At 60.7% G+C, this 57,535-nt stretch carries 49 protein-coding genes (2 of these 49 running past the window's edge); 24 read left to right on the top strand and 25 right to left on the bottom strand.

What is annotated here, in order from left to right:
* Window positions 1-172 carry the 5' end (the start) of an OsmC family protein gene (locus BFP89_RS17870; protein WP_065886746.1) on the bottom strand. It extends 260 nt beyond the left edge of the window, so 172 of the gene's 432 nt are visible here — the first part of the coding sequence; the start codon lies at window positions 170-172; its stop codon lies beyond the left edge, outside the window.
* 215 nt (window positions 173-387) lie between these two features.
* Here BFP89_RS17870 and BFP89_RS17865 point away from each other — a divergent pair, with 215 nt between their 5' ends.
* A complete protein-coding gene (locus BFP89_RS17865) occupies window positions 388-1,389 on the top strand; it encodes an LLM class flavin-dependent oxidoreductase (RefSeq protein ID WP_065886745.1) in 1,002 nt (333 codons plus the stop codon).
* Between the two features lie 59 nt (window positions 1,390-1,448).
* On the opposite strand, the gene BFP89_RS17860 is transcribed toward BFP89_RS17865, so the two are convergent.
* Both BFP89_RS17860 and BFP89_RS17855 read right to left on the bottom strand, forming a co-directional pair.
* Entirely contained in the window at window positions 1,449-1,673 is a 225-nt protein-coding gene (locus BFP89_RS17860) for a DUF1161 domain-containing protein (protein WP_065886744.1), read from the bottom strand.
* 116 nt (window positions 1,674-1,789) lie between these two features.
* Entirely contained in the window at window positions 1,790-2,005 is a 216-nt protein-coding gene (locus tag BFP89_RS17855; protein ID WP_065886743.1) for a dodecin, read from the bottom strand.
* Window positions 2,006-2,162: 157 nt separating this feature from the next.
* On the opposite strand from BFP89_RS17855, the gene BFP89_RS17850 reads away from it, so the two are divergent.
* Window positions 2,163-2,489, top strand: coding sequence for a DUF883 family protein (locus BFP89_RS17850; RefSeq protein WP_003170746.1), 327 nt, complete (start codon window positions 2,163-2,165; stop codon window positions 2,487-2,489).
* On the opposite strand, the gene BFP89_RS17845 is transcribed toward BFP89_RS17850, so the two are convergent.
* Window positions 2,486-3,382 carry a LysR family transcriptional regulator gene (locus BFP89_RS17845; RefSeq protein WP_065886742.1) on the bottom strand — a complete coding sequence of 299 codons (897 nt, stop codon included), beginning with the start codon at window positions 3,380-3,382 and terminating at the stop codon, window positions 2,486-2,488. The two genes, BFP89_RS17850 and BFP89_RS17845, sit on opposite strands and share 4 nt — an antisense overlap.
* A gap of 111 nt (window positions 3,383-3,493) precedes the next feature.
* Here BFP89_RS17845 and trpB point away from each other — a divergent pair, with 111 nt between their 5' ends.
* The 3 genes from trpB to BFP89_RS17830 all read left to right on the top strand — a co-directional run bounded on the left by trpB (window position 3,494) and on the right by BFP89_RS17830 (window position 7,360).
* On the top strand, window positions 3,494-4,720 hold the full coding sequence (gene trpB / locus BFP89_RS17840; RefSeq protein WP_065886741.1) for a tryptophan synthase subunit beta: 1,227 nt from the start codon (window positions 3,494-3,496) through the stop codon (window positions 4,718-4,720).
* Complete coding sequence (gene trpA, locus BFP89_RS17835; RefSeq protein WP_065886740.1) at window positions 4,720-5,529, top strand: tryptophan synthase subunit alpha; 810 nt, start codon at window positions 4,720-4,722, stop codon at window positions 5,527-5,529. Before trpB ends, trpA begins: the two co-directional genes overlap by 1 nt.
* Window positions 5,530-5,698: 169 nt before the next feature.
* A complete protein-coding gene (locus tag BFP89_RS17830) occupies window positions 5,699-7,360 on the top strand; it encodes an FAD-dependent oxidoreductase (protein WP_065886739.1) in 1,662 nt (553 codons plus the stop codon).
* Window positions 7,361-7,395: 35 nt separating this feature from the next.
* On the opposite strand, the gene BFP89_RS17825 is transcribed toward BFP89_RS17830, so the two are convergent.
* The 5 genes from BFP89_RS17825 to BFP89_RS17805 form a co-directional block, all read right to left on the bottom strand.
* Window positions 7,396-8,700: an MFS transporter gene (locus BFP89_RS17825; RefSeq protein ID WP_065886738.1), complete on the bottom strand. Its 1,305-nt coding sequence runs from the start codon at window positions 8,698-8,700 to the stop codon at window positions 7,396-7,398.
* Window positions 8,701-8,885: 185 nt separating this feature from the next.
* Window positions 8,886-10,034, bottom strand: a complete 1,149-nt coding sequence (gene dgoD, locus BFP89_RS17820; RefSeq protein ID WP_065886737.1) for a galactonate dehydratase — start codon at window positions 10,032-10,034, stop codon at window positions 8,886-8,888.
* Window positions 10,035-10,082: 48 nt separating this feature from the next.
* Window positions 10,083-10,703 carry a 2-dehydro-3-deoxy-6-phosphogalactonate aldolase gene (locus BFP89_RS17815; protein ID WP_065886736.1) on the bottom strand — a complete coding sequence of 207 codons (621 nt, stop codon included), beginning with the start codon at window positions 10,701-10,703 and terminating at the stop codon, window positions 10,083-10,085.
* Window position 10,704: 1 nt separating this feature from the next.
* On the bottom strand, window positions 10,705-11,664 hold the full coding sequence (locus tag BFP89_RS17810) for a 2-dehydro-3-deoxygalactonokinase (protein ID WP_065886735.1): 960 nt from the start codon (window positions 11,662-11,664) through the stop codon (window positions 10,705-10,707).
* 171 nt (window positions 11,665-11,835) lie between these two features.
* A complete protein-coding gene (locus BFP89_RS17805; RefSeq protein WP_065886734.1) occupies window positions 11,836-12,786 on the bottom strand; it encodes a choline sulfate utilization transcriptional regulator in 951 nt (316 codons plus the stop codon).
* Between the two features lie 103 nt (window positions 12,787-12,889).
* Between BFP89_RS17805 and betC the strand changes: the two genes are divergently transcribed.
* The 3 genes from betC to BFP89_RS17790 all read left to right on the top strand — a co-directional run bounded on the left by betC (window position 12,890) and on the right by BFP89_RS17790 (window position 17,134).
* Entirely contained in the window at window positions 12,890-14,401 is a 1,512-nt protein-coding gene (gene betC / locus BFP89_RS17800; RefSeq protein ID WP_065886733.1) for a choline-sulfatase, read from the top strand.
* 19 nt (window positions 14,402-14,420) lie between these two features.
* A complete protein-coding gene (gene choX, locus BFP89_RS17795) occupies window positions 14,421-15,335 on the top strand; it encodes a choline ABC transporter substrate-binding protein (RefSeq protein ID WP_065886732.1) in 915 nt (304 codons plus the stop codon).
* 230 nt (window positions 15,336-15,565) lie between these two features.
* On the top strand, window positions 15,566-17,134 hold the full coding sequence (locus tag BFP89_RS17790; protein ID WP_065886731.1) for a SulP family inorganic anion transporter: 1,569 nt from the start codon (window positions 15,566-15,568) through the stop codon (window positions 17,132-17,134).
* 113 nt (window positions 17,135-17,247) lie between these two features.
* Here BFP89_RS17790 and aroE read toward each other — a convergent pair whose 3' ends face one another.
* Window positions 17,248-18,066 (bottom strand): shikimate dehydrogenase, encoded by an 819-nt coding sequence (gene aroE / locus BFP89_RS17785; protein ID WP_065886730.1) that lies wholly within the window; start codon window positions 18,064-18,066, stop codon window positions 17,248-17,250.
* On the bottom strand, window positions 18,066-18,998 hold the full coding sequence (hemF, locus tag BFP89_RS17780) for an oxygen-dependent coproporphyrinogen oxidase (RefSeq protein WP_065886729.1): 933 nt from the start codon (window positions 18,996-18,998) through the stop codon (window positions 18,066-18,068). The genes aroE and hemF overlap by 1 nt, the downstream gene beginning before the upstream one ends.
* Before the next feature lie 159 nt (window positions 18,999-19,157).
* Between hemF and BFP89_RS17775 the strand changes: the two genes are divergently transcribed.
* On the top strand, window positions 19,158-20,135 hold the full coding sequence (locus BFP89_RS17775; RefSeq protein WP_065886728.1) for an NADPH:quinone reductase: 978 nt from the start codon (window positions 19,158-19,160) through the stop codon (window positions 20,133-20,135).
* A gap of 104 nt (window positions 20,136-20,239) precedes the next feature.
* Here the strand turns inward: BFP89_RS17775 and BFP89_RS17770 are convergent, their stop codons facing one another.
* The 3 genes from BFP89_RS17770 to BFP89_RS17760 all read right to left on the bottom strand — a co-directional run bounded on the left by BFP89_RS17770 (window position 20,240) and on the right by BFP89_RS17760 (window position 22,799).
* A complete protein-coding gene (locus BFP89_RS17770; RefSeq protein ID WP_065886727.1) occupies window positions 20,240-20,797 on the bottom strand; it encodes an L-threonylcarbamoyladenylate synthase in 558 nt (185 codons plus the stop codon).
* Window positions 20,798-20,855: 58 nt separating this feature from the next.
* Window positions 20,856-21,959 carry a DNA-processing protein DprA gene (gene dprA, locus BFP89_RS17765; protein WP_065886726.1) on the bottom strand — a complete coding sequence of 368 codons (1,104 nt, stop codon included), beginning with the start codon at window positions 21,957-21,959 and terminating at the stop codon, window positions 20,856-20,858.
* 63 nt (window positions 21,960-22,022) lie between these two features.
* Window positions 22,023-22,799: a peptidoglycan-binding protein gene (locus tag BFP89_RS17760; RefSeq protein WP_065886725.1), complete on the bottom strand. Its 777-nt coding sequence runs from the start codon at window positions 22,797-22,799 to the stop codon at window positions 22,023-22,025.
* Window positions 22,800-22,934: 135 nt separating this feature from the next.
* On the opposite strand from BFP89_RS17760, the gene def reads away from it, so the two are divergent.
* The 5 genes from def to BFP89_RS17735 all read left to right on the top strand — a co-directional run bounded on the left by def (window position 22,935) and on the right by BFP89_RS17735 (window position 27,496).
* A complete protein-coding gene (gene def, locus BFP89_RS17755; protein ID WP_005783383.1) occupies window positions 22,935-23,441 on the top strand; it encodes a peptide deformylase in 507 nt (168 codons plus the stop codon).
* Window positions 23,442-23,509: 68 nt separating this feature from the next.
* Window positions 23,510-24,463: a methionyl-tRNA formyltransferase gene (gene fmt, locus BFP89_RS17750; RefSeq protein WP_065886724.1), complete on the top strand. Its 954-nt coding sequence runs from the start codon at window positions 23,510-23,512 to the stop codon at window positions 24,461-24,463.
* Window positions 24,460-25,770 (top strand): 16S rRNA (cytosine(967)-C(5))-methyltransferase RsmB, encoded by a 1,311-nt coding sequence (rsmB, locus tag BFP89_RS17745; protein ID WP_065886723.1) that lies wholly within the window; start codon window positions 24,460-24,462, stop codon window positions 25,768-25,770. The genes fmt and rsmB overlap by 4 nt, the downstream gene beginning before the upstream one ends.
* 22 nt (window positions 25,771-25,792) lie before the next feature.
* On the top strand, window positions 25,793-27,166 hold the full coding sequence (trkA, locus tag BFP89_RS17740; RefSeq protein WP_065886722.1) for a Trk system potassium transporter TrkA: 1,374 nt from the start codon (window positions 25,793-25,795) through the stop codon (window positions 27,164-27,166).
* Window positions 27,167-27,184: 18 nt separating this feature from the next.
* Window positions 27,185-27,496 (top strand): tetratricopeptide repeat protein, encoded by a 312-nt coding sequence (locus BFP89_RS17735; protein ID WP_065886721.1) that lies wholly within the window; start codon window positions 27,185-27,187, stop codon window positions 27,494-27,496.
* Between the two features lie 124 nt (window positions 27,497-27,620).
* On the opposite strand, the gene BFP89_RS17730 is transcribed toward BFP89_RS17735, so the two are convergent.
* Together BFP89_RS17730 and BFP89_RS17725 are read right to left on the bottom strand one after the other, a co-directional pair.
* Complete coding sequence (locus BFP89_RS17730; protein ID WP_065886720.1) at window positions 27,621-28,508, bottom strand: lysophospholipid acyltransferase; 888 nt, start codon at window positions 28,506-28,508, stop codon at window positions 27,621-27,623.
* 40 nt (window positions 28,509-28,548) lie between these two features.
* The gene (locus tag BFP89_RS17725) at window positions 28,549-29,106 is read right to left on the bottom strand and encodes a DNA-3-methyladenine glycosylase I (RefSeq protein WP_065886719.1); all 558 of its coding nucleotides are present in this window, start codon (window positions 29,104-29,106) and stop codon (window positions 28,549-28,551) included.
* 81 nt (window positions 29,107-29,187) lie between these two features.
* Between BFP89_RS17725 and glyQ the strand changes: the two genes are divergently transcribed.
* The 4 genes from glyQ (at window position 29,188) to BFP89_RS17705 (ending at window position 33,584) form a co-directional block, all read left to right on the top strand.
* On the top strand, window positions 29,188-30,141 hold the full coding sequence (glyQ, locus tag BFP89_RS17720; protein ID WP_003187265.1) for a glycine--tRNA ligase subunit alpha: 954 nt from the start codon (window positions 29,188-29,190) through the stop codon (window positions 30,139-30,141).
* A complete protein-coding gene (gene glyS, locus BFP89_RS17715) occupies window positions 30,138-32,192 on the top strand; it encodes a glycine--tRNA ligase subunit beta (RefSeq protein WP_065886718.1) in 2,055 nt (684 codons plus the stop codon). The genes glyQ and glyS overlap by 4 nt, the downstream gene beginning before the upstream one ends.
* A complete protein-coding gene (gmhB, locus tag BFP89_RS17710; RefSeq protein WP_176718429.1) occupies window positions 32,192-32,731 on the top strand; it encodes a D-glycero-beta-D-manno-heptose 1,7-bisphosphate 7-phosphatase in 540 nt (179 codons plus the stop codon). Before glyS ends, gmhB begins: the two co-directional genes overlap by 1 nt.
* Window positions 32,732-32,813: 82 nt before the next feature.
* On the top strand, window positions 32,814-33,584 hold the full coding sequence (locus BFP89_RS17705) for a lysophospholipid acyltransferase family protein (protein WP_065886717.1): 771 nt from the start codon (window positions 32,814-32,816) through the stop codon (window positions 33,582-33,584).
* A gap of 182 nt (window positions 33,585-33,766) precedes the next feature.
* On the opposite strand, the gene BFP89_RS17700 is transcribed toward BFP89_RS17705, so the two are convergent.
* Window positions 33,767-35,743, bottom strand: coding sequence for a CHASE2 domain-containing protein (locus BFP89_RS17700; protein ID WP_065886716.1), 1,977 nt, complete (start codon window positions 35,741-35,743; stop codon window positions 33,767-33,769).
* A 431-nt stretch (window positions 35,744-36,174) separates the two neighbouring features.
* On the opposite strand from BFP89_RS17700, the gene BFP89_RS17695 reads away from it, so the two are divergent.
* Window positions 36,175-36,897, top strand: a complete 723-nt coding sequence (locus tag BFP89_RS17695) for a response regulator transcription factor (protein WP_065886715.1) — start codon at window positions 36,175-36,177, stop codon at window positions 36,895-36,897.
* A gap of 26 nt (window positions 36,898-36,923) precedes the next feature.
* On the opposite strand, the gene BFP89_RS17690 is transcribed toward BFP89_RS17695, so the two are convergent.
* The 3 genes from BFP89_RS17690 to BFP89_RS17680 form a co-directional block, all read right to left on the bottom strand.
* Complete coding sequence (locus tag BFP89_RS17690; RefSeq protein ID WP_065886714.1) at window positions 36,924-37,592, bottom strand: class I SAM-dependent methyltransferase; 669 nt, start codon at window positions 37,590-37,592, stop codon at window positions 36,924-36,926.
* Between the two features lie 90 nt (window positions 37,593-37,682).
* Window positions 37,683-42,014: a glycosyltransferase gene (locus BFP89_RS17685; RefSeq protein WP_176718428.1), complete on the bottom strand. Its 4,332-nt coding sequence runs from the start codon at window positions 42,012-42,014 to the stop codon at window positions 37,683-37,685.
* 118 nt (window positions 42,015-42,132) lie between these two features.
* The gene (locus tag BFP89_RS17680; RefSeq protein ID WP_065886807.1) at window positions 42,133-43,257 is read right to left on the bottom strand and encodes a DegT/DnrJ/EryC1/StrS family aminotransferase; all 1,125 of its coding nucleotides are present in this window, start codon (window positions 43,255-43,257) and stop codon (window positions 42,133-42,135) included.
* A gap of 487 nt (window positions 43,258-43,744) precedes the next feature.
* On the opposite strand from BFP89_RS17680, the gene BFP89_RS17675 reads away from it, so the two are divergent.
* On the top strand, window positions 43,745-44,401 hold the full coding sequence (locus tag BFP89_RS17675; RefSeq protein WP_065886713.1) for a NeuD/PglB/VioB family sugar acetyltransferase: 657 nt from the start codon (window positions 43,745-43,747) through the stop codon (window positions 44,399-44,401).
* Between the two features lie 91 nt (window positions 44,402-44,492).
* Here the strand turns inward: BFP89_RS17675 and BFP89_RS17670 are convergent, their stop codons facing one another.
* From BFP89_RS17670 to BFP89_RS17650, 5 genes are all read right to left on the bottom strand, one after another.
* On the bottom strand, window positions 44,493-44,885 hold the full coding sequence (locus tag BFP89_RS17670; protein ID WP_065886712.1) for a hypothetical protein: 393 nt from the start codon (window positions 44,883-44,885) through the stop codon (window positions 44,493-44,495).
* A gap of 86 nt (window positions 44,886-44,971) precedes the next feature.
* Complete coding sequence (locus BFP89_RS17665; protein WP_065886711.1) at window positions 44,972-45,619, bottom strand: response regulator transcription factor; 648 nt, start codon at window positions 45,617-45,619, stop codon at window positions 44,972-44,974.
* 2 nt (window positions 45,620-45,621) lie between these two features.
* Entirely contained in the window at window positions 45,622-48,867 is a 3,246-nt protein-coding gene (locus tag BFP89_RS17660) for a hybrid sensor histidine kinase/response regulator (RefSeq protein WP_065886710.1), read from the bottom strand.
* 91 nt (window positions 48,868-48,958) lie between these two features.
* A complete protein-coding gene (locus tag BFP89_RS17655; protein ID WP_065886709.1) occupies window positions 48,959-50,155 on the bottom strand; it encodes an EAL domain-containing response regulator in 1,197 nt (398 codons plus the stop codon).
* Window positions 50,152-52,959, bottom strand: a complete 2,808-nt coding sequence (locus BFP89_RS17650) for an ATP-binding protein (protein ID WP_065886708.1) — start codon at window positions 52,957-52,959, stop codon at window positions 50,152-50,154. Before BFP89_RS17650 ends, BFP89_RS17655 begins: the two co-directional genes overlap by 4 nt.
* A gap of 225 nt (window positions 52,960-53,184) precedes the next feature.
* On the opposite strand from BFP89_RS17650, the gene BFP89_RS17645 reads away from it, so the two are divergent.
* From BFP89_RS17645 to BFP89_RS17630, 4 genes are all read left to right on the top strand, one after another.
* A complete protein-coding gene (locus BFP89_RS17645) occupies window positions 53,185-53,712 on the top strand; it encodes a fimbrial protein (protein ID WP_065886707.1) in 528 nt (175 codons plus the stop codon).
* A gap of 89 nt (window positions 53,713-53,801) precedes the next feature.
* On the top strand, window positions 53,802-54,527 hold the full coding sequence (locus tag BFP89_RS17640) for a fimbrial biogenesis chaperone (RefSeq protein WP_065886706.1): 726 nt from the start codon (window positions 53,802-53,804) through the stop codon (window positions 54,525-54,527).
* Window positions 54,528-54,546: 19 nt separating this feature from the next.
* Window positions 54,547-57,186: a fimbria/pilus outer membrane usher protein gene (locus BFP89_RS17635; protein ID WP_083208098.1), complete on the top strand. Its 2,640-nt coding sequence runs from the start codon at window positions 54,547-54,549 to the stop codon at window positions 57,184-57,186.
* A 24-nt stretch (window positions 57,187-57,210) separates the two neighbouring features.
* On the top strand, window positions 57,211-57,535 hold the start of the coding sequence (locus BFP89_RS17630; RefSeq protein WP_065886705.1) for a fimbrial protein. Its footprint extends 989 nt past the window's final position; the window shows 325 of its 1,314 coding nt (coding positions 1-325); it begins with the start codon at window positions 57,211-57,213; its stop codon lies beyond the right edge, outside the window.

Here is a 57,535-nt window from a genome sequence, read left to right as displayed (position 1 = left end):
CGGCGTGGGCCGCACCAATCAGTTCTTCAGGGTTGGTGCCCTTGCCGCCTTCGAAGCGGGCCTTGAAGCCATAGGGCGCTTCGCGCAGCACGCCGGTCTCGGTGGAAATCGAGCCCAGGCCAGTCTTCAGATCGCCTTCCCAATGCGCGGATGCCTTTTTAACGATACTCATAGCTTTCTCCTCGAACGGTGATTTTGCGTCAGTAAGGTTCTGAGGATAGACGCCGTCGCAAAGTTCATCTTGTCGGAAAGACCTACCAAATAAGTAGGAAATTTCATGGCTGCTATTGAATCTCGGGTATATGCCCTCATTGCATAGACCATGCACATGAAGCGGCAGGTTTTGGTTCGTCTAAGAAGCCTGCGCCCCTATTGGAGAAGCAGGCTATGAAATCGCTGTCCGACGTGAAGTTCTCGACCCTCGACCTGGTGCCCGTACGCGCCAACGGCAGTGCGGCACAATCGTTACGCAATTCCCTGGACCTTGCCCAGCACGTGGAAAAGCTCGGCTATAACCGTTTCTGGGTGGCTGAGCACCATAATATGGACGGTATCGCCAGCTCGGCTACCTCGGTATTGCTGGGCTACCTGGCCGGTGGGACCTCGACTATCCGCGTCGGCTCCGGCGGGGTGATGCTGCCCAATCACGCGCCGCTGGTGATCGCCGAGCAGTTCGGCACCCTGGAGAGCCTGTACCCTGGCCGTATCGACCTGGGCCTGGGCCGCGCGCCCGGTTCCGATCAGATGACCGCCCGCGCCCTGCGCCGTGAACGCTCCGGCAGCGCGGACGATTTCCCGCAAGACGTGGCCGAACTGATGGCCTATCTCGGCCCGCGTACGCCCGATCAGCGGGTGATCGCAGTCCCGGGCACCGGCACCAACGTGCCGGTATGGTTGCTGGGCTCGAGCCTGTTCAGTGCGCAATTGGCCGGTGAACGTGGCCTGCCCTACGCCTTCGCCTCACATTTCGCACCGCGCCTGATGCATGAAGCGGTTCGGGTGTACCGCAATCACTTCAAGCCTTCGGCGGTGCTGGACAAGCCCTACGTGATGCTCGGCATTCCGCTGGTCGCCGCGGACACCGACGAACAGGCCGACTACCTGGCCACCTCGGTGTACCAGCGCATCCTCGCGCTGATGCGCGGGCAGAGCCTGGTGCAGCGCCCACCGGTGAAAACCATGGAAGGCCTGTGGCTGCCCCACGAGAAAGAAGCGGTGGGCAGTTTCCTCGGCCTGGCGATGGTGGGCAGCCCGGCGAAGATCCGCGCCAAACTGGAGGTGCTGATCGAACAGACCGGCGCCGACGAACTGATCTTTACCTGCGACCTGTATGAGCACGCCGACCGGATTCATTCCTACGAGCTGCTGGCGCAGGTGATGAAGGGCTAAACCCCAGGCGAAAAAAAACCGACGCGCCTGCGTCGGTTTTTTATGTCTGCAACACGGGATCAACCGCGCTTGTAGACGATTTCCTTGGTGTCGCCTTCGCAACTGCCAATCACTTGGCCATCGGCGGCAGCGCCTTTATCCACAACATCCAGCGAATAGTGCTGAACGCCCTTGGCATCAAGCTTTGCCGCGAGTTCGCTTTTCAGCTCTTCACAAGGCTTGCCCGCCGCCAGGGCCGTACCTGCAATGCTCAACAAACCTACCGCCAACAGAAACTTCTTCATCCGATACTTTCCTTGCACTGGTCGAAAAGAGCATGCCGACGCTCAGGGCGTCGGCATGCATTGGGTGTAGCGCAGGTTATGGCAATCGGCCAGCGGTCAAAGTTCCGCGTGCCCGATCAACTACTGGCAATTCGGAATCCCACCTTCAGGGTGACCTGATAGTGCGCGACCTTGCCATCCTCGATATGCCCACGGGTTTCAGTCACTTCAAACCATTCCAGATGCTTGAGGCTTTTGCTGGCTTCGGCCAGGGCATTCTGGATCGCATCTTCGATGGTGGTGGTGGATGAGCCCACCAATTCGACTTTCTTGTAGGTGTGATGTTCGCTCATGGTGTTTCTCCTGTAGGTCGTCAATCAAGACTAGCAGTGAATATTCGTACTGCTTGAGGCGACCGCTCGGCCACGAAAGTTCAGATTTAATGCACTTTCTGAAACGGCCGCAGTCGGTATCTACACACGCCACTCAATCACTTCAGGAGATGTCCAAATGGCCAACACTTCTTTACGCAAAGCGTCGCTGGAAAGCATGGAAGCCGAGATTTCGAGCCTGCTCAAATCCCTCGAGAGCCTCAAGGACGACGCATCCGATGAGTCGCGCAAAACGCTGAAGGCCCTGAAAAGCAATGCCGAGAATGCCCTCAAGCACTCGCGCCACCTGATCAGCGACGCGTACGAAGAAAGCAAAGTCAAAATTCGCGAAACCGGCGTTGCCACTCGCGACTACGCACAAGAGCACCCATGGACCACCGCCGGCGTTGCCGTCGGTGCTCTGGGTCTGCTGGCAGCCTACCTGCTGTGCAAACGCGGCGACTAAACAGGTTGGCGCGCCAGCTCAGCCTTGAGCCACTGCGCCAATTGCCCGGCGCGCCCATCTGCGGCGCGCTTGGGTAGCCACAACGCCAGGTGCGCCGGGGTTTCACTGAAGCCCCACGGCGCCACCAGGCGACCCGCACGCAGGTCCTCCGCCACCAGCGGTTGTGGCGCAATCGCCACGCCCAGTCCTGCCACCGCCGCTTCCAGCAAATAATACAAATGTTCAAAACCCTGGCCGAGTTTCAGCGCGTCGGGCTCGATCCCGTGTTGCTGCGCCCAACTGGGCCAGGCTTGCGGACGCGACGTGGTGTGTAAGAGAGGTTCGCCACGCAAGGCCTGGGCCGGTGCCTGGCGCAGGCGCTCATAGCCGGCGAAGCGTGGACTCATGACGGCGCCAATGCGCTCGCTGGCCAGCTCGTACACCTGCATATCCGCCGGCCAAGGCGGCTCGGCGAATACCAGCAGGGCATCAAGGCCGGGGCGCCTGGGGTCGAGATCGCCGTCACCGGCCGACAGGTGCAGACGCAAGTCCGGCAAGTCGGCATTCAAGCGCCCCAGACGCGGTATCAACCAGCGGGCCAACAAGCTGCCCGAGCATCCCAGTACAAAGGGTGCGTCGGCGCTGCGCTGGGTGAGTTCGGCACACACATCGCGCAGACGCTCGAACGCTTCGACGCTGGCATCGCGTAACCTTGCCCCTGAATCTGTGAGTTTAAGGCCGCGTCCCTCCTTGACGAACAGGCTGACGCCCAGGTGTTCTTCCAGCACTTTCAATTGGCGACTGACTGCGCCATGGGTGACATGCAAGTGCTCCGCAGCCTGGCTGACGCTGCTGAGGCGGGCGGTGACTTCAAAGGCGCGCAGCGCATTGAGCGGCGGAAGGTCTCGGCTCATCTGTGAGTTTTCCTGACAGGTTACGGCGATCTTATCGGTTTTCAGCCCAGAGCGGCAGGGGTAGAGTGGTCCTCATTGTTTCCCACACCCCTTTCTTTCCTGGAGCGTCCCATGACTCAGTCCCAGACCGACCTGCGCAACGGCCCTGACGTCAACGGCCTGTTTGGCGCGTTCGGCGGCCGCTACGTCGCTGAAACCCTGATGCCGTTGATCCTCGAGCTGGCCCGTGAATACGAAGCGGCCAAGATCGATCCGGCGTTCAACGAAGAATTGGCCTACTTCCAGCGCGATTACGTCGGGCGTCCAAGCCCGCTGTACTTCGCTGAACGCCTGACCGAGTTCTGCGGCGGCGCCAAGATCTACCTCAAGCGCGAAGAGCTGAACCACACCGGCGCGCACAAGATCAACAACTGCATCGGCCAGATCCTGCTGGCGCGGCGCATGGGCAAGAAACGCATCATCGCCGAGACCGGCGCCGGCATGCACGGCGTGGCCACTGCCACCGTCGCCGCGCGCTTTGGCCTGCAATGCGTGATCTACATGGGCACCACCGACATCGAACGCCAGCAGGCCAACGTGTTTCGCATGAAGCTGCTGGGCGCCGAGGTGATCCCGGTGGTCGCCGGCACCGGCACCCTGAAGGACGCGATGAACGAGGCCCTGCGTGACTGGGTCACCAATGTCGACAGCACCTTCTACCTGATCGGCACCGTGGCCGGCCCGCACCCGTACCCGGCCATGGTGCGCGATTTCCAGGCCGTGATCGGCAAGGAAACCCGCGACCAATTGCAAGCCCAGGAAGGCCGCCTGCCGGACAGCCTGGTGGCGTGCATCGGTGGCGGCTCCAATGCCATGGGCTTGTTCCACCCGTTCCTGGATGACACCAGCGTCGAGATCATCGGCGTTGAAGCGGCCGGTCATGGCATCGAAACCGGCAAGCACGCCGCCAGCCTCAATGGCGGGGTGCCCGGCGTACTGCACGGCAACCGCACCTTCCTGCTGCAGGACGATGACGGCCAGATCATCGACGCACACTCGATTTCCGCAGGCCTGGACTACCCTGGCATCGGCCCTGAGCACGCCTGGTTGCACGACATCGGCCGTGTCCAGTACACCTCGGTGACGGACGATGAAGCCCTCGATGCTTTCCACAAATGCTGCCGCCTCGAAGGGATCATTCCGGCGCTGGAAAGCGCGCACGCCCTGGCCGAAGTATTCAAACGCGCACCGACCCTGCCCAAGGAGCACCTGATGGTGATCAACCTGTCCGGCCGAGGCGACAAAGACATGCAGACCGTCATGCACCATATGGAACAGTCCCAGCAGGAGAAACATTGATGAGCCGCCTGCAGACGCGCTTCGCGCAACTCAAAGAGCAGAACCGCGCCGCCCTGGTGACCTTCGTCACCGCCGGCGACCCGGGCTATGACGCCTCGCTGGCCATCCTCAAAGGCCTGCCCGCTGCCGGAGCCGACGTGATCGAGTTGGGCATGCCCTTCACCGACCCGATGGCCGATGGCCCGGCCATCCAGTTAGCCAACATCCGTGCGCTGGAGGCCAGGCAGAACCTGGCGAAAACCCTGCAGATGGTTCGCGAGTTCCGCAAGGACAACGACGACACGCCCCTGGTGTTGATGGGCTACTTCAACCCGATCCACAAGTACGGTGTCCCGCAATTCATCACCGACGCCAAGGAAGCGGGCGTAGACGGGCTGATCGTGGTGGACATGCCGCCTGAACATAATGGCGAACTGTGCGACCCGGCCCAGGCGGCGGGTATCGACTTTATCCGCCTGACCACGCCGACCACTGACGACGCACGCCTGCCGACGGTGCTCAACGGCAGCTCCGGCTTTGTGTACTACGTGTCGGTAGCGGGCGTGACCGGTGCCGGCGCGGCCACCCTGGAGCACGTCGAAGAAGCCGTGAGCCGCTTGCGTCGCCATACCGACCTGCCGATCAGCATCGGCTTCGGTATCCGTACACCGCAGCAAGCGGCGGCCATCGCGCGCCTGGCGGACGGTGTGGTGGTGGGGTCTGCGCTGATCGATCACATCGCCAACGCCGACAGCCACCAGCAAGCGATCGATGGCGTATTGAGCCATTGCGCGGCGCTGTCCGAAGGCGTGCGCAACGCACGTCGGTAACTACCGGTCCGGATTCTTGCGCTAGGCTTGTGGGGTGACATGCAGTCACCCCACCAGCACTTCATGCCTCTTGTCGTCTAACCGCCTCTGCAAGCCCCCCGCAGTTCTTGCCTCCCGGTTGTTAAGTTAGCTGCATCAGAAGTCATCCCTGGCTCTTAAGGAGTACATCATGGCATTTGATCTCATCACGTGTTTGGACCACCGTCATTCCACTTTGCAGAAAGGCTTCAACCTGCGCTGGCCGTTGGGCAATGTGCAGGGCGAATCGTCGCCCAATGGCGCCAGTCGCATCTACCTCTGCCACAGCCCCCAGGACATCATCGACGCTGCCGCCGAAGCGCTGGCGATCACCCACGGACGTATAACGGTTCGCAGCGGTGGCCACTGCTACGAAGGTTTCGTCTCCAACAAAATGCCCGGCAACAGCGACGAGGTGCTATCGATCCTGGATATCAGCCCGCTGAATCAGGTGGTCTACGCCGCCGATGGGCAACTGGCTTCCGACCTGGTCCCCGCGCGGTCCGAGCGCTACAGCTTTCGCCTGGAGGCCGGTGCGCAGAATTGGGATGCCTACGTCAGGTTGTACAAGCTGGCCAATAAGACACTGCCGGGCGGCTCGTGCTATTCGGTCGGCCTGGGCGGGCATATCTGCGGGGGCGGCTATGGATTGCTGTCACGCAAGCATGGCCTGGTGTGCGATTGGCTGCACGGTGTGGATATGTTGGTGCCCAATGCACAGGGCACCGGCCTGACCCCCGTGCATGTCTCGCGAGACAGCACAGACCCTGACGAGCTCGACCTCTTCGCGGCGTGCTGCGGCGCCGGTGGCGGTCAGTTCGGCATCATCACCAGCTACTATTTCAAGGCATTGCCCGAGGCGCCGAAGGAAGTGCTCTGGCTGGTGCTGCAATGGGATTGGTCCCTGCTGACCGATAAGTCCAGGCTCGACAACCTGCTTATCGCCTATCAGAACTGGTTCGCCCTCAACCAAAGCAATCCCGACACGTGGGGGTTGGCGACCAAACTGGAGATGCGCCATCCGCACACGGGTAATGTGACCCTGGGCATTCACTACGTTGATCGGGACGCGGGGGTAAAGGACCAGGCGCCCTTTGAAGATTTCGTCGCAAAAATGCTCGATGCCATTGGCCTGCCCGCGACGGAATGCCTGGTGCCGTTTTACGTTGTGCATATGCCAAGCGGCGGCGCCAGCGGACGCGCCATCAAAGCATTGCCCGACGCATTGGCGGCCACGCGACGCCTGGATTGGCTGGTGTGCCAGCAAACCTTGAATGGTTCAGGGGACAATCTGCGCGGGCGCTACAAGTCGGCCTATCAGAAGGGCGAATTCACCCCTCAGGTGCTCCGGGCGATCTGGGACACGTTGCACTGGGACGACCCCGATGGATACCTGACCCAGAGCCTGATACAAATCCAGTCGTTTGGCGGGCGCATCAACGAGGCCACACCGGCGGTTCGCAAGGAGTCGTCGGCCTCACAGCGCTCGTCCTACCTGAAGTGGCAACCGCAGTGCTATTGGCAGGAGGCCGGCGAGGCGGCGGACCAGGCCCACGCCCGATGGATTCAGGGACTGTTTTTCCAAGCGTTCGCCAATGACCAGGGGGTGCCCCTCAATGACCAGTTCGAGGGTTGCTATATCAACTACCCGGACCTGGACATGACTCATGAGGACGGCAACCCGGCCAGGCCGAAAAACCCCTACTGGTACAAGATTTTCGTCCCCGACCTCATGATCGAAAGCCGCCTGCGCCGCACCAAGCGGCATTGGGACCCGCACAATGTGTTCCGTAACGAGATGTCCGTGCCGTGAACAGGTAAGGAAGGCGACCCCAGGGTCGCCTTGTTTCACAGCTCAATCCGCTCGACCTTGCCCACCAGCAACACGTAGGAAAGCGCGCCAAGCAGCGCCAGCACCGCGATATAGGTAATGGCCGGCGCAAACGAATCACCGCTGGCAAGAAATCCAATCACGATCGGCGTGGCAATCGCCGACAGGTTGCCGATGAAGTTGAACACGCCACCGGTCAGCCCCAACAAACGGGCAGGTGCCAGCGTGGACACCAGCGACCAGGTGATCGACGCCAGCCCGTTGCCGAAGAACGCCAGTGCCAGGAATGCGATCACCCAGGCGCTGGAGTCCACGTAGTTGGCGCCGATGATCGCGGTGGAAATCAGCAGCCCGCCGATGATCGGCAACTTGCGCGCAAAGCCTACCGACGCGCCCCGGCGAATCAGCCAGTCGGAAAAAATCCCGGAGCACAGCACCCCGACGAACGCCGCCAGAAACGGCAGTGAGGCGAGCAGACCGGACTTGATGAAGTCCATGCCGCGATACTTGACCAGGTAGGTCGGGAACCAGGTGAGGAAAAACCACAGGGTGGAGTTCAGGCAGAACTGCCCAAGGTAGATGCCCCACAGCTTGCGCTTGCTCAGCACAATGCCCAGGTCAACCCAGCTGAACGGCGCCTTGCTGGATTTTTCCTGCATATCCACCAGGCCACCGCCGTCACGGATCAGCTGGATTTCCGCCGCGTTGGCGCCCTTGAAATCCTTGGGCTCGCGGTACACCGCGTACCAGATCAGCGCCCATAAGATGCCGACGCCACCGGTGGCGACGAACACCATGTGCCAGCCGAATGCATGTTGCAGCCAGGCCAGCACGGGGGTGAGAAACGCCAGCCCGACGAACTGCCCGGAGGTGTAGACGCCAATCGCCGTGGCGCGCTCGCGCTCGGGAAACCAGGTGGTCACGACCCGGCTGTTGATCGGGTAGGCCGGGGCCTCCAGGGCACCGACGGCCATGCGCAACACGAACAACGCAATGAAGCTGGCGGCAAAGCCGAGCATGACGGTGGCGATGGACCACAGCAGCAGGGCGGCGGTGTAGAGAATGCGCGGGGGCACACGGTCGACCAACCAGCCGCCAGGGATCTGCATCGCGGCGTAGGTCCAGCCGAACGCCGAGAAAATCAGCCCGACATGGACCGGGTCAATGCCCAGCTCGCTGGTCAGCGCGGGAGCGGCAATCGACAGGTTGCTGCGGTCGAGGTAGTTGATCACCACGGTGATGAACAGCAGCACCATGATAAAGAAGCGCTTTCGGCTGGGCGTGACTACAGGAGCCTGTCCGGTGAGGGGTTCAGGGTGCATGGGGAAGTGCCTCTTTTTATGTTTATTGAGGTCTGAAAAACTGAGCTGACTGAAAAAACTGGATCAAATGTGGGAGGGGGCTTGCCCCCGATGGCGGTGGAACAGCCAGTACATCGGTGGATGACACACCGCAATCGGGGGCAAGCCCCCTCCCACATTTTTGACCACATTTTAGCCAGTCGACATCACCACTCGGCGAAACTGCCGTCGGCGTGGCGCCAGATCGGGTTGCGCCAGCGATGGCCGATGGCCGCGCGCTCGACCACGTATTCCTCGTTGATCTCGATGCCCAGGCCCGGCCCGTTGGGGATCTTCACAAAGCCTTGGTCATAGTCGAATACGCCCGGGTCGCGCACATAATCGAGCAGGTCGTTGCTCTCGTTGTAGTGGATGCCCAGGCTCTGTTCCTGGATAAACGCGTTGTAGCACACCGCGTCCAATTGCAGACACGCCGCCAGGGCAATCGGGCCCAGCGGGCAGTGCAGGGCCAGGGCCACGTCGTAGGCTTCGGCCATGTTGGCGATCTTGCGGGTTTCGGTGATGCCGCCGGCGTGGGACGCATCCGGCTGGATGATGTCGACATAGCCTTCACTGAGCACGCGCTTGAAATCCCAGCGCGAGAACAGGCGCTCGCCCAGGGCAATCGGGGTGCTGGTCAGGGGGGCCAGTTCCTTGAGGGCTTCGTAGTTTTCGCTGAGCACCGGTTCTTCGATGAACATCAGCTTGTACGGGTCCAGTTCCTTCATCAGCACCTTGGACATGGGCTTGTGCACGCGGCCATGAAAATCGACGCCAATGCCGACATTAGGGCCGACCGCATCGCGCACGGCAGCGACGTTGGCCAGGGCCAGGTCGACTTTTTCGAAGCTGTCGACGAACTGCAGCTCTTCGGTGCCGTTCATTTTCACCGCAGTGAAACCACGGGCCACAGCCTCTTTGGCCGCGCGGGCCGTGTCGGCCGGGCGGTCGCCACCAATCCACGAATACACACGGATCTTGTCACGCACCTGGCCGCCCAGCAGGTCGCTGACGGACACGCCCAGAGCCTTGCCCTTGATGTCCCACAACGCCTGGTCGATACCGGCGAGGGCGCTCATGTGCACAGCGCCACCGCGGTAGAAACCGCCGCGATAGAGCACGGTCCAGATGTCTTCGATATTGCGTGGGTCTTTGCCGATCAGGTAGTCGGACAATTCTTCGACGGCAGCGGCCACGGTGTGGGCGCGACCCTCAACCACGGGCTCACCCCAGCCGGTGACGCCCTGGTCGGTTTCGACCTTGAGGAAGCACCAGCGCGGCGGGACGATGAAGGTCGTCAGTTTGGTGATTTTCATCTGTTGTCTCTCTTATAGATGCAGCGCCAGCAGGCGCGGAACTTGAAATCAGCTCAGGGCTTTCCAGGCCGCGACATAAGCCTGGGCACGGCTCGCAACCTGCTCTACGCTCATACCCGGTTTGAACAATCCGGAGCCCAGCCCGAAGCCCTTGGCGCCGGCGTCGGTGAACACTTGCATGTTGTCCGGCGTGATACCGCCCACCGGCAGCAGCAACGTGCCCGCCGGCAATACCGCAAGCCACGCCTTGATCACCGCCGGGGCCATTTGCTCGGCCGGGAACAGTTTCAATACGTCGGCGCCTTCGGCCAGTGCGGCAAAGGCTTCGGTCGGTGTGGCGACGCCCGGCGACAGATACAGGCCCGCCGCTTTCGCCGCCCGCAATACCCTGGCATCGCTGTGGGGCATCACGATTACCTGGCCGCCGGCGGCCTTGACCTGCTCGACCTGCTCGGGCGTCAGCACCGTACCGGCACCAATCAGGCAATCGGCGGGCAGGCTGTCGCGCAGCGTGCGGATGCTGGTGTAGGGGTCCGGCGAGTTAAGCGGCACTTCGATGACGCGAAAACCGGCCTGGTACAGCGCCTGGCCGACGGCTTCGGCTTCGTCCGGGCGCACACCGCGCAGGATCGCGATCAGACCGTTTTGTGCGAGTGCTGTTTTAAGCATGTCAGGCCTCCGTTACAGGTTGAGTGAGCCCGGCCGCCACGGCCAGTTGCCACAAACCGCGCTCGCTGGCGGCCTGCGCCAGGCTGACGTCGGTGAAGCCGCACAGCGCGAGGGCACGTTGATAGCGGGCGCAGAGGGGGGCGGCACCGACCAGGACGATCGGCTTGGGTTTTGCGCTGTCGGGTAAACCGGCCAGTTCATGACCGATCAGCAGGCCGGACAGGTAGTCGGGCTGCTGCTCGGGCGTCAGTTGGGCAGTCAGGCCGAGGGTGCGGGCACTGAACAGCGTCGAGAGCACGCCGCGCCGGCCATCTGCCGAAAGCGCCACATGCACGCCGCGGTCAAACGCCTCGGTCTGGAAATGTTCCGATGATTGCTGGGTACGCCCCAGGATGCTGTGCTGGCTCAAGACGGCGAACAGCTCACCGGTCATGAAGGTGTCGAAGTGAGTGATACAGCCTTCGACGACCTCGACCCATTTGGAATGGCTGCCCGGCAGGCCAATCAATACGTCGCTCGCAAGCCCGTGCAGCACACCGAGCACCTGGGTTTCTTCGCCGCGCATCACATTGGGCAGGCCGACCTGTTCGATCACGCCCGGCACGATATGCACATCAACCCCACGCACGCTGCGCACCTTATGCAGCGCCTGGCCCAGGCTCGCCACATCCACCGGGGTATTGCGGTAAGCCGCTTCGCTCCAGCCCTGTGCGCTGCCGACCATGCCGCAGGCAATCACCGGCAGGTCGGGCTGGGCGTCGAGCCAGTCCCCACAGGCGCTATCGAAGGCCAGCTCGAAACCATTGCTGCAGCGCACGCCTGCAATGTCACGCGGTTCGCTGGGCAAATGCATGATGCCCGACGCCAGTGAGCGTTGTTCCAGCACCACGCCGGCGGGGCCTAGTTTGTAAGCACGAAGGGAACTGGTTCCCCAATCGAGCGCGATCAATTGCGCCTGCATCGCTTCACCTGAAATGAGTGGGTGCTGAAAAAAGCAGATGGGCGAATATAAACCTAAGCTTTGTAATATCTCAATATATAAATATCAGTCCCATATATTGGGAGATAATCGCGAAAAGTCATACATCTTCCTGGGAAAATGAGCATTGCATTGGCTTGGAAAGCGCCGGTCCTAGACCGCAATCGATGGCAGGGCCAGCCCGGTCAATGACTGCGCACTGCCGGCCTGCTCCGCCAGCAGCCAATCGACAAACCGTTCGACCAATTGCCCGCGACGCTTGCGCTGGGGCTGCACCACGTAATAGCCGAAGCGCGAGACCACCGTCTCGCTGATCGGTCTGCACAGCCAGTTCTGCTCCAGCAGGTTATCCACCAGGTGGCGCCAGCCGATCGCGACGCCCTGGCCGGCAATAGCCGCCTGAATCAGCAGCGTGTAATTGTCGAAACGCAACTGGCCAGGGGTGGGCGCGGCGCTGATACCCAGCTCGCGAAACACACCGGCCCAATCGAACCAATGGCGATTGTTTTCCTGACGCAAGTGCAGCAGGGGGTAGTCCGGCAGGGTCTGCACCGTCAGCGCAGTGGCCTGGTTCTTAAGCCACTGGGGGCTGCACACCGGGAACACTTCCTCGTTGAACAACCAAAGGCTGTCGCCTTGCTTGAAGCGTCCATCGCCAAACAGCACGGCCACGTCGATGTCGCTGCGCAGGCTGGCGTGGTTGCGCTCGCTGGTCACCAGGCTCACGTCAACCTGCGGGTTGGCCTCGTGGAACCGATGCAGGCGCGGCATCAGCCAGTAGGCGGCAAAGGCGAAGTCGGTGGCCACTTGCAGCACTTCGTGCTGGTCCTGCCGGGTGACGGTGCTCAGGCCCAGGTTGATGGTTTGCAGGCCGGCCTGCACGTGTTCGAACAGCAGGGCGCCGGCGTCGGTCAATTCGATGCCACGGTAGATGCGATCGAACAAGCGGATCGCCAACTGCTCTTCAAGCCGTTTGATCTGCTGGCTGATGGCCGGTTGGGTGGTGCCCAACTCCATCGCGGCGGCGGTAAAACTGCGCTGCCGCGCAGCCGCTTCGAACGCGCGCAGCAGGTCGAGGGAGAGGTCACCCAGCGCTTCATACATAAGCTGTGCTTATCCTAGGTATTGTTCTTCATGGGCTTTACCACGTTTTTCATGGGCCGCATGCTCATTGGCATAAACACCGCCTATGGAATGCCGAGAAACCATGAAGCGCAAGAACATTCTTTTCATCATGGCCGATCAAATGGCCGCGCCGCTGCTGCCGTTCTACGGACCTTCCCCGATCAAGCTGCCCAACCTGAGCCGCCTCGCCGAACAGGGCGTGGTCTTCGACGCCGCCTACTGCAACAGCCCGCTGTGTGCGCCTTCGCGCTTCACGCTGGTCAGCGGTCAGTTGCCGAGCAAGATAGGCGCTTACGACAACGCGGCGGATTTCCCCGCCGATGTGCCGACCTATGCCCACTACCTGCGTCGCCTCGGCTACCGCACGGCGCTGTCGGGCAAGATGCATTTCTGCGGTCCCGACCAGTTGCATGGCTATGAAGAGCGCCTGACCAGCGACATCTACCCGGCGGACTACGGTTGGGCGGTGAACTGGGATGAGCCGGACGTACGCCCCAGCTGGTATCACAACATGGCCTCGGTGCTGCAAGCCGGGCCCTGTGTGCGCACCAACCAGCTGGATTTCGACGAAGAAGTGGTGTTCAAGGCCCGGCAATATCTGTTCGATCATATCCGCGAGGACGGCGAGCAACCGTTCTGCCTGACCGTGTCGATGACCCATCCCCATGACCCGTACACTATTCCCAAACCGTTCTGGGACCTGTACGACGAGAGCGACATTCCCCTGCCAGCAACGCCGCCCCAGGGCGATCTCGACCCGCACTCCCAACGTTTGCTCAAGGTCTACGACCTGTGGGACAAGCCGCTGCCTGTGGATAAGATCCGCGATGCACGGCGTGCCTATTTCGGCGCGTGCAGCTACATCGACAGCAATGTCGGCAAGCTGCTGCAAACCCTGGAAGACACCGGCCTGGCCGATGACACCATCATCATCTTCTCCGGCGACCACGGTGACATGCTGGGCGAGCGCGGCCTTTGGTACAAAATGCATTGGTTCGAAATGGCCGCCCGCGTGCCGTTGTTGATCAGTGCGCCCGGGCAATTTGCGGCGCGCCGTGTGACCCAGGCCGTCTCGACCGCCGACCTGTTGCCCACCCTGGTGGAGTTGGCCGGCGGCGAGCTGGACCCGCGCCTGCCCCTGGATGGGCGTTCGCTGCTGCCACATTTGCAAGGCGAGGGCGGGCACGACGAAGTGTTTGGCGAATACATGGCCGAAGGCACCATCAGCCCGCTGATGATGATTCGCCGGGGCGCCTACAAATTCATCTACAGCGAAGACGACCCTTGTCTACTGTTCGATGTACACAACGACCCGCACGAGCGGGAGGACCTCAGCCAGTCACCGGAGCACCGGCCACTGTTCGAGGCGTTTTTAAACGAGGCGCGGGCCAAGTGGGACATCCCGGCGATCCACCAACAGGTGCTCGCCAGCCAACGCCGCCGTCGCCTGGTGTTCGAAGCTCTGACCCAGGGCAAGCTCAAGAGCTGGGATCACCAGCCACTGGTGGACGCCAGTCAGCAGTACATGCGCAACCATATCGACCTCGACGACCTGGAGCGCAAGGCACGTTATCCACAACCCTGCCAACACTAAAAAATACAGAGGGAAGGCCATGCAAAAGTTAACGGTAGTGCTGGGCATCCTGGCGTTGAGCAGCGCCAATGCATTTGCGGACTTAAGTTGCGAAACGGTGAAAATGGCCGATCCCGGCTGGAGCGACATTGCGGCGACCAACGCCATCACCGGTTTTCTGCTGACCGGCATGGGCTACACGGCCAAGGTCGACACCCTGGCCGTGCCGATTACCTTTGGCGGGCTCAAGGATGGCCAGGTTGACGTGTTCATGGGCAACTGGATGCCGGCGCAGCAAGGCTTCTATGACAAGTTCGTGGCCAATGGCGATGTCGTACAGCTGGCGAAGAACCTCGACGGCACCGAGTTCACCCTCGCCGTGCCGGACTACGTGTGGGACGCGGGTGTGCATGATTTTGCCGACCTGAATAAATTCGCCGACCGGTTCGGCAAGAAGATCTACGGCATCGGCTCCGGCGCGCCGGCGAATATCTCGCTGCAGGAGATCATCAAGAAAAATGACTTTGACCTCGGCCAGTGGAAGCTGGTGGAGTCGAGTGAACAGGCGATGCTCGCCGAAGTTTCGCGAGCGGTGAAGAAACAGCGCTTCGTCACCTTCCTCGGCTGGACGCCGCACCCCATGAACGTGCAACTGAAAATGCACTACCTCACAGGCGGCGAGCAGTATTTCGGCAGCACCGGCAGCGTCTACACCTTGACCCGCAAGGGCTATGCGCAGGCCTGCCCGAATGTGGGCAAACTGCTGACCAACCTGAGTTTCACCCAGGACATGGAGAACAGCATCATGGCTGACGTGGCCAACAACAAGGTCAGTAATGCCGAAGCTGCCAAGGCGTGGATCAAGGCCAATCCGGCGGTATTGGACAAGTGGCTGGAGGGCGTGAAAACCCTGGATGGCAAGGATGCGTTGGCAGCGGTAAAAGCCAACCTCTAAGACACATCACAATCCAAATGTGGGAGGGGGCATGCCCTCTGTAGGAGCGAGCTTGCTCGCGAAAAACGTCAACGATAACGCGTGCTTTCTGAATGAACGCGGTGCCTGTGAGTTTTTCGCGAGCAAGCTCGCTCCTACAACAAAGCTGACTGGCACTAGGGGCTTGTTCCCTCCCACAAGGATCAGTGTGTACTGATACCCTGAGCCCAACCTGTGAATCCGAGCCTGCGATGTCCCGGCCCAACCGCTACACCCTGTTCCCTTTCCTCAGTTGGCTGCCGTGCCAAACCCGCGCCAGCGTTGTCCGGGACGCCATCGTCGGCCTCAGCGGCGCCGTACTCGCGCTGCCACAGTCGATTGCCTACGCACTGATCGCCGGGCTCCCACCGGAGTACGGTCTGTACGCGGCCATCATTCCGGTGTTGATCGCGTGCCTGTGGGGCTCGTCCTGGCACCTGATCTGCGGTCCTACGGCGGCAATTTCCATTGTGCTCTACGCCAGTATCAGCCCGCTGGCGGTGCCGGGTTCCCAGGATTACATCACCTTGATCCTGCTGCTGACCGTCCTCGCCGGTGTGTTCCAGTGGTTGCTGGGCCTGCTGCGCTTCGGCGCGCTGGTGAATTTCGTCTCCCATTCCGTGGTGCTCGGTTTCACCCTCGGTGCCGCGGTGGTCATCGCTCTCGGGCAGTTGCCCAACCTGCTGGGGCTGGACCTGCCGAGCCAGGCCACCGCGATCAACAGCCTGCTGGCGCTGCTCGAGCATGCCGGCGAGTGGGACCGCGCATCGCTCATCCTGGGCCTGGGCACCTTGCTGGTCGGCGCACTGCTCAAATCCCTGGTGCCACGCTGGCCGAGCCTGTTGATCGCCCTGGCCCTGGGCAGCCTCGCCACATGGCTGTGGCCGGCGCTGTTCGGGCATGTGGCGTTGGTCAGTTCGTTCATCGGCAAGCTGCCACCCTTGCGCCCGTTGCCCATGGACTTGGACACGATCCTGCGCCTGCTGCCGAGCGCCGTGGCGGTGGGCATGCTGGGGCTGGTGACCAGCCTGTCGATTGCCCGTTCACTGTCGGCCCGTTCGCAGCAACTGCTCGATGCGAATCAGGAAGTTCGCGCCCAAGGTTTATCCAATATTGTCGGCGGATTTTTCTCCGGCTATCTGTCGGCAGGTTCGTTCACCCGTTCCGGCCTCAGTTATGAGGCGGGTGCCCGCTCGCCATTGGCCGGCGTGTTTTCCGCGCTCTGGGTGGCGCTGTTTGCGCTGTTTGGCGCAGGGTTGATCGCGCACATTCCGATCCCGAGCATGGCGGCAAGTATCCTGTTGATCTGCTGGGGGCTGGTGGACCACCGCGGCATCCGTGCGTTGTACCGCGTGAGCCGCGCCGAATTCGTGGTGATGGCGCTGACGTGTGTCGCGACCTTGCTGCTGGAGCTGCAAACGGCCATCTATGCCGGGGTGCTGGCGTCGCTGTTTTTCTACCTCAAGCGCACCTCCCAACCCCGGGTGCAGCAATGGCGCGACGGTGACGAGGATGTGTTGCGCGTGGGTGGCTCGATCTTTTTTGGCGCCAGCCACTACCTGCAGGTGCGCCTGCAACACTTGCAGGGCGAGCGGGTGGTGATCGAGGCGCAGCAGATCAACTTTATCGACTACTCCGGGGTAGAGATGCTGCACCAGGAAGCGCGGCGGCTGGCGAGGTTGGGGCGTAGCCTGACCTTGCGCGGGGCCCGGCCGCAGGTGGTTGAAGAATTGAAGAAACTGGAAGGCGCCGAAAACTGCCCCATCCATTTCGAAGACTGAACACGGTCAAAACTGTGGGAGGGGGCTTGCCCCGATAGCGGTGCTTCAGCCAACACATGGGTAGCTGACAGACCGCCATCGGGGGCAAGCCCCCTCCCACATTTGGATATATGTCAGGCCAATTGGCGGCGCAGCTCGGCCAGTACCGGCGCCGACTCCGGGCGTACGCCGCGCCACAGGAAGAAAGCTTCGGCCGCCTGTTCAACCAGCATGCCCAATCCGTCCATCGCTACCGCCGCACCCTGCTCATCGGCCCAGCGACAGAAGGCGGTCGGCGCCTTGGCGTACATCATGTCGTAGCAGAACGTCTTGCCCGGTTCGATCAAACTGCCCGCAATCGGCGGTACGTCGCCTGACAAGCTGGCGGACGTGGCGTTGATAATCACGTCCACCGGCTCACGCAGCCAGTCGAAACCACTGGCGGACACCGGCCCCAGGTCATTGAACAGCTCGGCCAGCCCTTCGGCTTTCTCCACGGTGCGGTTGGCAATGATCAGCGAGGCGGGTTTTTCGGCCAGCAACGGTTCCAACGCGCCGCGTACCGCGCCACCGGCGCCCAGCAGCAGGATGCGCTTACCTTGCAGGTCCAGCCCGGCGTTGACCTTGAGGTCGCGCACCAGGCCTGCGCCGTCAGTGTTATCACCGAGCAACGTGCCATCGGCCAGCTTGCTCAGGGTATTCACCGCGCCGGCGCGTTGGGCGCGCTCGCTGAGGGTGTCGGCCAGCCGGAAAGCGTCTTCCTTGAACGGCACGGTGACATTCGCCCCACGGCCGTGTTGAAAGAACTCACGGGCACAGCCGATGAAGCCCTCCAGCGGCGCGAGCAGTGTGCTGTAGTCCATCTGCTCGCCGGTCTGCTCGGCGAACAGGCGGTGAATCAACGGTGACTTGCTGTGGCCGATGGGGTTGCCGAAGACGACATAGCGATCCATCACACTGCCGCCTTGGGCGCAGTCAGGCCGAGCCAGTCGCGGTCCTGCAGGAAATAGTCGGTAAGGCGCGCTTCTTCGCTGCCGGCCTCGGCTTTCCAGTCGTAGCTCCAGCGCACCTGCGGCGGCAGCGACATCAGGATCGACTCGGTACGCCCGCCCGACTGCAGGCCGAACAGGGTGCCACGGTCATAGACGAGGTTGAACTCAACGTAGCGGCCCCGGCGGAACTCCTGGAACTGACGCTGCTGTTCGGTATAAGCCATCGCCTGGCGGCGCTGCATGATCGGCAGGTAGGCGTCGATGTAGGCATCACCGATGGCGCGGATGAAGGCAAAGCAGGTGTCGAAGCCCCATTCGTTCAAGTCATCGAAAAACAGGCCGCCAATGCCACGCGGCTCGTTGCGGTGCTTGATATGGAAATAGGTGTCGCACCAGGCTTTATAACGCGGGTAAACGTCCGCACCGAACGGCGCACAGGCCTGCTCGGCCACGCGATGCCAGTGGATGCAGTCTTCGTCGTTGCCGTAATAGGGCGTCAGGTCGAAGCCGCCGCCAAACCACCACACCGGCTCTTCGCCTTCCTTTTCAGCAATGAAAAAGCGCACATTGGCGTGGGAAGTCGGTATGTGCGGGTTATGGGGATGGATCACCAGCGACACGCCCAGCGCCTCGAAGCCGCGACCAGCCAGTTCAGGGCGATGGGCACTGGCGGACGGGGGCAAGCCGCTGCCAAACACGTGGGAAAAATTGACGCCGCCTTTTTCGATGACCGACCCGTTTTCAATCACACGGGTGCGACCGCCACCACCGGCAGGCCGGGTCCAGGCGTCTTCGATAAAGCGCGTGTCCGTTTCGAAGGTTTCCAGGGCGCTGCAAATGCGGTCTTGCAGGTCGAGCAGGTAGGCTTTTACAGCCTCGGTGCGAGTAGTCATGGCATCACCTTGAATCGGGCAAAGCTACGCGAGGCCATTGGGCGTCGGCGGCAAACGGGCGAACAGGATACCACCGCACCCCGTGTCGTCGCAGTTGACGAAGATCAAGCTTAGGAGTCCGATAGGGGCCTTCGTTTATTCGACCCAAGGAGAAGGTAGATGGCCAAACGTATCCAGTTCAGCGCCCATGGTGGCCCCGATGTGCTTGAGTATGTGGACTACACGCCGGCGGAGCCTGGCCCACAACAGGTTCGGGTGCGCAACGAAGCCATCGGCCTGAACTTCATCGACACTTATTTTCGCAGCGGCCTCTACGCGCCACCGTCCTTGCCCTCGGGCCTGGGCGCAGAAGGCGCCGGTGTGGTTGATGCCGTAGGCAGTGAAGTCAGCCAATTCAAGGTCGGCGACCGCGTGGCCTATGGCAGCGGCCCGCTCGGCGCCTACAGCCAGTTGCATGTATTGCCTGCGGCCAACCTGGTGCATCTGCCGGACGAAATCAGCTTCGAACAGGCCGCCGGTGCCATGCTCAAGGGCCTGACCGTACAGTACCTGCTGCGCCAGACCTATGAGCTGAAGGGCGGCGAAACCATTCTGTTCCACGCCGCCGCAGGCGGTGTGGGCTCCCTGGCTTGCCAATGGGCCAAGGCCCTGGGCGTGAAATTGATCGGCACGGTGAGCTCACCGGAGAAAGCCGCCGTGGCCAAATCCCTCGGCGCCTGGGAAACCATCGATTACAGCAAGGAAAATGTCGCACAGCGCGTGCTGGAGTTGACTGACGGTAAAAAGGTGCCCGTGGTGTATGACGGCGTTGGCAAGGACACTTGGCTGACGTCGCTGGACAGCGTGGCACCGCGAGGCTTGGTGGTGAGTTTCGGGAATGCGTCGGGCGCGGTGGACGGGGTGAACCTGGGGATTCTGTCGGCGAAGGGCTCGCTGTATGTCACGCGGCCGACGCTGGCGACCTACGCGAGCAACCCGAAGGACTTGCAGGCGATGGCCGATGACCTGTTCTCGATGATCAAGAGCGGCAAGGTGCGCATTGATATCAACCAGCGCTATGCACTGGCGGATGCGGCTAAGGCGCAGACCGAGTTGTCCGGGCGGCGCACGACCGGTTCAACCATCCTGCTGCCTTAAGAAAGCCATCGGGGGCAAGCCCCCTCCCACCCTTGACCGAGATGTCTCGACGAACACCGATCAAATGTGGGAGGGGGCTTGCCCCCGATAGGCGCGACTCGGTCTCAGGAAGGTCGCACCACATCCCCCGTCGCCAGGTCACGGATCAGGCTCGGGTTCTTGCGCCCACCCAAGGCGCCGCCCAGCACAAGGTCCACCTGCCCGCGGAAATACTGCTCCACCCGAATCCGCGTACGCGCGGCCGGGCGGCCCTGGGGGTTGGCCGACGTGGAAATCAACGGCCCGACCTGGGCGCACAAATCCCGTACCAGCGGATGGTCACTGACCCGCAGCGCCACGGTGTCATGCACCCCCGTGACCCATTCCGGCAGCAAGTCCTGGTGGGGCACCAGCCAGGTATTCGGCCCAGGCCAGGTGCTGGCCATGCGCTCGATCCAGGTGTCGGGAAAGTCTTCGAACAGGAAGTCGAACTGACGGATATTATCGGCCACCAGGATCAGGCCCTTATCCACTGAGCGATTCTTGATCGCCAGCAAACGGTCCACCGCTGCTTCATTCCACGGGTCGCAGCCCAGGCCCCAGACCGCTTCGGTCGGATAGGCAATCACCGCACCTGCGCGAATTTCTCGTGCAGCTTCCAGCACACGCCACCTGTTGACCATTGTTTACTCTCCGAACTAAAGCTCTGGGCAGTTTACCGATCTTCGTTGCAAAACCCAGCTACAACCGTTCGCCACGCGCAAGCCAGCGCCCACTTTCACAGATCACACGGCCTTCGAGTTCCAGCTCGGTAAGGCTCGCCAGCACCTGGGCCAGCGGCCGTCCACTGGCAAGCGCCAGGGCTTCGCTGGTGTGCGGGGCCGCGTGCAACAGCGCCACCAGCGGATGCACAACCGGCATCGGGGCCGGGCGTGACAACGCCTGCCAACCGCGCAAGCCTTCAAGAATATGCTCGATGGTCTCCACCAGCACCGCGCCATCGCGGATCAACTGATGACAGCCCTTGGCCGCCGGATGATGGATGGAACCCGGAATGGCGTACACCTCGCGTCCTTGTTCCGCCGCCAGCCGTGCGGTAATCAGCGAACCGCTGGCGATGCTGGCTTCCACCACCAGGACCCCCAGGGACAAACCGCTGATAATCCGATTGCGCCGTGGAAAGTTACCGGCCTGGGGTGGCGCGTCCAGTGGAAACTCGGAAACCACGGCGCTGCCCTGGTCAATCATGGTCGCGGCCAGCTTCCTGTGGCGCTGTGGATAAAGTTTTTCCAGACCGGTGCCGAGCACACCGATGGTATGACCGCCCACGTCCAATGCCGCCTGATGGGCCGCGCCATCGATACCCAACGCAAGGCCGCTGGTGATGACAAAACCGGCGCTTGCCAGGCTGCGCGAAAAGGCGGCGGCGGTGTCCATGCCGGGGCGCGAAGCACGACGACTGCCGACCACGGCCAACTGCGGTTTTTCCAGCAGCGATGGGTCGCCGGCAACGAATAACAGCGGCGGAGCGCCCTCTGTCTGGCCGAGCAGCGCAGGGTAATCGGGCTGGTCCCACATCAGTAAATGCTGGCCAGGGCGGGCCAGCCAGGCCAATGCCGCACTGGCCCCATCACGAATATCCGCACTGCGCCGGGCATCGGCACTGACGGGCGGCAACCCGAGCGCACGCCAGGCGCTGGCAGGGGCACTGATGGCTTTGGAAGCAGAGCCGAACGCCTCGATCAACCGATGAAAACGTCTGGGACCCAGTTCCGGCAACCGGTGCAAGCGCAGCCGGGCTTCCAGCTCTGCCGGGGAAATTTGATTGCTGTTTATCGGAAACATCTGATCATCCTTGATCGGAACAAGCTGTGGATAACTCTGTTGGTAACTTATTTAGCAGGCTATTTATTGCGATTGATCGTCAGTCTCGAAACGATCCATCACCGCCAACGGGCGGGACGCGCTGAGAACCAGGGCATAGCTGAGTTTTTCATAGGTGCGAAACACCAGCAGGGTGCCGGCACGCACATCCGGGAGTCGCGTCGGGGCCCCTGTCAGCGCGTCGCGCACCGAGGCGCCGGCCCTGATCACCGTGAGCAATTGGCCTTCGACCACACCGTCCCGGCGCCCCTTGTTCAAGGTCACCGCATCCAGCACGCCGATCTGTGTGACGCCCTTGGGAATGTCGATGATGTGGCCTTCAACGAAGGGTGCATGGGCAGCGGTTTTCAGATTGGCCAGGGCTACGCCGGGTTCGGCGCGCAGCAAACGGTCGCCTGGACGCACTTCCTGGGTAACCCTTTGCACGGCCAGGGTGGTGAGATCATCGGTCAGTAAAAAGCGTGCGGTGCCGATGTCGTCGGCATTGATTCCAAGCAGTTCGCGGGTGTCGGGGTCGGTATAGACCTTGCCTCGGCGGAAGATCCCGTAGTTCGGCTGGGTCGGGTCCAGAGTGCCCCTGGCGTAGACGCGCTCGCCGTTGGCGCCCAGCACGCGCCCACCCTCGGCGGCGACGATATAGGGTGCGTTATCCAGGTCCTCGGGGGAATCGAGCAGACGGTTGTGCAGCAGGAAGCCCTGTATGGCCTTTTGCGTGACAGGGTCCAGACGCTGGCCGGGCTGTGGAATCAGCGCCATGGCCAGCGGGGCCCACAGCAGCAAGACGAGTAGCGATTTCCTCATGGGGTCAATCTCCTTTATTATGTGCGTTCGCGTGAAACGCCATAGCCTTCGCGGCTTTCAAACGTTTCACACCGGCTGCCTGGGTCCATCCCACCGCCGATTTGCCTCTACCTCACATGTGCAGCAATTACGCTTATGGCTATTTTGAACATCCTCGAATTTCCCGACTCGCGCCTGCGCACGATCGCCAAGCCGGTGGCCGTAGTGGACGACAAGGTTCGTCAGTTGGTCGATGACATGTTTGAAACAATGTATGAAGCCCCGGGCATCGGCCTCGCCGCGACCCAGGTCAACGTGCATCTGCGCGTCGTGGTCATGGACCTGTCCGAAGATCGCAGCGAACCCCGGGTGTACATCAACCCCGAGTTCGAACCGTTGACCGACGAGATGGGCGAATACCAGGAAGGTTGCCTGTCGGTGCCGGAGTTCTACGAGAACGTCGAACGCCCATTGCGCGTGAAGATCAAGGCCCTGGACCGCGACGGCAAGCCGTTCGAGCTGATTGCCGAAGGCCTGTTGGCGGTGTGCATCCAGCACGAGTGCGACCACCTCAACGGCAAGCTGTTTGTCGATTACCTGTCCACGCTCAAACGTGACCGGATCAAGAAGAAGCTGGAAAAAAAGCATCGCCAGCAAGCTTGATGCCCTCCTTCCAAAGGCTTGCTGCGGCAAGCCTTTTTCTTTTGTGACTGCTTTTAACGAGAACTCCGATGACCGAGCCACTGCGCATTGTTTTTGCCGGTACACCCGAATTTGCCGCCGAACACCTCAAGGCGCTGCTTGCCAGCCCCTATGACATCGTCGCGGTGTACACCCAGCCGGATCGCCCGGCCGGGCGCGGGCAAAAACTGATGCCCAGCCCGGTCAAGCAGCTGGCGCTCGAGCACAACATCGCCGTGCTGCAACCACCGACCCTGCGCAATGCGGATGCCCAGGCCGAACTGGCCGCGCTCAAGCCGGACCTGCTGGTGGTCGTCGCCTACGGCTTGATCCTGCCCCAGGCCGTACTCGATATCCCACGCCAGGGCTGCATCAACAGCCACGCTTCGTTGCTGCCACGCTGGCGCGGAGCGGCGCCGATCCAGCGCGCGGTGCAAGCAGGCGACAGCGAGAGCGGCGTGACGGTCATGCGCATGGAAGCAGGGCTGGACACCGGCCCGATGCTGCTCAAAGTCACCACGCCGATCACTGCCCAAGACACCGGCGGCAGCCTGCACGATCGCCTGGCTGAAATGGGCCCGCCGGCCGTCATCCAGGCCATCGCCGGTCTTGCTGCCGGCACCCTGGAAGGCGAAGTGCAGGACGACAGCCTCGCCACCTACGCCCACAAATTGAACAAGGACGAAGCCCGCATTGACTGGAGCCGCCCGGCCGTGGAGCTTGAGCGCCTGGTGCGTGCGTTCAACCCATGGCCTGTCTGCCACAGCACGCTCAACGGCGAAGTCTTGAAAGTATTGGCCGCGACCCTGGCCGAGGGCACAGGCGCTCCGGGTGAAATCATCGGCGCCAGCAAGGACGGCCTGTTGGTGGCGTGCGGCGAACAAGCGCTGTGCCTGACCCGTCTGCAATTGCCCGGTGGCAAGGCGCTTAATTTCAGCGATTTGCTCAACAGCCGTCGTGAGAAGTTTGCCCTGGGCACCGTTCTCGGCGTGGTCGCCCAATGAACCCGCGTCTGGCCGCCGCCAAGGCCCTCGCCGCCGTACTCAACGGCAAGGCTTCGCTGAACAGTTCGCTGCCCGTGCAGTTGGACAAGGTCGAAGACCGTGATCGCGGTTTCACCCAGGACCTGGCATTTGGCACGGCGCGTTGGCAGCCAAGGTTGTCGGCGTTGGCAGCCAAGTTGCTGCAAAAACCGTTCAAGGCAGCCGACGCCGATGTTGAAGCGCTGCTGCTGGTCGGTCTCTATCAACTGCTCTATACCCGCGTACCGGCCCACGCCGCCATCGGTGAAACGGTGGGCTGCGCCGACAAACTGAAAAAACCCTGGGCCAAGGCCTTGCTCAATGCCGTGCTGCGCCGCGCCCAGCGCGAAAGCGAAGGGCTGCTGACCGAGCTGGAACATGACCCGGTGGTGCGCACCGCGCATCCGCGCTGGCTGCAAAAGTCCCTGAAAGCGTTCTGGCCGCAGCAATGGGAAGCCATTTGCGCGGCGAACAACGCTCATCCGCCGATGATCCTGCGGGTCAACCGTCGCCATCACAGCCGCGACGCTTACCTGCAGTTGCTCAGCGAGGCGGGCATCGACGCCGCGCCGTGCGTGTACAGCGTCGACGGTATCGTGCTCCAGGCTGCCACAGACGTGCGCAGCCTGCCGGGCTTTGCCGAGGGCTGGATCAGCGTGCAGGACGAAGCCGCACAACTGGCCGCCGACCTGCTCGACCTGGCACCCGGTCAACGCGTATTGGACGCCTGCTGCGCGCCGGGCGGTAAGACCTGTCACATCCTGGAAGTCGAAAAGGACCTGGGCGGTGTGGTAGCGGTCGACCTGGAAGCCAAACGCCTGGTGCGCGTACGGGAAAACCTCGCACGCCTGGGTTTGAGCGCCGAGCTGATCGCCGCCGACGGCCGCGACACCGCCACCTGGTGGGACGGCAAACCGTTCCAGCGCATCCTGCTGGATGCGCCCTGTTCGGCCACCGGCGTGATCCGCCGCCACCCGGATATCAAGCTGACCCGCCAACCCGACGACATCGCCGCCCTGGCCGTGCTGCAGGGCGAACTGCTCGACGCACTGTGGCCCACCCTGGAAGTCGGCGGCATTCTGCTTTATGCCACCTGTTCCACCTTGCCCACCGAGAATACCGAGGTCATTCAAGCCTTCCTCGCCCGCACCAGCGGCGCACGGGAACTGGACCTCGCGACCACGGCCGGCATCAAGCAACCGCACGGTCGCCAATTGCTCGCGCAGGAAGGCGGGCATGATGGCTTCTACTACGCCAAACTGATCAAGATCGCCGCCGCGCGCGGCTGAATGGTTTTAAGGGAGTGACCGGATGAAAATCATCATCCTCGGGGCAGGGCAGGTGGGCGGCACGCTGGCTGAACATTTGGCCAGCGAAGCCAATGACATCACCGTGGTCGACACCGACGCCGAGCGCCTGCGCAATCTGGGCGACCGCCTGGACATCCGCACGGTGCAGGGCCGTGCGTCGTTCCCCACCGTGCTGCGTCAAGCCGGCGCCGACGATGCCGACATGCTCGTCGCGGTCACCAACAGCGACGAGACCAACATGGTCGCCTGCCAGGTCGCCCATACACTTTTCCACACCCCGACCAAGATCGCCCGTGTGCGCGAAGCCGCCTACCTGACCCGCGCCGGCCTGTTCGACAACGATGCCATTCCGGTGGATGTGCTGATCAGTCCGGAACAGGTGGTCACGCACTACATCAAGCGCTTGATTGAAATTCCGGGTGCCTTGCAGGTGATCGACTTCGCCGGGGGCAAGGCGCAACTGGTCGCGGTAAAGGCCTACTACGGCGGGCCGCTGGTGGGTCAGCAATTGCGTCAATTGCGCGAACACATGCCGAATGTGGAAACCCGCGTCGCCGCGATTTTTCGGCGTGACCGGCCGATCCTGCCCCAGGGCGACACCGTGATCGAAGCCGATGACGAAGTGTTTTTCATCGCGGCCAAGGCGAATATTCGTGCGGTGATGAGCGAAATGCGCCGGCTCGACGAGACCTATAAACGCATCGTCATCGCCGGCGGCGGGCAGATCGGTGAGCGCTTGGCGGAGGCCATCGAAAGCCGCTACCAGGTGAAGATCATCGAGATGAGCCCCACGCGCTGCCGGCATTTGTCCGACACGCTCGACAGCACCGTGGTGCTGCAGGGCAGTGCCTCGGACCGCGACCTGCTGATGGAAGAAAACATCGCCGACGCCGATATCTTCCTGGCGCTGACCAACGATGACGAGGCCAATATCATGTCCTCGCTGCTGGCCAAGCGGCTGGGGGCGAAGAAAGTGATGACCATCATCAACAACCCGGCCTATGTCGACCTGATCCAGGGCGGCGATATCGACATCGCCATCAGTCCGCAATTGGCCACCATCGGCACGTTGCTCGCTCACGTGCGCCGTGGCGACATCGTCAGCGTGCACTCCTTGCGCCGTGGCGCGGCGGAGGCTATCGAGGCGATTGCCCATGGCGACTCCAAATCGAGCAAGGTCATCGGCAGGGCCATCCGCGATATCGGCTTGCCGCCGGGTACCACCATTGGCGCAATCATTCGCGATGAAGAAGTGATCATTGCCCACGATGATACGGTGATCGCCACCGGTGACCATGTGATCCTGTTCCTGGTGGACAAGAAACATATCCGCGATGTGGAGAAGCTGTTCCACGTGGGCCTGAGCTTTTTCTGATCTGACGGAGTGGACGACATGCTCGAATCCCTGGAGAAAATGCTCGCCAAGGGTGTGGATAATTCGCTGCTGCGGTTTGGCTTGGGCAAGGGTTATCTGGATCTGAAGGACAACGCCAAGGCGGCGGAGCATTTGCAGCGCTGCGTCGAGTTCGATCCCAAGTATTCGGCGGCGTGGAAGCTGTTGGGCAAGGCGCAGCAAGGGCTGGGGGATAGCGTGGGCGCTCGCCAGGCGTGGGAGAAGGGCATCGAAGCGGCCCAGGCCCATGGGGACAAACAGGCCGAAAAAGAGATGATGGTGTTCCTTAAGAAACTCGACCGCCTGGCCTGAGCGGAATCCAAATGTGGGAGGGGGCTTGCCCCCGATAGCAGTGTGTCAGCCAATACATGGTTGACTGAACCACCGCTATCGGGGGCAAGCCCCCTCCCACATTGGGTTCTGTGGCGATCTTGAGTCAGTACCAGCGCGCCTCACCCGGCGGGCGTTTCTTGAAGCGTTTCATGCTCCACATGTACTGGCTCGGGTAGGCGCCGACATACCGCTCCACCACCTTGCTCATCGCCGCGCAGGACGTGGCGGTGTCAGTGCTGTACATCTCTTCCGGGGCCGCTTCCAGGATCACCTTGTAGCCAGAGCCGTCCGGCAGGCGCAGCGCGTGCAGGAACACGCCCACCGCCTTGTGGCCGGCGAGCATGTTCGGCACGAACTTGCTGGTCAGCGCCTGGGTCGCGAAGAACGGCACGAAGATGCCGGCGGATTCAGCCGGCTCGGGGTCGGCAGGGATACCCACCTGGCCGCCTTTGCGCACTTCCTTGATCACGCTCAGGATGCCTTCCTTGGTGGAGGCGGCCACGCGGTTGCCCAGTTGCACGCGTTGCTTGCGCAACAAGTCGTCAACAGCCTTGAGCTTGGGCGGGCGATAGAAAATGATCGGTTTGCACTGGCTGCAATAAAAATGATTCAGCACTTCCCAGTTGCCCAGGTGGCTGGTGATGCCCACCACGCCTTTACCCGAGGCCAGGGCATCGTGCAGCACGTGCAGGCCTTCGACTTCGCGCACCAGGTCGATGGAACGCTGGGCCGGCCATATCCACGCGCAGGCGCTTTCGGTCAGGGACTTGCCGATGTCCATCAGGCTGCGGCCCACCAGGCGCTCACGTTCGGCCGGGTCCATGTCCGGGAAACACTTGGACAGGTTGATCCGCACTGTCTCGCGGGAGCGGTTGGGGGTTTTCCACATGATCCAGCCGATGCCCGTACCGACGGCCTGTACGGCGCGCCAGGGCAGCAGGGCAAACAACCGAAGAGCGCCTACCAGCAAGGCGCCTTTAAACTTTTCCACAGGTCACTCCTGATCGTGTGTAGTACGCAAAGCGCGCATTCTAACCGGCGTTGACCAGGTCCGCGTAACGGTCGCAGTCCTGGGTGTGGTCCATGACCATGCCCGAGGCCTGCATGAACGCGTAGCAGATGGTCGGCCCGACAAAGGTGAAGCCGGCTTTCTTCAAGGCGCGGCTCATAGCTTGGGCTTCGGGTGTAATCGCCGGGACGTCGCTGCGGTCCTTGAAGTGATTGACCTTGGGCTTGCCGCCGACAAACGACCAGAGCAACCCCACCGGGTCTTCCAGCGCCAGCCAGGCCGCGGCGTTGCGGCGTGTGGCGTTAAGCTTCAGGCGATTGCGCACGATGCCCGGGTCCTGCATCAGCGCTTCGATTTCAGCGTCGGTCAGCCTGGCCAGACGCTGCGCATCAAAGCCGAACAGCACCTTCCGGTAATGCTCGCGTTTGCGTAAAACGGTGATCCAGGACAGGCCCGCCTGGAACCCTTCGAGCAAAAGCAACTCGAACAGTCCCTGCGCATCGCGCAGCGGCGTTCCCCACTCTTGATCGTGATAAGCCATGTACAGCGGATCTTCAGAACACCAAAAGCAGCGTGGCATAAGGCTCCAGGGAGTGGTGGCGGGGCCGAATCGGGTATACTCCCGCTCTTTAAATCGCAGCCCAAGTAACAGGTGAATTTCGTGAGCCAGCCTACGCCAGCCGTGCGTACCTTCCAAGACTTGATCCTCGCCCTCCAGCAATACTGGGCCGAGCAAGGTTGTGTGGTACTTCAGCCCTACGATATGGAAGTAGGCGCCGGCACTTTCCACACCGCTACCTTCCTGCGGGCCATCGGCCCGGAAACCTGGAACGCCGCTTATGTGCAGCCCAGTCGTCGCCCGACTGACGGCCGCTACGGCGAAAACCCGAACCGTCTGCAGCACTACTACCAGTTCCAGGTGGTGTTGAAGCCCAACCCGGACAACTTCCAGGAACTGTACCTGGGCTCGCTGAAACATGTCGGCCTGGACCCGCTGGTCCACGACATCCGTTTCGTCGAAGACAACTGGGAATCGCCGACCCTGGGCGCCTGGGGCCTGGGCTGGGAAGTCTGGCTCAATGGCATGGAAGTGACCCAGTTCACCTACTTCCAGCAAGCGGGCGGCATCGAGTGCTACCCGGTGACCGGCGAAATCACCTACGGTCTCGAGCGCCTGGCCATGTACCTGCAGGGCGTGGACTCGGTCTATGACCTGGTGTGGGCTGACGGCCCGTTCGGCAAAGTCACCTACGGCGACGTGTTCCATCAGAACGAAGTGGAGCAGTCCACCTACAACTTCGAACACGCCAACGTCGACAAGCTGTTCGAACTGTTCGACTTCTATGAAAGCGAAGCCAAGCGCCTGATCGAACTCGACCAGCCGCTGCCGTTGCCGAGCTATGAAATGGTGTTGAAGGCCTCCCATACCTTCAACCTGCTGGACGCGCGCCGTGCCATCTCGGTGACCGCGCGCCAGCAATACATCCTGCGTGTGCGCACCCTGGCGCGTTCCGTCGCCCAAGCCTATCTGCTGGCGCGTGCCAAGCTGGGCTTCCCGATGGCAACCCCGGATTTGCGTGATGAAGTGTTGGCTAAGCTGGAGGCTGCACAATGAGTGCTCAAGATTTCCTGGTTGAACTGGGCACCGAAGAGCTGCCACCCAAGGCACTCAACACCCTGGCCGATGCATTCCTGGCCGGTATCGAAAAAGGCCTGCACACTGCCGGCCTGAAATTCGCTGCAAAAAAAGTCTACGCCGCGCCACGTCGCCTGGCGGTGTTGCTGACCGCGCTGGAAACCCAGCAGCCGGACCGCAACATCAACCTCGACGGCCCGCCGCGCCAGGCCGCGTTCGACGCCGAAGGCAATCCGACTCAGGCGGCACTGGGCTTCGCCAAGAAGTGCGGCGTCGAGCTGAGCGAGATTGACCAGAGCGGGCCGAAGCTGCGCTTCAGCCAGGTCATCACCGGCAAGCCGACGGCCAGCCTGTTGCCGACCATCGTGGAAGACTCCCTGAACGACCTGCCGATCCCCAAGCGCATGCGCTGGGGTGCGCGCAAGGAAGAATTCGTACGCCCAACCCAATGGCTGGTGATGCTGCTCGGTGACCAGGTCATCGATTGCACCATTCTCGCCCAGAAGGCAGGCCGTGATTCCCGTGGTCACCGCTTCCACCATCCCGAGAGCGTGCGCATCACCGCGCCGGCCAACTACGTCAATGACCTGCGCGCCGCCTACGTGCTGGCCGATGCCAATGAGCGTCGCGAGCTGATCAGCAAGCGCACCGAAGAGCTGGCCCGCCTGCAGGAAGGCACCGCCATCGTGCCGCCAAGCCTGCTCGACGAAGTGACCGCCCTGGTCGAATGGCCGGTGCCGCTGGTGTGCTCGTTCGAAGAACGCTTCCTCGACGTACCGCAGGAAGCGCTGATCACCACCATGCAGGACAACCAGAAATATTTCTGCCTGCTGGACGCGGACGGTAAGTTGCTGCCGCGCTTCATCACCGTGGCCAACATCGAAAGCACGGACCCGCAACAGATCATCGCCGGTAACGAGAAAGTCGTGCGCCCGCGCCTGACCGACGCCGAGTTCTTCTTCAAGCAGGACAAGAAGCAGAAGCTTGAAGACTTCAACCTGCGTCTGCAAAACGTGGTGTTCCAGGAAAAACTCGGCAGCGTCTACGACAAGGCCGTACGCGTTTCCAAGCTGGCGGCCTACATCGCGCCGCGCATTGGTGGCGACGCCGCCTGGGCCGCACGCGCCGGCCTGCTGTCCAAGTGCGACCTGGCCACCGAGATGGTCGGCGAGTTCCCTGAGATGCAGGGCGTGGCCGGTTACTACTACGCCCTCAACGACGGCGAACCCAACGATGTGGCGCTGGCGCTGAACGAGCAGTACATGCCCCGTGGCGCCGGTGCCGAACTGCCGAGCACCCTGACCGGTGCGGCCGTTGCCATCGCCGACAAGCTGGACACGCTGGTAGGCATCTTCGGTATCGGCATGCTGCCCACCGGCAGCAAGGACCCGTATGCGCTGCGCCGTGCAGCCCTGGGCGTGCTGCGGATCCTGATCGACAAGAAGCTGGACCTCGACCTGACCCAGGCCGTGGTGTTTGCCGTCGGCCAGTTCGGTGCCAAGGTCAAGCAAGCCGGCCTGGCCGAGCAAGTGCTGGAGTTCGTGTTCGACCGCCTGCGTGCGCGTTACGAAGACGAAGGCGTGGACGTTTCCGTCTACTTGTCGGTGCGTGCCCTGCAGCCGGGTTCGGCGCTGGACTTCGATCAACGCGTACAGGCCGTACAGGCGTTCCGCAAATTGCCGGAAGCCGATGCCCTGGCCGCCGTGAACAAACGCGTATCGAACCTGCTGAGCAAGGCCGACAACCTGGGCACTGCCGAAGTGGACCCAGGCCTGTTTGCCGATGCCAAGGAGTTCTCGCTGAACTCGGCCATCGTCAAGGCCGAGAACGCCGTCAAACCACTGATCGCTGAGCGTAACTACGCTGAAGCGCTGGCGCGTCTGGCGTCGTTGCGTGAGCCGGTGGATGCGTTCTTCGAAGCGGTGATGATCAATGCCGACGATGCCGGCGTGCGGAAAAACCGCTACGCCATGCTCGCGCGTCTGCGTGGCCTGTTCATCAATATCGCTGACATTTCCGTACTGGGCTGATCATGTTGAAACTGCTGATTCTCGATCGGGACGGGGTGATCAATTACGACTCCGACGCTTACATCAAGTCGGTGGCGGAATGGATTCCACTGCCTGGTTCGATCGAGGCCATCGCGCAGTTGAGCAAAGCCGGCTGGACAGTGGCCATTGCCACTAACCAGTCCGGCATCGCCCGCGGTTATTACGACATCGCCACCCTGGACGCCATGCACGCGCGCTTGCGCAAGCTGGTGGCCGAGCAGGGCGGTGAGGTGGGGCTGGTGGTTTACTGTCCCCACGGGCCGGATGAGGGCTGCGCTTGCCGCAAACCCAAGCCTGGCATGCTGAAAACTATTGCAGAACATTACAAGGTGCCCTTGGCTGGGATATGGTTCGTCGGGGACAGTCTCGGTGACCTGGAGGCGGCCAAAGCCGTCGACTCTCAGCCAGTTTTGGTAAAGACCGGGAAAGGCGAAAAGACCCAGGCGAAAAACCTGCCGGTAGGCACTTTGATTTTTGACGATCTGGCGGCGGTTGCCGCAGAACTTATCAACAACTAGCCGCCCTCGACTTCCTGACCAGGGATTGTTCGGGAGTGCGCTTTTAACAGGCGGGCCGTGTCCCGCAACGGTAAATGCCGCCATGTCGATCTTGCAGGCCATCAGAACCTTTTTCTTTTACCTGCTGCTGGGCACCAGTTCGTTTCTCTGGTGCACTCTGAGCTTTTTTATTGCACCTTTCCTGCCGTTCAAGGCGCGCTATCGCTTTATCAATGTGTATTGGTGCCGCTGTGCGCTGTGGCTGTCCAAGGTGTTCCTGGGCATCCGCTTCGAGATCAAGGGCGCGGAAAACGTCCCGGAGCAGCCCTGCGTGATTCTGTCGAACCATCAGAGCACCTGGGAAACATTCTTCCTCTCGGCGTACTTCTCGCCGCTGAGCCAGGTGCTCAAGCGTGAGCTGCTGTACGTGCCGTTCTTTGGCTGGGCCATGGCGATGCTGCGTCCGATTGCGATCGACCGTGACAATCCCAAGGCGGCGCTCAAGCATGTCGCCAAGAAGGGCGACGAGCTGCTCAAGGATGGCGTTTGGGTGCTGATCTTTCCCGAGGGTACGCGTGTGCCCTATGGCACCGTTGGCAAGTTCTCGCGCGGCGGCACTGCATTGGCGGTCAACGCCAACCTGCCGGTGCTGCCGATTGCCCATAACGCCGGCAAGTTCTGGCCCAAGACCGGCTGGGCCAAACGCGCAGGCACCATTACCGTGGTGATCGGCGAACCCATGTACGCAGAAGGCGAAGGCCCACGCGCGATTGCCGCGTTGAATGACCGCGCTGCGGCATGGAATGAAGCGCAGCAACGGGCCATGGGCTCATTGCCGCCGGAGCCGGTAGTGGTGGAGACACCCGCTGTTTGAACGTCTGTGGATAACCTGTGTACGGTTTGTTGGCAAATTGGAGTTTTTTGATCATAACCGACTGATCTGGCTACATATTTCTGAAACTTATAAAATCACCAAAAACGTGCATAAGTTTTTTTCCTCATTAAAAAACCGGTCCTGGTGACCGGTTTTTTTATGCACACGCAAAAGGTCGCTTTTCAGTCGTCCAACAGTGGCAGTCGCAGGATGAACGTCGAGCCCGTGCCCAACTCGCTTTCGCAGGTAACACGCCCACCGTGGCGTTCTACCACGGCCTTTACCATCGTCAGGCCCAACCCCAAGCCGTCACTGCCCTGGGCCGAGTCGAAGCGCCGATATTGATTGAACAGTTCCGGCAGATCCTGCGGGGCAATGCCTGGCCCCTGGTCGCTGATGCGGCATTCCAGCCAGCCCTGCGCGCTGCCATGGCTTAACCTGACACGGGTGTTGGCGGGAGAATATTTGATCGCATTTTCCAGCACATTGAATAACGCTCGGGTGAGCAGCGATTGATCGGCGTTCACCATGCCTTCGTCCGCTTCATCCAGATCGTGAACCAGGTGGATGCCCTTGAGCTGGGCGATAACCGCGACTTGATCGAAAGCGTCCATCACCAGCATGGCAAACAGGGTAGGTTGGAAGTGGTAACCATCAGCCTCCGCTTTCGCCAGTTGCACAAAGGACTCGGTGAGGCTCAAGGCACGGCGGACCTGTTGTTCGATCTGGCCGAACACGGGCGATTCACTCTCATGCAGATCCAACAGGGCAAGGATTGCCGAATGCGGCGCACGCAGGTCATGGGAGAGGAAGCGCAGCATGGTTTCGCGATGCTGTTGGGCTTCGCGTTCCTTGCTTAAATCCGTGAGGCTCAGCAGCCAACCCAGGGCCGTGTCACCTTCGGCCGGCAGCAAGGGCGCAAGCTCCATGCGCAGACTGCGTTGGTGGATATCACGGAACTCCACGAGCACCAGCTCAGAGAGGGCAACGCGCACGCCATTGTGCAACGGCGGATAACCCAGGTCGGCCAACTGCTCCAGCAGGTTCTCGGCGACAAGGTCATTGCCGAATACCTCGCGGGCAACGCGGTTGGCCAGCAAGATATTGCCCTTGGGGTCGGTAATCAATGTGGCCACCGGTAAGCATTCGAGACCATCGGCCATGAACCGCCGGGTATCACGTGTGCGGCTTACGGCTTGCTCCAGGGCAAAGATACGCGCCTGCAATACATCACCCTGGCTGATGGGCGCACGGCGGCGCTCAGGCAGCACTTTGGGTTCGTTATCCAGGCGCGCCAGTTCCCAGCCGAAGTAAGCGATGATCACGCTGAGGCGGCGCCAATTCCAGATCAAGTAGCTGAGCAGCAACCCGATCAGGCTGGCCGCAGGCGACCACCAATGGCCGAGACGCAACAGGGCCCAGGCGCCGAGCACCGCTGCGGCCATGCAGCCCAGGGTCATCCACAACGCATAACGCGGACGGTAGAGCAGCAAACCCAGCAACAACGCCACCAGTGACGTCGCCATCAGCGCCGCCAGCCAGCCGGGCAGATCCACAGTACTGTGCCCCTGCAACAGACTATCGAGCACATTCGTCTGAATCTCCACCCCCTCTGTAGCACCGGGCATGGAAGACAGCGGCGTGACAAACCGGTCACCCATCCCGGACGCCGTCGCCCCCACCAGGATCAGGCGATTGCGCAGTTGCTCGGCAGGCACTTCACCGCGTAACACGCTGGCGTAGGACACATGGGGTAAATCGGTCTGGGCCGCGCGCACGACTTCGGCCAGGCGCTTGTCATTCGCGGGAGCGGCGGGGTCACTGAAGATCGCATCGAACAGAATACCTGCTGGTTGCGCCGCACTCAGGCGCCCGATCAGATCGGCGTGCACGTTAGGCGGCCAGGGCCATGGCCCCAGCTGTTTCAGGCTGTCCTCATCGATGGTCACCAGCAGGATGCGTGAGTCCACGGGCAGTGGAGTGAGGCGGCGCAGGCTGTCGTATAACGGGTTATTCAAGGCCAGGCCCGGGCTAAGCGACAGGTAAGCGGTGATGGGCAACAACAGCAAACCGATCCATAACCACTCACGCACGAGACGGTGAAACAAGCGCTGGGCCTGGGTAGGTTGACGTTTATCGGCCGTGCTCCAGAGCGTCATCGGTCAATGTGCCTGGTTGGTTGGTGGGTGATATGAACTGTCATGGGTCGCGGTTCCTCCCTGCTGGCTATTGTCGTCATGGGCCGACCAGCGCACTTCAGAGAACGAAGCTTTGAGCCCAGTGAAGCTCATTTTTCGGCGCGCAGGAAAACTTTTCCTGTCTGATGTTCATTCCAGAGAGCCACTGAGATCAGCACACAGCCGTTTACGTCAGCGCATGCGTCGGCTGATCCTTTTCCTAACCGTCGGGAGCCGGTATCTTTCCCCTGTCGGTACGGAGGACTTTAAAGCGTGAAACCGCTCCTTAATCCCATCGTACCGATAGATCCAAGGGGTCGACGAATCCGAGCACAATTCTTCAGATTCAAGACTGGCATCTGCGCAGTACGTGCCGACGACTGCCGTACTCTTCAAGAAGAAAGGACCCACCCATGCGTGTCGCAATACTGGATGACGAACCCGCAGAACTGCGCCGGGTAGAACAGACACTGCGACAGATCCCCAGTAACGTCGAACAGCCTTGGACCCTGCATTGCTTTGAGCGCGGCGAAGACCTGCTACGCCAACTGCGCCGGGAAACCTTCGACCTGTTGATACTCGACTGGCAACTGCCGGACATCACCGGGATCGCGCTTCTTCGCTGGACGCGTGAACACATGGAATCGCCGCCCGCCGTTATCATGCTGACCAGCCGGGATGCCGAGAGCGATATCGTCACGGCGCTGAACAGTGGTGCCGATGATTACGTCAGCAAGCCCTTTCGCCCTAATGAGCTGAAAGCTCGCGTAACGGCGGTACTAAGGCGCCATGGACTAAAGAAGTCGGCGACCCAGGAAGTGCAAAGCTTCAACGACCTGACCTTTGACGACGCTGAACTGACTGTGACCCGCTCGGGCAAGCCTATCAATCTCACTGAACGTGAGTACCGTTTGGCCAGTTGCCTATTCGCCAATTTGGCGCGGCCGCTATCGCGCGAATACCTGTATGAACGGTTTTGGACTCACGAAGAAATGGTCTCCTCGCGACCGCTGGATACGCATATCTATCGGCTGCGCAATAAGCTGGGGCTGACTGCGGACAGGGGTTGGCAGTTATTGACGATTTATGGGTATGGGTATCGGTTGGAGAGCGTATCGGCAGTGACTCCGGACTGAAAAAGTTGATGTTCCACGTGGAACGCTCATATCCGTTGCAGAACGTAGCTGTTCTCGAAGCCGTGCACACTGCCCAGCACGTTGAAACCTTCAAAGAAACCTGTGGCTCTGAGCAGGTCGACCGTCGGACCCACCTCTGGCGAGTGCTGAAAATCGCGGTAGTCGTCTAATACGATGAAACCGCCCGAGACTACGCTTGGCGAATACAGCAGGAAATCCAGCACCACGTTGCGCCGTGTGTGGCCACCATCGATATGCAACAGCGCAACGGAGGGCTCGAGGTTGTAGAAACGTTCGGCACTCAGTTCCGAAAAGCCACGGACCACCTGTGCATCAGGCAGCATCAGGTCCTTGTAATAACTAAACTCTTCGAACTGGTTTGGCAATTCGAAGGGGTCAATACCAATGACGCGACGCTCGTGGTTGCATACCTCATTCATCAGCATCAATGATTTGCCCTTCCACACGCCGATTTCCACCAAATCACCCGGTAGCTCGGCAATCAGAAACGTAAGGTAGCCCAATAAACGCACTTGATCATGGAACGACAACTCGCGACGCTCCATTGCGAGCTCAGGCGGCAAGCTGGCCTGCGCTTGCTCGAAATGCTGGCCGATAAACTCCCAGATCTGCGTGATGTTGTCAGTCAACTCCGGGCCACTGGTAAATTCGTTGAGCGCTTGAATAGTTATCATGGTTCTCTCCGCTTACTTCTAATGATTACGAGGGAAGCTCTGAAAAAGACTTCCAGAATTGATAAGACATTGAAATAACAAGCGGAGCAGTCAATCCCTGAACCAGGCATTTCGCCAGGCAACCAGGTGTTCATCCCGGAGCATCCATTTATCGACGACAGCGCTGCGTAGAGCCTCTCCGGCAGCGGCGCTGGCGCTTGGGTCAGCAAGATGCTCGCGGATAGCGGCAATCCATTCTTTTGACGTGTTCCGCACCCGAGTCACTGGCAAGTCACCACGATAACAAAGGATGTCCGAGCAGATCACAGGGAAGCCGCAGGCGCCGTATTCCAGCAGCCGCAAGTTGCTTTTACAGGCGTTGAAGAAATTGTCTTCCAAAGGCGCCAACGCCAGGTCCAGATTCAAGTTGGCCAGCTGTGCAGGATATCTCTCGATATTTACGCCGTTATGGAACTCATGGACATACGGACGAAGTTCAGGTGGGCACATGCCCATAAATACCCATTCCACTTCGCCAGCCAGTTCACGAACGACATCGGCGATCACGAGCAAGTCGCCACCGTGGCTCGACCCGCCCGCCCAACCGACCCGAGGTTTGCGGCCTTGTTGGCGATGGCTCGTCAGCCCGCTCCACCAGTGAATTGGCAGGCGGTTCTCCACCACACGAATGTCAGCGTTAAAACCCTTTAACGCATCGGCCAGTGGCTGGGTCGACACCACCAGCCGGTCGCACATACCCACAGCTTTTTTCAGGCGCTTGGCGATATCTTTGGGAAACAGTTCTCGGCTTGGGTTGCTGCTGGGCAGTTTAAGAATGTAGTCATCCAGCTCAAAAACCTTGAATGCCTTGGAGAATGCCTGGGTGTTCTGCATGATTTCCAGCTGAGGCGTACTGCATTGCCGCTGGAAAATGATCGTGTCCGGCGCCAGGCGATGCAGCTCCACGGGGCGAAGCAGCCAATTGCTTACAGTGCCCCCTATCAGGCCTGCGGCTTCAAGGGCTGCGAAGGGCTGGCGAACACGATAATGTCCAATGCCGAAAGGGTCGGAGGGACAGCACAGCGCGTAAGGCAAAGAGCGACCGGCCAGCGGTTGCCAAGCGACCTCGCTACGGCATTCGTAGCCAAAGCCGCCACGTTCCAAGGTCAGGTTTGGGTTGTAGGCGGGGTCGCCAGCGAGCTGAGGCAGCCACTTCTCGTACATCACCGACTGCTCGCGCTTGAAACGCTCTTGCTTGACGTTCAACTTCGCCTTGTCGACCTTATTCTGGCTGACGTTAGCTTCGTGCATGAGAAGCGCATAAGGCGTCCAGACGATCAGTTGCCCGGCCTGGCCGACTTTCAGGCACAGATCGACGTCATTATAAGAAACCCCCAGGCTGGTTTCGTCCATGCCACCCACTTGGCGGTACAACTCGGTGCGGATCATCAGGCAGGCGGCCGTCACGGCGCTGTAATTCTGGTCAACCTGGAGACGGTGCAGGTAACCATTGGACTGCATCGGGGCGCCGACGAATGCGTGGTCTGCCAAGCCACGCAAGCCGAGCACCACACCTGCATGCTGAATGGTTCCGTCGGGAAAGAGCAGTTTGGCGCCGACTATCCCAACTTCCGGCCGCTGGGCGTGATGGAGCAGCGAACCAAGCCAGTCCCCATCAATGACGGCGGTGTCATTGTTGAGCAACACAAGATAATCACCACGGGCGTGGCTGACGGCAAAATTATTGATCGCCGAATAGTTGAACGCGTGGGGGTAACGCAGGATGCGCACCTTTTCGCTGTTCAGGCGCTCCATACCCGCGAACCAATTCTGTGCTTCAACCGTTTCGCTGTTGTTGTCGACGATGATGAGTTCGAAGTTCGTGTAGCGGGTTTTTTCCATGACGCTTTCGACGCAGCGCATCAGCATCGGCAGTTGGTCTTTAGTAGGAATCACTATAGACACCAGCGGCTGTGAGGTGTGCTGGTAAATCACCCGGTTGACCATCGGCAAAGGTCCTGGGCGCAACTCATGAGCCACGCCCAGACGTTGCAGGTGCGCCTCGACGATAGCAGCGCTGTACTTGACGACCTGGGGTTCGACCAGCCACTGGCCGAAGTTGATTGCATGATGTACCAGCACTTCACTGAGGTGTCCGACAGTGCCCAGTCCATTAATTTCAATCAACCGATACAGCAGATCGTGGGGTGCCAGTTCGGCAAAAGTGAGATCGAAGCCATTAGCATCCAGCGCGGCCTTTCGGTTGAAGGCCAACGCTCGGCCGACATACGGATAACTGCGCAACAGGTCCAGGTTCAGGTCCGGCTTGAATATCGGGTCTTGGCAACCCTCTGGGGTAAGCGTGTCTTCATCGCTGTAGCACACGCTGATACCCGGGTTCAGGGCTATACCCTCGGCGAGCAGCAGCAATGCGTGGGGGTCGATCTGGTCTCCACCCCGAAGCAAATAGCACCAGTCGACATCGATCCCTTGCAGCAGCTCATTCAGCTGGCTTGGCCAGCACTCAGCGAGCGGCAGCCAGACCAAATTGTCGGCCGCCGCTACCCCGACAGGCTCGGCGTTAGAAAGCACCGCGATGGCTGCCGCGCCGTAAAGCTGGCGATCAATGCTTTCCAGGCTGGAGCGTAACTGCGCAATGTCACCTGTGGTATCAGTCAACACCACCAGAATGTTTGGGTGCTGCTGCCAATTCGCAAGCCGTGCGGGCAAACCTTCGAACTCAGCGGCAGATAGTTGCCGGGTATTCAGCCAGCGACGATACAGATTGATATCGCGTTGCTCTTTACCCACATTCGCCAACACGCCAAAAAAACGTTCCAGGGCGTGGGCCATGGTGCCGTCCAACTGACCGCATTCAGTTTCAAAATCTTCGTCGGTCAAATGCATCTGTTCTAAGTGAGCCAACACCTCTCTACGCACAAAGAACATGGTACCGGCAAAAAAATCTGCCTGGCCTATTCGCTGTGGATCAATGCCAGCACGCTTAGCGAGAGTAAGGAGGTGAGAGTAGTTGGCCTCACTAAGGTTTTTGGCCACCGCCTGTCGGTAAGGCTCAGTGCCGAGTAGCGGATGATGCATTGGGTCGGCAAGGTACTCTACTGATTCCCTGAAGCGCACAGGGTTTAGCAGATCATTGAAAAGGTCTTGGGCCCAAGCGCTTTCCATGTGCAGCGAACGCTTGGTGTGGAGTTTGACCACCGTCTGGATGTTGTCTGCACGTAAAAACGGCAACACTCGCAGGAACGGCAAAATATCCCTTCCGTGATTGGGTACCCGATACAACGAATAGCTCAGCCCGCTCGCTGCCAGCAGGTCGCCCACCTCTTTATCATCACCTCCCACGCAGGTGACGTAGAGGTGCAGGTGTTCATTCAATTGCATCAACCGGCGCAGGATTTCCTTCAGCTCACCCGGGTAATACGCATGGATGACGACTCCGATTGGCGGCTCACCGTCTTGAAGCCAGGGTTGACCCAAGAACAGGACTTCGCACTGCTCGGCGAAGGGGATAATGCTGCCGGCGGTATAGAGGTTCAGGCTGTCAGGCGCCAGGTAAGCCTCTCGCAACCGAAACAGTTGAAAGGCCTGATCGGCTGACAACGGCGCTCGGCGCACTTGCCTTAACGGCTGTGGGTTATACAGCCCCAGAGCATGTATCTGCTTGACGAACCTTGCACGCCCCTCGTTGAATAAGTCTTGCATGTCTGGCTGTTTCTGGCGCTGTTCGACGTGATGGCGAAAGAGCGACAGAGGCTCACTTAGAAACGCCAAGTGGCCGTGTTGCAGCAAGTTCACATACAGCGCCAGGTCGTTGATCGCATCAACGAGCACGCCTCCAAGGGCGCAAATATTCGGGACTTTGTCTATCACCTGAACCCGGCGAAACATGACGGTGGTGGGTTCGCCAATGAAGTTAACGGGCCAGTCACAGAGCAGTGAAGTAAGGTCGGCGCCATGGAGGCAGACATCCTCGTCAAATACTTTAGACGTCTCGAGGATGTCCGGCAGCGTCTCGCCTTGGGCATCTATCAAACGGCGACGCGAGGTGACCAGCGATATGTCGGCGCGGGCATCCAGCACAGCGGCCATGCGCGTTACACAATCTGCCAGTAATACGTCATCGTCGTTGAGAAACTTGATGTACTCACCCCTGGCCTCTTCCAGGCCGCGGGTGAGATTGAGCAGACCGCCCAATTGCTGTTCGTTTTTCAGGTAACGAACCGGCACCGTGGTTTGTGCGGCAAGACGTTCAGTGATCAAACGAATACCATCGCCGCGACAGTCGTCGGTGACCACGATTTCGATATTGGCGTAGCACTGGTTGAGCGCACTGCTCAGCGCCACTTCGAAGAAGCGCGGGTTGTGAGCCGGTATCGCAATGCTCACAAGCGGCAAGCGTTCAGCCAAGAGGGGATTTGTCATGCTCACACCAATTTGCACAAGGGATGAAGGTAGAACTCGCTTAAGCCGCTTTCACTGCCTGGCTGACAGCCTGACTCTTTGCCGGACAGCCTATACGGTGCCAGTAATTGTTCGTGGGTCATTGATTCACCTGCTTTTCGGCAAGCAGCTCAGCCAGGCAATCGATCACTTTCTGGATGCTTGCATCGTTCAATGAAAGGTGGAATGGCAAACCCAGCAGACGTTCGGCCAGGAGCTCAACAATTGGCAGCGGGCCCATCGCGAACTCCTGAAAGGCCGGGTGGCCCTGGAGGGGTGGGCAGTACCAGCGGCGGGTTTCGATATTTTTGCCCAGCAGCCGCAGTTGAATATCAGCAGCCTGGAATCCCGGGGGCAGTAGCACCAGCATCAAGCTGTAAACGCCATCCATGGGTTTGGCCTGGAGTTTCAACGCGGGAATTTTTTCCAGAAGCCGTTCAGTGTAGCGCTGATGTAGATTGCGCCGTGCTTGAGCAACGGTTGGCCAGTTGTCCAGGGCAGCCAATGCAACTGCGGCGTGATATTCGCTCATCTTACCATTCTCACCCGCCTCGAAGACGAGCCCGCCGCTGTGTGCATCGATACCGAAGTTACTCAACGCTCGCATGCTCTGGGCATAGGCAAGGTGCCGCGACGCGACGAAACCGCCTTCTCCACTACCGAGGGCCTTAGTGGCGTGCAGGCTGAAGGCGACTTTGGTGGTCAGGCCAATCTCCTGGTTACCCCAGGCACCTGCGGCGTCGATAACAACAGGAATGCCGGTTTCGGCAGTGAACAGATCCCAGCCTGTGACATCCTGGGGGCAACCGTAAGTGGAGACCGGCATCACTGCATCGAATGGCATTTCAGCAAGGGCTACGCGTGCGATAGCGGGCGTCAGTAACCAGCTTTCGGCGTTTACGTCACTGATCAAGGGAGTGAGCCCTGCCCGGATGATCGCAGTGGCCGTGGCGACGAATGTCAATCCGGGCACCAGTACGCGCGCTCCACGGCGTAGCTTCAACGCTTCCAAAGCTATTTGCAGCGCACAGGTGCCATTCGCCATGGATACAACGTGCACCTGCGTTGGCTCCCGACTGAATGAGAGCGACAGCCGACGTTCGAGCTCGGTTACAAGCGGTCCGAAGTTGGTGTACCACTGGTTTTCATCGATTTGCTGCCAGTAAGTGAGAATCTGCTCGACTTTAGGCATCTCAGGAACTAACAACTTGATGATGCTTTTCATGGTACACACTGCCGTCAATGAAATGTCGTCCTGTATGATCAGAGGAAGGCTTAAGCAGAATTCGCGCCAACTTCCAACTGCCATACCTCTGACGGCAAGTTCCACACTGACGCCATCCTTCAGGGAGAAGCCCGGCCAGACGCATTATCCTGCTGGCTGCCTGGATGAGCAGGGTGGAGAGCTTCTTTGGAGGCATCAAGGTGTATCCGCGCGATGGCAACTCCGCCCCCGGCCTTGACCTGAAAAGCGAAATGGCAACATGATGGATTACGTAATACTCAGCCGACCCGATATGTTTGGAACGCAGAGGGAGAAGAAGTTTTGAACAAAGCTTAATGAATGCGCGAGACGCTTGAATACATAAATAAGAAGTCAGTTATTCCGAGAACAGCACACTGGAATACTCAACACACTCCCGATACTGACAACGTTCGGCCGTAGCATTGCTCAGACCACGGATAATTCAGCTAACACTTTAGGAGCTGATATGAAAATTTACGCAATTGTAGGCGCGGGCGGTTTTGGCCGTGAAGTTGCACCTCTGGTCAACACAATGCCGAGCATAATAGATCAAGATAGTTTCAGAATTATCTTCGTGGTCGATAACCCGAAAGATCAGACTATTAATGGCTATGATGTGGTGAGCAGAGAGTCTTTCTTAAACATGGAGGGGGATAAATTTTTCAACATTGCCATCGCTGACAGTAAACATAGACAGGAAATCTCCGAACACCTTATTTCGGCGGGCATCACTCCATTTACTATTTCAGCGTTGAATGCGGTAAATTTGAGCCACAATACTATTGGTCAAGGCGCTGTCCTCTGCCCATTTACCACTATCACTGCGAATGCAAAAATCGGTGATTTTTTTCATGCAAACATTTATTCGTATGTTGCTCACGACTGTGTGATCGGTAACTTTGTGACGTTCGCCCCTAACGTGCATTGCAATGGACGTGTTGTCATCGAAGATCATGCCTACATTGGAACTGGCGCGATCATTCGTGAAGGCTCCCCCGACAGACCAATCGTTATTGGTGAGGGCGCCGTTGTTGGGATGGGGTCCGTTGTAACGAAAAGCGTGGCACCCTATACAACAGTCTTTGGTAATCCAGCAAAGCCCATGCGCACCACTCAACCGTAAATCAACGCGACTAGATAACCTGGCCCAAAAGGGAAGGGCTATCGACAGGATCGGTCAGTTTCCAATCAGCGCCCTGTCCGGCCTCGCAACGCTACAACACCCGCAAATACCGCTCCAACTCACCCGCATTCACCGGCTGCCTCAGCATCCCCAGCAACTGAATGTGATGGGTCCTGGCCCAGGCAAATATTTTCGGCTGATCGGCGAAGGTGAAGTCACCGAGTAATAAAAAGCGCTTTATCAGGCAGCCGTGACTCAGCGTGCGGATGTGCTGTTCGTCGGCGGTGCCAATCTTGAAACCGTCGACGATAAAACAGTCGATCCGTTGGGTTTTTGCCAGGGTACGCTTCACTTCCTTGATCGATGAGCACAGGCCGATCCGAAAGTAGCCGACGTCGTTCAACAGCGCGCTGTATTTCAGCAGGACGCCGGCGTGACGGCACAGCACCAGGATGTTTTTCTGCTTCACGCACTTGCCGTTCATGTTGATGATCCGTGTAGGTCGATGAACGCATGATCGAAGGTGCGTCAGCTGCCGGCCATCAGGCAGTTCTTAAAAGTGGATGAGGGTTACTGAAATTTCCCGGCGTTCACGCAGTAGGTCACCAGGGCCTGGTCGGTGGTGACTTCCAGCTTGCGCATGGCCGAGACCTTTTGTGCGCTCACCGTTTTACTGCTGCGATTAACCATGCGCGCGATAGCGGTCACGCTGTGGCCGGCGACGAAGAGGCGCAGCACCTCCATTTCTCGCAGGGACAGGTCGGCAAAGCGCTCGTTGACCTGCTGCGGGTTGTGCAGCACCGAGGTGGCATCCTGCACGGGACTCTGATAATTACGGCGCGATGCGATAGCGTTGAGGGCGTTCTCGATTTCTTCGTGCAGGTGGTTTTTTTGAATCACGCCCATCACGCCCAGTTCATGCAGGCGGGTCACGATCAGGCTGTTGGACATCATGGTCAGCACCAGGATCTGCGTGTCGACGAACCGCCGGGTGAGGTACTCGATCAGTTTGAGGCCGTCGCCGAATGTGGAGTCGCCGGGCATGTGGAAGTCGGTGATGACCACCTCCGGTTTTTCGCTCTGCAACTTTTCGATCAGTTGGCTGGAGCTGGTGGCTTCGCCGACCACTTCAAAACGTCCGTCGCGCTGGATGACTTCACGCACGCCGAGCAGCACGATGGGGTGGTCGTCAGCAATCACTACGTTGATTTTCTTCATGTCTACCTGTCCGATGGTTGGCCCTGTGAGCCAGGGTTGAGCGCGAGGGCGTCCAGTACCGCTTCCAGGCGCTGTAGCAGGTTGCGCACCCGCGTGGCCAGGCTCGTGGTTAGCGAGCCTTTGTACAGCGCCTCCTCCAGCGCATTGCAGGCAGCGCTCAAGCGCGAAGCACGCACCGATGCGAGGGAGCCATTCATGCGGTGCAAGTGCCGCACGACCTGTTCCTTGTCAGCGGCGTCGAGGCCCTGGCGCGTCAAGCGCATGTCGTCCTGCATGGTGGTGATGAACAACTGGTGCATGCTCGCGGAAAACGAACTCCACCCATCCATATCGCCCTGCTGCAGGCGGGTATCTTCGAGCGGCTCGACCCCGCGCTCGCCGCAATAGCGCAGCAGGGTTTTGCGCAACGCATCCAGGCTCAAGGGTTTGACCACCCACGTGTCCATGCCCGCTGCCAGGCACTGCTCGCCTTCTTCGCGCAGGGCATTAGCGGTGACGCCGATAATCGGCATTTGCCCGTCGCGTTCGCGCAGGGCTCGGGTCAGGCCATAGCCGTCGAGCCGTGGCATGTTGATGTCGGTGATGATCAGGTCAAAGGCGCCAGGCGACCAGCGTTGCAGCGCGTCTTCACCGTCTTCAGCGACAACGACGGCGGCGCCCAGTGCTTCCAGTTGTTCCTGCAAAATGGCGCGGTTGATCGGGTTGTCTTCGGCCACCAGCACTCTTAACCCCACAGGCTGGGCGATGGCGGCTTCGGTTGCTCCGTACGGCTTGACGCTGCCCGGGCGCGCTTGCGACAGCGTACGGGCAATGCCGCGTATGTCGTAGGCGTTGACCGTCCAGCTCTGCGCCAATGCGTGGGCATACGGTGCGCCGAGTTCGGTGGCGGTAATGTGTCGGCCCTTCCAAACCGCTTGCTGGCCGGGCCCGGTCACGCTGTCCAGCAGCAATTCATTTTCATCACCCTCGTAACCCGACGGCAGTGCGAGCGCGCGAGCGCCCCAACGGTTAAGCCAGTCGATCAGCGATTGCTCAAGCTCCTTGAACGGTGCCCGTACGTAAACCGCCAACCCTTGCAGCTCGATGGCCGCACACTCCGGCAATGGGCCGGGGACGATGGGCAAGCGTTGATGCAGAGAGAAACTGCTGCCCAGCCCCGGCTCGCTGACCACCCGCAGTTGCGCGCCCATCAGCTCGCTCAAGCGTGAGCAGATCGACAAACCAAGACCCGCTCCGCCCGCCTGCTGGCTGCCAGCCAGTTGCGAGAACGGCTTGAACAATTGCCCCAGTTGCTTTTCGCTGATGCCGGCGCCGGTGTCGGACACCTGCCATTGCAACGTTGCATGATCCGGCTCCAGGTCCGTCACCTTGAGGCGCACGATTACCCGTCCGGAGTCGGTGAACTTGATCGCATTACTGAGCAAGTTATTGAGGATCTGCCGAATGCGCCCAGGGTCGCCGCTCATCAGCGCCGGCACGTTTGCGTCCACACAGGCGAAGACCTGCAAGCCTTTGTTGAGCGCGGCGGCCGCGTAGCTGTTGACCGCATCTTCGAAGATGTCCAGCGGGCAGAACGCCACGGTTTCCAGCGCCATCTGCCCGGACTCGATTTTCGACACGTCCAGCACATCGCTGATCAACTGAAACAACACCGCCGAGGAGCGCTCGATGGTCTGCAGGTAGTCTTGCTGGCGGGCGTCGAGCGGGGTCAGCCCCAACAACTCCAGGTTGCCCAGCACGCCGTACAGCGGGGTGCGGATTTCATGGCTCATGGTCGCCAGGAACAGCGTCTTGGCTGCACTCGCCTCGTCGGCGGAACGCTTGGCCTGCTCCAGCAACTGCGCATCGTCGACATGCCGAGTGATATCGTTGAACCCGCAGAGCACCACGTCTTCGTCCTGATAGCGACTGAACCTGAACGACACCAGCAAATGCCGCCCGGCCACCTCGATTTGCATCTCACGCGGGTCTTCGTTGCGATAGTCGCGGTTGAGCAGGCCGATCAGCTCTGCGGTTCCTTGCCATTCCTGGGCGCGCTGGTTTTCCAGCAGCACCTTGCTGTTGTTGCGCTGCACCACGCAAAACCCCACCGGCGCGCTCTGCAGCATGGCGCGGTTGAATTCCTCGCTTTCGGTCAGCAAGCGTGTGGCGCGTAACGCCGGCTCGACGATGCCAGCGCGGTACCAGCGGTTGATCCGCCAGCCCAGGAACACTGCGAGCAGAAACGCCGCCGCCGTGCCCAGCAATGACCACTTGGCGAAGCGAAAGAAGTTTTCATAGCTGATGGTGTACAAACCCACCCATTGATCCTTGCCGGTGGACACCACCTTGAAGCGCAAACCTTCGGCGCCCAGACTCATGCCCACCGGCAGTGACGCTGAATCCTTGGCATCACCCAGCAATATTTCGCCTGCCGGCGAGATCAGCGTGACGCGGTGGTCGATCGGGCGTATCAGCAAGCGGTCCAGGTCGTTGATCTGCCCGGCGTCCAACAACGCCGCGACCGTCAGCAGGCCGTCATCCCTGTGTTCGGGCATGACCAACGGATTAATATCCAGGCCGATAAACGCCACAATCGTTTCGGAACCCTGCAACAGCCCTGGGGGCGCGCGCATCCAGCTCACACGCCGGTTGTTGAGTTGTTCGTGACGGGGGAGGAGCCCTTGGTGGAGGCGCGACGTCACGTCAAAGAAGTTGCTCTTGAGCAACACCGATGCCTTGCGCGTGCCATCGACGCCCGGAATCGCGATGTTGAACTGGTCGGTCGGCGAAAACAGGAATATCTGCGGCGCCGAATAGAACGAGCTGGCCCAGAATGCGCTGTAGTAATCGGTCAGTTGCACGCCCAGCGAATAGCCGCCCTGCAACTGCTGCAGGTCGTAATGCTTGCGCTCGCTCAGGGTAAACGGCTGGGACAGGGCCAGGCCATGGTTCTGGAACACGCGCTCCTGGCCTTTCTGCAGGATCTCGACACGGGAAACGGGCCGGATGTCGGTCAGGGTGTTCTGGTTGCTGCGGTCATACGCACTGGCGACGCTGCGCAAAAACGTGTCGTACTCATGGATGCTTTCGATCAGGCCCGAAAAATGAAAGTCGACCTTGATCCGCTCTTCGTCCAATACCCGTTCGACCGCCCAGTAGCACATGCTGACCAGCAGCACGGTGAGACCGGCGAGTACCAGCAATAGCTTGTTGATTCGTTGAGAGCTCAAGGCGAAGACGCCGAACTTCAGGCTTGCATTTTTCATCACCGACGCCCCGGGTGCAGGAATGAGGCGGCGGGGAGTTTCTCCGCCACTGTTGCCATTCCATGGCGCGCTACAGGTAGACATTCAGGCTTCAATTTAGTGCTGGCTTAAAGCCATCTTCACGCAGCAATTCCAGAAATCTTTCAGGCGAGACCGCCGCACAAATCAAAAAGCCCTGCGCCTGATCACACTGGATCTTGCGCAAGAACTCTAGCTCGTCTTTGGTTTCCACACCTTCTGCGGTGACGATCAGGCCCAGCTTGCGGCTCAGCTCGACAATGCTCTGTAGCGCAGTGGCGAGGCTGTCGTTGTCGACACAACCGTGAACCAGCGAGCGGTCGATCTTCAGTTCGCTGAAGGGCGTAGACACCAGGTTGAAATAGGAGCTCAGGCCTTTGCCGAAGTCATCCTGCGCCAGCCCGAAGCCTTTCATGCGCAAGCGGCAGGCGCCGGCGTAATAATCGCTGAGCGACTCGGTGGTGGATGTCTCCAGCAGTTCGAAGCCGATCGAGGCGGGTTCGGCGCCCAATGCCAGCACGCGGTCATGCAGGCGATCGGCAAGGTCATGGCTGTCGAGCAAGTGGGTCGGCAGGTTGATGGATACCGGCACTTCGCAGCCCCGGCGCCGCCAGAACGCCTGGGCTTCGATGGTCTGCTCCAGCATCAGCCACAGCAATGCTTCCTCCAGCCCGAAGCATTGCAGCGACGGCAGAAAGTCCCTGGGCAGCAACGTCCCCTGCTGCGGGTGTCGCCAACGCACCAGCGCTTCAGCGCTGCACACCCTGCCGTCACGCAGGGATTTTTTCGGTTGGAACCACGCCTGTATTTCTCCACTCTGCATGGCGGCCAACAGGCACTGGCGAGCCGGCTGCAGCGGATGGTTGCGGGCGACATCCAGGTCGCTGCGGCGCTTATCGAGGCACGCGCGCAGGCGCAGGATATCGCACGCCTCCACCGGCTTTGAAATCAGCCCGAGCACCTCCAGGCTCAGGTTCTTCGCCACCAGCCCGGCACTCACTAACATGCGTCGCGAGGCCACGCTCATCAGCGCCAGGGCCGGCGCGTTGTCGAGCCTGGCGATGCTCTGGATCAGCTGCACACCGTCCATCACGGGCATGAACAAGTCCGTCACTACCAGGTCGTACGGCTGCGCATTCAGGCGCTGCAGCGCCGTAGCGCCATCCCACACGGCCTCCGCCTGGAACCCACCCAAGGTACCGAACAGGTTGCGCAAAAATTCATGCTGAAACGGGTGGTCTTCAACAATCAGCACCCGATAGGGTTTCAATTGCCACTCCTTTGGTAAGGTTCCAGGCAGGTGTACAGCGTGCGCAAGGCAAACGGCTTGACCAGGCAGCGGTTCATGCCGGCCTGCAGGCACCGCTCGCCTTCTTCGCTCATTGCGTTCGCGGTGGCGCCGATAATCGGCAAGTGGCAGTCGAGGCTGCGCAATGTGGCGGTCAGTTCGTAGCCGTTCATGCGCGGCATATTGATGTCAGTGAGGATCAGGTCGAAGGTCGACTGGCGCCACATCTCCAGCGCCGTCAGCCCGTCACCGGCCAGTTCGACTGTGCAGCCGAGCTCTTCGAGTTGATCGCGCAGAATCAGCTGGTTGATGACGTTGTCTTCGGCCACCAGCACGTGGATGCCCAGGTTGAATACCGGATAGCTTTGCGCCGGTGCCGCCGCGCCGCGCATGAGTTGCCCTTGAGCAGCGCCGACCGCCTTGCGCAGGGCTTTGAGGCTATTGAAACTGACCACGCCGACCGGATTGCTCAATGCCTCATCGTGCAAGTCACCGATCGCCAGCACCCGTGGGCCTTGCCAGTGTGCAGCCAGGGTCTCGCCCAGTCGGCCGGGATGCAGTTCAACCAGCACCGCGCCCTCGGTGGTGTCATAAGCCTTGGGCAACCCCACTTGGGCGCGCGCGCCCCAGCGGCACAACCAGCCGCAGATGCTCTCGGCCAGCTCACGTATCGGCGAGACCACGCACACCAGCTCCGGCAACAGTTCGTCAGCGCCCGCCGAGGGCTCCAGTGCAGACAGCTGCTCAAGGGGCAGGTGCAAGGTAAAGCTGCTGCCCAGGCCCGGCTCACTCACCACTCGCATGCTGCCGTTCATCAGGTGCATCAAGCGCTTGCAGATGGACAGGCCCAAGCCGGTGCCGGCGACCACGTGAGTATTACCGTCGGCCTGATAAAAAGGCTCAAACAGGTGTTGCTGGTCTTCGTGGGAGATGCCTTTGCCCGTGTCAGAGACTTGCCAGTGCAACATCACGCGCTCACCGTCGCGGCTGTCGAGTTTGACGCGCAGGATGATTCGCCCACTGTCGGTGAATTTCAGCGCATTGTTGAGCAGGTTACTGAGGATCTGCCGCAGGCGGCTGACGTCGCCATTGAGCCAATCCGGCAGTTGCGGATCCACACAGGCAAACAACTGCAGGCCCTTGCGGTGAGCGGCGGCGGCATAGCCGTGAATCACTTCCTCGATCAGCTCCAGAGGTGAGAAGCGGTTGCACTCCAGTTGCAACTGACCCGCCTCGATACGCGACACATCCAGCACGTCGCTGATCAACTGCAACAGGTTGGCAGAAGAGCCCTCGATGGCCTGCAGATAACTTCTTTGCTGATCGCTCAACTCGGTGCGTGCCAACAATTCCAGGGTGCCCAGCACGCCGTACAACGGCGTGCGGATTTCATGGCTCATGGTCGCCAGGAACAGGGTCTTGGCCTCGTTGGCCGCGTCAGCCATACGCCGTGCGTGGTCGAGCGCCACTTCCACCTGCTTGCGTGCACTGATATCGCTGAACGCGCAAATCAACACATCCTCGCGCTTGTAGCGAGTGCGCGCGAAGCTCAGATACAGGTGTCGACCGTCGGCCAATTGCAGCTCGTCGAAGGTGTTGTGTTCGGCATCATCAAAGCCGCGACGAATCCAGTCTGCACTGCGTTGCTCGCGTTCCTGGCTGTGGCCGATCCACTGCGTATACAGCGGATTATCAAGCACCACCTCGCCGTTCTGGCGACGCAGCACGCACAGCGCAACCGGTGCGATGCGGATGACCGCTCGGCTGAACGCCTCGCTTTCCACCAGCGCTTCAATACGGTTGCTGGCCGGAATGATCAGGCGCTGATCAATGCGCCGCATCAGCCAGATCATCAGCCAGGTAAAGAGCAAGCACAGCGCCAGGCTGGTCAGCACGGGGGATATCAGCGCGGAGAACAGCGCTTGCATGTCGAGGGCGTAGACGATTTGCCAGTTGGAAAAGCCCAGCTGTTTACGAATCGCCAGATGATCCGGCAACCAGTGGCCACCCACCAGGCCGAACGACTGGGGCGCCGGTAGTTGGGCCAATTCCTGGCGCAGTGACTGGCCTTGCGCACTGTCAAAAATCAGCTCGCCGCGGGCATCGAGCAGGATGAACTGGCCGGCGTTTTCGTTGTGCAGGGCGCTCAGCAGGTCGGGCGACTCGACTTCCAGGCCCAGCCACCCCGACTGCGGGCTGCGGTCATCCAGCCGGGTGAAGATGTACAGCGGCGAATCATCGCGCTCAGGGTCTGTGAGCCACAGCTCGTCAACGCTGCTGTTGTCTTGTGCGTTGAGCCGTTCCAGCAAATGTGGAGCAATCAGTTGGACCGGTTCGCGCGCAGGATTCAGGCGCAGGACCTCGGCCCGGTCGCCGGTCGCGACGTACAGCAGGTTCACTTTGTTGAGCCGCAGGTGGTCGGTCATGCGGCGCGTCAGCCAGAGACTCCAGGCCTGTTTGTCCGAACCCAGGCCGACGTGCACCTCTTCGCCGGCGACCACATTGGCACTGGCGACCGGCGCCGTGGTGCTGCGCACGGCCGCCAGTCGTAGCGTATCGAGCAGCGTCTGGCGGCTGACAAAAAAGCTTTGCGCATTGGCGATTGCCGCATTCATGTAGCTGCGCCGCAGGGATATTTCCTGGCTCAAGGTGGCGCTCACGTAGCTGTAGACGCCAGCGTAGAACCCCAGCACCAGAGCGATGAACAACAGGCGCAGTAGCTTTCTCGCCGCCGCGGGGGTGGAGAGCGACGTGTCGAGCGGAGGTAAGGCTTGGCGTAGTTTCATCAGGGAACGTTAAGCCAAGGCCCTGGCCCTCGGAATAAGACGATCCTCAAAGTCGCAGACGGCGCTGTCGGCGCTCCCCCCGGCGTGACTTTTAAGAATCGCCTGATTAAACCCCGCACTTGCTCTCCCTAAGATTGCGGCGCCTGGACAAGCACCGTTACGCCCTTCGGCGAACCGGACAGCCTCCATGCATTGTCCTAATCACCGTTAATGAGGAGTTCCACCATGAAGCGTATTGCCTTGATCCTGGCGATGACCGCCGCGCCCGCCCTGACCTTCGCTGCGGGCCAGAACACCATCACGTTCACTGGCCAGGTATCGGATCAAACCTGCGCCGTATCGGTTAATGGCAACGCTGCGAACCCGGTGATCCTGATGCCTACCGTCAGCGCAGCCGCCCTGACCGCCGTGGGTAGCACAGCGGGCGAAACGCCGTTCACCATCAGCGTGAGCGGCTGCACCGCACCGACTTCGAACCTGGCCATCAAAACCGCGTTCCTCGGTAACAACGTGACCAGCGCAGGCAACCTGGCCAACGCCGGCACAGCCTCCAACGTGCAAGTACAACTCCTGAACGCCGCTGGCGGTTCTGCTGTGGTACTCAACGGGATTACCTCGGTGTCGGGCCTGACCCTGAACTCCGGCGCCACCAGCGCCAGCCACGATTTCGCCGTTCGCTACATCAGCGAAGCCGGTGCTGCCACCGCCGGTACCGTATCGGCCACCGCTCAATACGCCCTGGATTACCTGTAAGGCCAGGCATCTGCCGGGCCGCGTGCCCGGCAGGTTTATCCACACCCCCGATTCTTTATTCGCTCTGCGCCTGCTGCACGGAGAACACCATGACTCGCCTGAAGAAAACCACCCTGGCCCTGGCGCTGACGCTCGGCACAGCCATGACCTCTTGCGCGCACGCCAGCGTCGTAATGACCGGAACCCGCGTTATCTACCCGGCTCAAGCTCAGGAAAAAGTGGTGCAACTGACCAATCAGGATACCCATCCCTACCTGGTCCAAATGTGGCTCGACACGGGTAACCCGAACCTCACGGCCCAGACTGCCGATGCGCCGTTCATTGCCAGCCCGCAAGTGTTTCGCATGAACCCCAATGCCGGCCAGGTGGTGCGCCTGGTGTTTACCGGCAGCGACCTGCCAAAAGACCGCGAATCGCTGTTTTACCTCAATTTCATGCAGATGCCGGCCATCAAGACCAGCGAACTGCAAGCCAACAAATTGCTGCTCAGTGTCAACAGCCGCATGAAGCTGTTCTACCGCCCGCAAGGGCTGGCCGGCAGCCCCGACGCGCTGAGCCAGTCGCTGCATTTCAAGCTGCAGGGCAGGGCGGTGATCGCCAGCAATGACAGCGGCTATTTCGCCACCGTGCGCCGTGCCGATGTGGTCAGCCACGGCAAGGCCTACACGCTGTCCCAGGCGTCGATGATCGCGCCGTTGAGCCACGCCAACTGGCCACTGCCCGCCGGCGCCTCCGCCGCAGCGGGAGACACGGTGCGCCTGACCCTGGTCAACGACTTCGGTGCGGATGTCGTCACTGATCTGCCGCTTCTCTGATCCGCCCGGAGTATTCGTCATGCCTACTCGTCGCGTATCAACATTCAAACTGGATTGTGCACGCGCACACCACCCCTGGTTGCGCGGTTTCGTTCACTCAAGCCTGCTTGGCGCGCTCAGCCTGGTCAGCCCGGGCATTGCTATTGCGCAAAGCGCTACGGCCACGCCCGGCGACGCCTATGTGTTCGACGACAACATGCTGTTCGGCGGCGGTTCGCTGGCACGCTTCAACAAGGTCAACGCCATTGAGCCAGGCCAATACCGGGTGGACGTGTTTATCAACGGCCGCTTTATCGACCGGGTCGACCTGCGCTTCGCCGACCAAGGCGCAGGCGATGTTCAGCCCTGTCTGCCCGTCGTGCTGCTGGAAAGCGGCGGCGTACTGAAAAGCGCCATCCAGTCGCCCGCGACCGCGCAGTGCCTGGTGCTCGGCAATGCCGTCGAGGGCGCATCGACCGCCTTCGATTTTGGGCGCATGCGCTTGGACTTGAAGGTGCCGCAGAGCCTGATGCAGAAAACGCCACGGGGCTACGTTGCTCCGCAGAACCTCGACGGCGGCGCCACCATCGGCTTCGTCAACTACAGCGCCAGCCAGTACCACGTCACGCGCACCGGCAACTTCAGCGGCAGTTCCGACTCCAGTTACCTGGCCCTCAACAGCGGCTTGAACGTGGGGCTGTGGCGCCTGCGCCAGCAAGGCAACTTGCGTTACGACAGCGACAACGGCAGTCACTGGAACACCACGCGCACTTACGTCCAACGTGCGCTGCCCGGGCTGCAAGGCGAAATGACCGCAGGCCAGGGGTTTACCTCGGGTCGGTTCTTTTCCGGCATGAGCTACACCGGCGTGGAGATCGCCTCCGACGACCGCATGCTGCCGGAGTCTGTGCGCGGTTATGCGCCGACGGTCCGCGGGATTGCCAAGACCAACGCGCAGGTCATCGTGCGCCAGAACGGCAATGACATTTACCAGACCACCGTCGCGCCCGGCCCTTTCGAGATCAGCGACCTCTATTCCACCAGCTACAACGGCGACCTTGACGTCTCGGTGGTCGAGGCCGACGGCAGCGTCAGTCGTTTTACCGTACCGTTTTCGGCGGTGCCTGAATCGCTGCGTCCCGGCCTTTCGCGCTACAGCATGGCGCTGGGCCGCAGCCGTGACTTGGGCGACCACGACCCGTTCAGTGAGATGACCTACCAGCGCGGGCTGACCAACAGCGTGACCGCCAACAGCGGCTTGCGCCTCGCCGAGGGCTACCAGGCGATGGTGCTGGGCGGCGTCTACGCCAACAGCCTCGGCGCGTTCGGGCTGGACACCACCTACTCGCGCGCCAACCTGCCCAACGAAGGCAAGCTCGATGGCTGGATGGCGCGGCTGTCTTACAGCCGCACGTTCCAGCCGACCAACACCACCTTGTCGATTGCCGGCTACCGCTATTCCACCGAAGGCTATCGCGACCTCGGCGACGTGCTGGGTGTGCGCGAGTCGCTGCGCAACAACCAGACCTGGGAGTCGACGAGCTACATGCAACGCTCGCGCTTCGAGGTGTCGATCAATCAGAACCTCAAAGAGTACGGCAGCGTGTTTTTATCCGGTTCGACCCAGGATTATCGCAGTGGCCGCGAACGCGACACGCAACTGCAATTTGGCTGGGCCAACACCTTGCGCAACAACGTCAGCGTCAACCTCTCGGTGTCGCGCCAGAGCACCGGCAGCTACCTGAACCGGCGCAGCGGTAACTACAACGATCAATTGGGCAACGCGGTGGCAAACAATGGCGTGGGCACCACGCGCACCGCCGGTACCCAGGAGACCGTCACTCTGCTCTCGGTGTCGTTCCCGCTGGGCAGCCCGGCCCGTGCGAACGTGCCGTCGCTGAGCAGCTCAGTGACGCACAGTTCCAGGTCAGGCGACCTATACCAGACCTCGCTATCAGGCACCCAGGGCGCCGACCAGACCTTGAGCTACAGCGTGGACGTGTCCCGCGATGCCGATCAAAAGCAGAACGTCTGGAGCGCCAACGTTCAGAAATACCTGCCCAACACCTCGATCAGCGCCAGCGCGTCCAAGGGGCAGGATTATTGGCAAGCCTCCGGCAGCGCGCGCGGAGCCCTGGCCGTGCACGGCGGCGGGGTGACTCTCGGGCCGTACCTGGGCGATACCTTTGCCTTGATCGAAGCCAAAGGCGCCAGCGGGGCAAAAGTCATGAACGGCATGGGTGCAACCATCGACAGCGACGGCTACGCGCTGGTGCCGTCGCTAACCCCTTACCGCTACAACACCGTGGCCATCAACCCCGAGGGTATGAGCGAAAAAGCCGAACTCGATGACGGCCAGCGCCGCGTCGCACCGTATGCCGGCGCCGCGGTGAAGGTTGAGTTCAGGACCCGTGTCGGCAACGCCATTCTGGTCAAGGCCGTGCGCCCAGGCGGTGAGGCCGTGCCTATGGGCGCGGATGTACTGGACGAAAACGGCAGCGTGATCGGCATGGTTGGCCAAGGCAGCCAGGCGTACCTGCGCACCGAAAAACTCAAGGGCCGCCTGACCGTGCGTTGGGGCGACGGCGCAGACGAACAGTGCCGGATGCAGTTCGACCTGGCGCGACAGGATGTCAGTCAAGCCCTGATCAAACTCAACAGCGATTGCCGTCGCCCCTGAACCTCTTTGAAATCGGAGCTCCCCATGACTCTTGCTCGCACACTGTTCACTGTGCTTCTAGTCCTCGGCGCCACGCTGGGCGCAAACGCCGAGGCAACCTGCAGACGCGTCTACAACGGCAGTCAGGTCTACGATGGCAACTCGGCGCAACTGACCTTTGGCCGGGTCAACCTCACATCAACCTACCTGCAACCGGTCGGCACGCAGCTGGGTTCGGTGGTGATCTCACCCGCAACGGCACCCGGGCTCACGAGCGAGACAGTGCTGTGGGAGTGCGATGTGAGTGACGCTGACAGTATTTACGAAGTGTTCGCCACCAACGGTGACGACCGGGTCGGCGGCTACTGGG

The sequence above is a fragment of the Pseudomonas sp. 31 R 17 genome (genome assembly GCF_900004915.1).
GTDB lineage: Bacteria > Pseudomonadota > Gammaproteobacteria > Pseudomonadales > Pseudomonadaceae > Aquipseudomonas > Aquipseudomonas orientalis_A.
This window is presented reverse-complemented; position numbering and strand designations above follow the sequence as displayed.

Coding starts and splice junctions, on each gene's coding strand:
- BFP89_RS17865 (WP_065886745.1), top strand. CDS start 388: ATGAAATCGCTGTCCGACGTGAAGTTCTCGACCCTCGACCTGGTGCCC.
- BFP89_RS17860 (WP_065886744.1), bottom strand. CDS start 1,673: ATGAAGAAGTTTCTGTTGGCGGTAGGTTTGTTGAGCATTGCAGGTACG.
- BFP89_RS17855 (WP_065886743.1), bottom strand. CDS start 2,005: ATGAGCGAACATCACACCTACAAGAAAGTCGAATTGGTGGGCTCATCC.
- BFP89_RS17850 (WP_003170746.1), top strand. CDS start 2,163: ATGGCCAACACTTCTTTACGCAAAGCGTCGCTGGAAAGCATGGAAGCC.
- BFP89_RS17845 (WP_065886742.1), bottom strand. CDS start 3,382: ATGAGCCGAGACCTTCCGCCGCTCAATGCGCTGCGCGCCTTTGAAGTC.
- trpB (WP_065886741.1), top strand. CDS start 3,494: ATGACTCAGTCCCAGACCGACCTGCGCAACGGCCCTGACGTCAACGGC.
- trpA (WP_065886740.1), top strand. CDS start 4,720: ATGAGCCGCCTGCAGACGCGCTTCGCGCAACTCAAAGAGCAGAACCGC.
- BFP89_RS17830 (WP_065886739.1), top strand. CDS start 5,699: ATGGCATTTGATCTCATCACGTGTTTGGACCACCGTCATTCCACTTTG.
- BFP89_RS17825 (WP_065886738.1), bottom strand. CDS start 8,700: ATGCACCCTGAACCCCTCACCGGACAGGCTCCTGTAGTCACGCCCAGC.
- dgoD (WP_065886737.1), bottom strand. CDS start 10,034: ATGAAAATCACCAAACTGACGACCTTCATCGTCCCGCCGCGCTGGTGC.
- BFP89_RS17815 (WP_065886736.1), bottom strand. CDS start 10,703: ATGCTTAAAACAGCACTCGCACAAAACGGTCTGATCGCGATCCTGCGC.
- BFP89_RS17810 (WP_065886735.1), bottom strand. CDS start 11,664: ATGCAGGCGCAATTGATCGCGCTCGATTGGGGAACCAGTTCCCTTCGT.
- BFP89_RS17805 (WP_065886734.1), bottom strand. CDS start 12,786: ATGTATGAAGCGCTGGGTGACCTCTCCCTCGACCTGCTGCGCGCGTTC.
- betC (WP_065886733.1), top strand. CDS start 12,890: ATGAAGCGCAAGAACATTCTTTTCATCATGGCCGATCAAATGGCCGCG.
- choX (WP_065886732.1), top strand. CDS start 14,421: ATGCAAAAGTTAACGGTAGTGCTGGGCATCCTGGCGTTGAGCAGCGCC.
- BFP89_RS17790 (WP_065886731.1), top strand. CDS start 15,566: ATGTCCCGGCCCAACCGCTACACCCTGTTCCCTTTCCTCAGTTGGCTG.
- aroE (WP_065886730.1), bottom strand. CDS start 18,066: ATGGATCGCTATGTCGTCTTCGGCAACCCCATCGGCCACAGCAAGTCA.
- hemF (WP_065886729.1), bottom strand. CDS start 18,998: ATGACTACTCGCACCGAGGCTGTAAAAGCCTACCTGCTCGACCTGCAA.
- BFP89_RS17775 (WP_065886728.1), top strand. CDS start 19,158: ATGGCCAAACGTATCCAGTTCAGCGCCCATGGTGGCCCCGATGTGCTT.
- BFP89_RS17770 (WP_065886727.1), bottom strand. CDS start 20,797: ATGGTCAACAGGTGGCGTGTGCTGGAAGCTGCACGAGAAATTCGCGCA.
- dprA (WP_065886726.1), bottom strand. CDS start 21,959: ATGTTTCCGATAAACAGCAATCAAATTTCCCCGGCAGAGCTGGAAGCC.
- BFP89_RS17760 (WP_065886725.1), bottom strand. CDS start 22,799: ATGAGGAAATCGCTACTCGTCTTGCTGCTGTGGGCCCCGCTGGCCATG.
- def (WP_005783383.1), top strand. CDS start 22,935: ATGGCTATTTTGAACATCCTCGAATTTCCCGACTCGCGCCTGCGCACG.
- fmt (WP_065886724.1), top strand. CDS start 23,510: ATGACCGAGCCACTGCGCATTGTTTTTGCCGGTACACCCGAATTTGCC.
- rsmB (WP_065886723.1), top strand. CDS start 24,460: ATGAACCCGCGTCTGGCCGCCGCCAAGGCCCTCGCCGCCGTACTCAAC.
- trkA (WP_065886722.1), top strand. CDS start 25,793: ATGAAAATCATCATCCTCGGGGCAGGGCAGGTGGGCGGCACGCTGGCT.
- BFP89_RS17735 (WP_065886721.1), top strand. CDS start 27,185: ATGCTCGAATCCCTGGAGAAAATGCTCGCCAAGGGTGTGGATAATTCG.
- BFP89_RS17725 (WP_065886719.1), bottom strand. CDS start 29,106: ATGCCACGCTGCTTTTGGTGTTCTGAAGATCCGCTGTACATGGCTTAT.
- glyS (WP_065886718.1), top strand. CDS start 30,138: ATGAGTGCTCAAGATTTCCTGGTTGAACTGGGCACCGAAGAGCTGCCA.
- BFP89_RS17705 (WP_065886717.1), top strand. CDS start 32,814: ATGTCGATCTTGCAGGCCATCAGAACCTTTTTCTTTTACCTGCTGCTG.
- BFP89_RS17700 (WP_065886716.1), bottom strand. CDS start 35,743: ATGACGCTCTGGAGCACGGCCGATAAACGTCAACCTACCCAGGCCCAG.
- BFP89_RS17695 (WP_065886715.1), top strand. CDS start 36,175: ATGCGTGTCGCAATACTGGATGACGAACCCGCAGAACTGCGCCGGGTA.
- BFP89_RS17690 (WP_065886714.1), bottom strand. CDS start 37,592: ATGATAACTATTCAAGCGCTCAACGAATTTACCAGTGGCCCGGAGTTG.
- BFP89_RS17685 (WP_176718428.1), bottom strand. CDS start 42,014: ATGACAAATCCCCTCTTGGCTGAACGCTTGCCGCTTGTGAGCATTGCG.
- BFP89_RS17680 (WP_065886807.1), bottom strand. CDS start 43,257: ATGAAAAGCATCATCAAGTTGTTAGTTCCTGAGATGCCTAAAGTCGAG.
- BFP89_RS17675 (WP_065886713.1), top strand. CDS start 43,745: ATGAAAATTTACGCAATTGTAGGCGCGGGCGGTTTTGGCCGTGAAGTT.
- BFP89_RS17670 (WP_065886712.1), bottom strand. CDS start 44,885: ATGAACGGCAAGTGCGTGAAGCAGAAAAACATCCTGGTGCTGTGCCGT.
- BFP89_RS17665 (WP_065886711.1), bottom strand. CDS start 45,619: ATGAAGAAAATCAACGTAGTGATTGCTGACGACCACCCCATCGTGCTG.
- BFP89_RS17660 (WP_065886710.1), bottom strand. CDS start 48,867: ATGAAAAATGCAAGCCTGAAGTTCGGCGTCTTCGCCTTGAGCTCTCAA.
- BFP89_RS17650 (WP_065886708.1), bottom strand. CDS start 52,959: ATGAAACTACGCCAAGCCTTACCTCCGCTCGACACGTCGCTCTCCACC.
- BFP89_RS17645 (WP_065886707.1), top strand. CDS start 53,185: ATGAAGCGTATTGCCTTGATCCTGGCGATGACCGCCGCGCCCGCCCTG.
- BFP89_RS17640 (WP_065886706.1), top strand. CDS start 53,802: ATGACTCGCCTGAAGAAAACCACCCTGGCCCTGGCGCTGACGCTCGGC.
- BFP89_RS17635 (WP_083208098.1), top strand. CDS start 54,547: ATGCCTACTCGTCGCGTATCAACATTCAAACTGGATTGTGCACGCGCA.